The following is a 41,592-nucleotide window of genomic DNA, read 5'->3' as shown; positions in this document are numbered from 1 at the left end:
TCTGGCCCGTCTGGTTCGAATCGTCGTCGATGGCCTGCTTGCCGAGGATCACCAGCGAAGGCTGCTCCTTGTCGACCAGCGCCTTCAGCAGCTTGGCGACAGCCAGCGGCTGCAGGTCTTCATTCGATTCGATCAGGATCGCGCGATCCGCGCCGATCGCCAGCGCCGTGCGCAGCGTTTCCTGGCACTGCGTGACGCCTGCCGACACCGCGATCACTTCCGTCGCGACACCCGCTTCCTTCAGGCGCACGGCCTCTTCGACGGCAATTTCGTCGAACGGATTCATCGACATCTTCACATTGGCAATGTCGACGCCCGTGTTGTCCGACTTCACGCGGACCTTCACGTTGTAGTCAACCACTCTCTTGACTGGCACCAGGATTTTCATGCACACGCTCCAAAGTTACGAATACGTCAACCCGACGGACATTATAGCGATAGCCTCCGCTGGAGCCGCCCGGGATTGCTTGATATCGAGGATATCGCTCCCCGATGGCGATGACGGCAATGTCGAACGGTCGTGCTATTCTAGACCGAAAAAAGCCCAGAGACCAAGTCCGGGTTCTTACCGATACGCCCGCATGGCGGGGCCAGATGAGACGCACGACGCGGCACCATCACCCTATGCTCCTACACGCCTCCAATACGCAGCGACGCGGCCGCTCCCGCGCCACTGCGCCGCACCGATCACCAGGACGCGATCACCGCGCCGCCAAACTTGCTATCGATGAACTGCTTCACTTCCGGCGAGTGATACGCCGCGATCAGCTTCGCCACCCACGGCTTGTTGCGGTCCGACTCGCGAATCGCAACGATGTTCACGTACGGCCCTTTCGGGTCCTCGATCGCAATTGCGTCCTGCTTCGGCTTCAGACCCGCTTCCATCGCGAAGTTCGTATTGATCGCGGCCGCGTCGACATCGCCGAGCGAGCGCGGAATCTGCGCCGCGTCGAGTTCGACGATCTTCAGCTTCTTCGGGTTCTCGGCGATGTCGAGCGGCGTCGCCTTCAGGCCCGCATCCGCGCGCAGCTTGATCAAGCCCTGCTTTTGCAGCAGAAGCAGCGCGCGTCCACCGTTGGTCGGATCGTTCGGCACGGCGATCTTCGCGCCCGCCGGCAGTTCGGCAAGCGATTTCACCTTCTTCGAATAGATGCCCATCGGGAAGGTCACGGTATCAACGATCTTGATCAGCTTGTAGCCTCGGTCCTTTACCTGCGCCTGCAGATACGGCTCGTGCTGGTAGCTGTTCGCGTCGAGATCGCCGCCGGCGAGCGCCGCGTTCGGCTGCACGTAGTCCGAGAACTCGATCACCTTGATGTTCAGGCCGTTCTTCGTGGCGACCGTCTTCACGACGTCCATCAGTTGCGCGTGCGGACCGCCCGTCACGCCGACCTTGATCGATTCGTCGGCGAATGCGAGCGACGATGCGCCGAACAGCGACACGGCGCCCAATGTAGCCGCGAGCTTGAGAATGAAACGACGTTGCATGTGAGCAGACCTTTATTTTGTAAGCGTGTTTATTTGTGGCTCAAACGACGCACGAGCCAATCCCCGAACGACTGCACCAGTTGCACGAAGACGATCAGGATCACGACGACCGTCACCATCACTTCCGGCAGAAAACGCTGGTACCCATAGCGGATGCCGAGATCGCCCAACCCGCCGCCGCCGATCGCGCCCGCCATCGCCGAATAGCCGACCAGCGACACGAACGTGATCGTCAGTCCCGCGACGATGCCCGGCAGCGACTCCGGCAGCAGCACCTTGAACACGATCTGCGATGTCGTCGCGCCCATCGCCTGCGCCGCTTCGATCAGGCCGCGATCGACTTCGCGCAGCGCCGTCTCGACGAGCCGCGCGATGAACGGCGCAGCGGCGATAGTCAGCGGCACGACGGCTGCCGCCGTGCCGATCGACGAGCCGACGACGAGGCGCGTGAAAGGAATCACAGCAACGAGAAGAATGATGAACGGCGTCGAGCGCACGGCATTGACGACCACGCCCATCACGCGATTGACGCCGAGGTTCTGCAGCACGCCCTGACGGTCGGTCAGATAGAGCAGCACGCCGAGCGGCAGGCCGACGGCCGCGCCGATCAGCCCGGAAATGCCGACCATGATCAGCGTCTCCCAGAACGACTGCACGAACATATCGAACATTTCACTCAACATACGACAACTCCTCCACCACCACGCCCTGTTCGCGCAGAAACGCCAGCGCCTGCGCCACCTTCGACGGCTCGCCGCCCGCGAGCACCGCGAGCGAGCCGAACGCCTGCCCCTGGATCTCGTCGATCTGGCCGTGCAGGATGTTGAAGTCCAGTTCGTAGCGGCGAATCGTCTCCGAAAGAATCGGCTGATCGACGCCCGAACCCGTAAACGCGAGCCGCAGCAGATGGCCGCTGCCCGTCTTCAGACGCTCGGCGACGCGCACCTTAAGCGCGGGCGGCAGTTCCTGCGCGATCACGTCGCCGATCAGCGCGCGCGTGACTTCGTGATGCGGTTGCAGGAACACGTCGATGACCTTGCCCTCTTCGACCACGCGTCCGTTATCCAGCACGGCGACGCGGTCGCACACCTGCTTGATCACTTCCATCTGGTGCGTGATCAGCACGACGGTCAGCTTCAGCTCGCGGTTGATGCGCTTGAGCAGATCGAGAATCGCGCGCGTCGTTTCGGGATCGAGAGCGGATGTCGCTTCGTCGGAGAGCAGCACTTTCGGCTTGCTCGCGAGCGCGCGCGCAATGCCCACGCGCTGCTTCTGCCCGCCGCTGATCTGCGACGGATAGCGGTCCTTCTGCGCCGACAGCCCGACGAGTTCGAGCAGCGGCAGCACGTGTGCCTCGATCTCCGCGCGCTTCATGCCGGCCAGTTCGAGCGGCAGCGCGACATTGCCGAACACCGTGCGCGACGACAGCAGATTGAAGTGCTGGAAGATCATGCCGATCTCTCGGCGGGCTTCGCGCAGTTGCGCAGCGGGCATCGTCGTGAGGTCGCGGCCGTCGACGACGACATTGCCTTCCGTCGGGCGCGTCAGCAGATTGATCGTACGGACCAGCGTGCTCTTGCCCGCGCCACTGCGTCCGATGATGCCGAAGACCTCACCGTGGGGAATCGACAGATTGACGTTGTGCAGCGCTTCGACCCAGCCCCGTGGCCCCGGAAAACGCTGCGAAAGATTGCGTAGTTCGATCATGAAAAACGAAACGGCGGACTTTGCCAGCAAGCGTCGCACGCTCCAGGCACCGGCCGCCGTGACTTTTATTGGGATTTGAGCCGGCGATTTTACCGCAGACATGTCATATCCTTTAATAATCAATTCAGAGACTTTCATAACTGACCGGAATTAGAGGGCTACCCGGTTCGATTGGCCGCAACGGGCACGATGCGCGCCGCTATGATCGGGCGCACCACTACAACAATCGGAAAATGCCCATGGAGACGACCCAGGCCGCTGCGACTCCCGCGATGCCCCATCCCGAACGGTCTCGCGCCGTCGCGTCCGACGGCGTCGAACTGCCCGTCTACCGATGGCGCGCGGCGGGGATACGATGCGCGACGATCGCCCTTCTCCACGGGCTCGCGGAGCACGCCGGACGTTATGCGGCGCTTGCCCAGGCGCTCAACGCGAACGGCATCGAACTGGTCGCGGTCGATCTGCGCGGGCACGGCCATGCGCCCGGCCCGCGCACATGGATCGGGCGCTTCGACGAATATCTGCTGGATGCCGACGCGCTCGTCACGGTGGCCGCGTGCAACGACGGGCCGCTGTTCCTGATGGGCCACAGCATGGGCGGCGCGATCGCCGCCTTGCACGCGATCGAAAAGCACGCCAGCCACGCACGGCCGCTGAGTGGTCTGATCCTGTCGAGCCCCGCGCTCGCTCCCGGCCACGACGTGCCACGCTGGATGCTCGCGTTGAGCCAGAAGATCAGCCGCGTATGGCCGCGCTTCCCGGCGATGAAGATTGAAGCGGCGTTGTTATCGCGCGATCGCGGTGTGGTTGAAGCGAACCGGAACGATCCGCTCGTGCATCATGGCGCGATCCCCGCGCGCACGGGCGCCGAACTGTTGCTCGCGATGCAGCGCATCGAGCACGGCCGCGCGGGCCTGCGCATGCCGCTGCTGATCTGGCATGGCACGGCGGACAAGCTCACCGAGCCCGACGGCAGCCGCGACTTCGGCGCGCACGCCGGCTCGCCGGACAAAACGCTGACGCTTTACGAAGGCAGCTATCACGAGACGATGAACGACCTCGATCGCGAGCGTGTGATCGATGCGCTCGTCAACTGGATATTGAAGCGTTCGGAGTGAAGCGGACGGGCGCGCGGCCTAGCGACCGGACGTGTGCTTCCAGTCGGGCGGCCGCTTGTCGATGAACGCCTGCACGCCTTCGAGCGCCGAGTCGTCCATCATGTTGCAGGCCATCGTCTGCCCAGCCAGTTGATACGCCGCCTCGATGCCCATTTCGAGCTGCCGGTAGAACAGGCTCTTGCCTGCTTCGACGGCTTCGCGCGGTTTCGCGCAAATGCTCTTCGCGAGCGCGGCCACCTCGATATCGAGGATGTCGAGCGGCACCACGCGATTCACGAGACCTTGCTGCTTCGCCGCCATTGCATCGATGAAATCGCCCGTCAGCAGCATTTCGAGCGCGGCCTTGCGCGATACGTTGCGCGACAGCGGCACCGATGGCGTCGAGCAGAAGAGTCCGAGATTGACGCCCGACACGGCGAAGCGCGCGATGTCGGCGGCCACGGCGAGATCGCACATCGCCACCAGCTGACAGCCCGCCGCCGTCGCGATACCGTGCACGCGCGCGATCACCGGCTGCGGCATGCGCTGGATCGCGAGCATCACTTTCGAGCAGCGCGCGAAGAGCGCCTGGTAATAGTCGAGCGACGGCGCGGCGCGCATTTCCTTCAGATCGTGCCCGGCGCAGAACGCGCGGCCCGCGCCCGCGATCACCACGACGCGCGCATCGCTCTTCGCGATGTCGGCGAGTTGCGTGTGCAGTTCGTCGAGCAGCGCTTCCGACAGCGCATTGAACGCGTCCGGCCGGTTCAGCGTGAGACGCACGACGCCGCGCACGTCGTAGGCATCGCGCGTAACGTCGATCAGCGGGCCCGTTGCATCGCTATTCATGATGAGCTTTCCTCCCGTGCGCCGCGCTTGCGTTCAGATGCCCGCGAGCGTGCGCACATGCGCGACGACGCTGCGTCCGAGCGCCGACAGGTTGTAGCCGCCTTCCAGACAGCTGACGATGCGCCCTTGCGCGTACTTATCCGCGACATGGCGAATCTGCTCGGTGATCCACACGTAGTCGTCCTCGACGAGCCCCATGTTGCCGAGATCGTCCTCGCGATGCGCGTCGAAGCCCGCCGACACGAACAGCATCTGCGGCTTGAACGCATTGAGACGCGGCAGCCAGATCATGTCGATCGCCTCGCGCACGACCATCCCCTTCGAGCGCGCCGCGATCGGCACGTTGCACATGTTCGGCGCCTGGTTGTCGGCGCCCGTGAACGGATAGAACGGATGCTGGAAGATGCTGCACATCAGCACGCGCGAATCGTTCGAAAACGCGGCCTCCGTGCCATTGCCGTGGTGCACGTCGAAATCGATGATCGCGACGCGCTCGAGGCCATGCACTTCGAGCGCGTGCCGTGCGGCGATCGCGACGTTGTTGAAGAAGCAGAAGCCCATCGCGCGCGCCGGCTCCGCGTGATGACCGGGCGGACGCACGCTGCAAAACGCGTTGTCGTAACGGCCTTCGATGACGGCGTCGGTGGCCGCGACAGCTGCGCCCGCCGCGCGCAACGCGGCCGTCCACGTATGCGGATTCATCGACGTGTCGGGGTCGATCTCCGCATAGCCGGTGCCCGGCGAGCGCTCGCGAATGTAGTCGACATGCGCTTTCGTATGCACGCGCAGCAGCGCGGATTCGTCGGCAAGCGGTGCGGACTCGCGTTCGATCAGCTCGCCGATGCGGCTCGCGATCAGTTGGTCTTCGATTGCCTGCAGGCGCGCGGGGCATTCGGGATGCCATTGCCCCATCTCATGCTGCAGACAGTCTGCGTGTGTATAGAAGCCGGTTGCCATGAGTCGATTTCGGGCGGCGCACCGCGCGAGGCGTGCGAGGGGCGCTGCGTGTCTCCGTCCATGAGCGCAATGGGTTGCGCGAATACTACGAAGTTACCACACGATGCGCCAGGACCGCGCTGGCGCAACGCTTCTACACAGATTGGCGAACCTCGTCGGGTATACTCCCCCGTAACTTTTTTTGCCCGCACACACCCCACTTCACTATGACCGTCAAGCTTGCTCTGTCCGCTCAACATCGGCTACGCGCAACGACTGTAGCCGCCGCACTGACCGTCGCGTGGTGCGTGTTCGCGGGAGCCGGCCCGGCCTCGGCGCAGACCGTCAAAACCAGGCCGCGCGCGCTGCTCGCGCAAAGCCAGCCGGAACAGCCGACGCAAGGACAGACGTTCGAAGAAGAGATCGTTCCGCAGCGCTATGCGAACAACGGCAATGTCGATGCATTCATCAACGACATGGTCGCGCGCTACGACTTCGATCCCACCGCATTGCATGCGCTCTTCGCGCGCGTGAACTATTCGGCGACGGCCGTGAAGCTCGTGACGCCATCGCCGACGCCGTCGATCAAGAACTGGCGTGTTTATCAGGCGCGCTTTCTCGACCCGGTGCGCATCAACGCGGGCGTGAAATTCTGGCGCGCGAATCAGGCGACGCTGCAGCGCGCGTATGAGCAGTACGGCGTGCCGCCGGAAGTGATCGTCGGCATCATCGGCGTCGAGACGATCTATGGGCGCTACATGGGCAACTTCCGCGTGCTCGACGCGCTCACCACGCTCACGTTCGATTACCCGGGCACGCCCAATCGCGCGGAACGCCAGGCGACGTTCCGCAAGAATCTCGAAGACTATCTGGTGTGGACGCGCGACGCGCAGATCGATCCGACGACGGTGCTCGGCTCATACACGGGCGCGATCGGCATTCCGCAATTCCTGCCGAGCAGCATCGTCCAGTACGCGGTCGACTACGAAGGCAACAAGAAGATCGATCTGCGCACGAGCCAGGCCGATGCGATCGGCAGCGTCGCGAACTATCTAAGGCAGAATGGCTGGGAAACGGGCAGGCCCGTCGTGTGGAACATCGCGACGGATACAGGCAGCCTCGGGATCGCGCAGGCAGCCGCGACGGGCGCGCCGGAACCGCGCTGGTCGCTACAGCAACTGCTGAAGGCGGGCATGCTGATGAACCAGCCGGGCCTCGACATGCGCACGGAAGCGGGTACGCCCGTCACCGTGGTCGATCTGCCGTCGCCGGGCCGCGCGACGGAATACGTGCTGGGTCTGAAGAACTTCTATGTGCTCACGCGCTACAACCGCAGCTTCTTCTATGCGCTCGCCGTCTATGAACTCGGCGAACGCGTGAAGGCGCAACTGGATGCGACCTCAGCGGGCAATGCATCGGTGCCTTCCGCTTCGCAGTAATCGACTGTCGATGTGACTCATGAAAAACGCCGGCGCTTGCCGGCGTTTTTGCTTTCTGCTCCGACTTGCCGCAGCCGGCAAGCGACGATTACGCGGGGAACACGCCCGTCGACAGATAGCGGTCGCCGCGATCGCACACGATGAAAACGATCGTCGCGTTCTCGACCTGGCGCGCGATACGTAGCGCCACTTCGCACGCGCCCGCCGACGAGATGCCGCAGAACACGCCTTCGACGGCCGCCATCCGGCGCGCCATCGCTTCCGATGCCGACTGGCTCACGTTCTCGACGCGATCGACGCGACTGCGGTCGAAAATCTTCGGCAGATAAGCCTCGGGCCATTTGCGGATGCCCGGAATGCGCGAGCCCTCTTCCGGCTGCGCGCCGATGATCTCGATCGACGGGTTCTGTTCCTTCAGATACTGCGACACGCCCATGATCGTGCCCGTCGTGCCCATCGCCGACACGAAATGGGTGATGCGTCCTTCCGTGTCGCGCCAGATTTCGGGGCCCGTCGCTTCGTAGTGCGCGAGCGGATTGTCGGGGTTGCCGAACTGGTCGAGGATGATGCCCTTGCCCTCGCGCTGCATCTGCTCGGCGAGATCGCGCGCGTATTCCATGCCGCCCTTCACTGGCGTCAGCAGGATTTCGGCGCCGTATGCCGCCATGCTCTGACGCCGCTCCAGCGACAGGTCTTCCGGCATGATCAGGATCATCTGGTAGCCGCGGATCGCCGCCGCCATTGCGAGCGCGATGCCCGTGTTGCCGCTCGTCGCTTCGATCAGCGTGTCGCCCGGCTTGATGCGCCCGCGCAGTTCCGCTTTCTTGATCATCGAAAGCGCGGGGCGGTCTTTCACCGATCCCGCCGGGTTGTTGCCTTCGAGCTTGCCCAGCACAACGTTGTTGCGGCTGCGGATGTCGTCGTCCACCAAACGGACGAGCTGGATGAGAGGCGTGTTGCCGATCGTGTCTTCAATCGTTTTGTAAGCCATGTCGTTGTGTGCTGTGACGATGCGCGGAGTCTGGAATCCGTCGATTCTAAACCAGCATCCGAATGGCCGCCCGCAGCCCCTAACGGCCGCATGGATGCCGCAGGTTCCTGTCCCGCCGTATGTGGCCGCGATCAGGCCGCGACGTGGCTACATACAGGCGCACGCATTTGCCGAGGCATTCGCCGCTCTTTCGACGGCGAACGTAGCGCGCCAGTCCCCGCGACGGTCGGTCGCGCAAACGCAAAAAGCCGCGGCAGGCTGGATCTGCCGCGGAAGCCAGTCATTTGCATGACGGCTGAAGGGAGCGGTTGCCACAACTCCGGCCAGAAGGAAGATGGCACAGGGGGCGCCCGTCGCGCGCGAGTGTTGCCGCGTGTCAGGCGCTCAGTTCATGCGGCTATTTCTTGACCACCACGGCGGCGTCATTCTTCGTAGCGGGCGCGGCCTTCGCGTGAGCCGCCGGAGCCTGTGCGCCAGCAGCAGCGACAGTCGCCGCACCAGCGCCCGATGTGCCGACAGCGAGGCCCTCGGCCTGCAGACGCTCGACGGTATGGCCGCCGAAACCCTTGACGCGCTTGCTGAGATCCGCCGCATCCTTGAACGGGCCATGGGCCGCGCGTTCGTCGAGGATGGCTTTCGCCTTCGCGGGGCCGATGCCCTTGATGCCGCGCAGCCCGGCTTCGTTAGCGGAGTTGACGTCGACCGTAGCGAACGCCTGGCCGAAAGCGGCAAGCATGGCCGCCGTGACGATGACTTTTTTGAACATTTGGAATCTCCCTGAAACACCGGCCGGTGACGATCACCGATCGGGAGACTCCAGTGTAGAGAGGCGTACGAACGATTTACACCTGGCCGAATAGCCAACGCACGTAGCGATCGACGCCTTCCTGCACCGTCAGGAACGGCGCGTCGTAGCCCGCCTCGCGCAGCTTCGTCTGATCGGCCTGCGTGAAGCACTGGTACTTGCCGCGCAGCGCATCGGGGAACGGGATGTACTCGATCAGCCCGCGCTGCACCAGCTCGGCGAGCGACAGTGCCGGCTCGCCGTCGAGCACGCGCAGCGTGTTGACGACCGTCGACGCGATATCGTTGAACGGCTGCGCGCGGCCGCTGCCCAGATTGAAGATGCCCGACTTCTCCGGGTGATCGAAGAAATGCAGATTGACCTTCGCCACGTCTTCGACGGAAACGAAATCGCGCGTCTGCTCGCCCGCTGCGTAGCCGTTGTACTCGCCGAACAGCTTCACTTTGCCTTCGGCGCGGAACTGGTTGAAGTTGTGGAACGCGACGGACGCCATGCGCCCCTTGTGCGCCTCGCGCGGCCCGTACACGTTGAAGTAGCGGAAGCCGACGATCTGGCTCTTCGCAGTGGGCAGCACGCGGCGGATCACCTGGTCGAACAGGAATTTCGAATAGCCGTACACGTTGAGGGGCGCTTCGAACTCGCGCTCCTCGACGAAGCGCGACGAGCCGCCATACGTCGCCGCCGACGACGCATACAGAAATTGCACGCCCTGCGCGAGACACGCATCGAGCACCGCGCGGCTATAGCGGAAGTTGTTGTCCATCATGTAGCGGCCGTCGGTTTCCATCGTGTCCGAGCAGGCGCCTTCGTGGAAAATCGCGCGCACCTTGCCGAAGTCGCCGCGCGCAAAACGCTCGACGAATTCCGTCTTGTCGATGTAATCGACGATTTCGCAGTCGACGAGATTCTTGAACTTGTCGGCGCGCGTCAGGTTGTCGACGGCGATGATGCTGTCTTCGCCGCGTTCGTTGAGCGCCTTGACGATATTGCTGCCGACAAATCCAGCCGCGCCGGTGACGATGAGGGTCATGGTCGTCCTGATGAGATGAGAGTCAACGGATGCGGAGATCAACCGCGCGCCGCGCCGCGTGAGCCGGCGCGCGGCGACGTCAATGAAAGAGTTCGTCGTAGTCGACGGTGGCCGTGCCGAGCTTGGCGACCACGATGCCCGCCGCGCGATTCGCGAGCGTGACGGCTTCGTCGAGCGGCAGGCCTGCGCCGATCATCACCGCGAGCGTCGCGATCACGGTATCGCCCGCGCCCGACACATCATACACTTCGCGGGCTACAGCCGATGCGTGCAGAATGCCTTCGTCGGAGAAGAGCGTCATGCCTTCTTCGGAGCGCGTGAGCAGCAGCGCGTTCAGGTCGAGTTCGGCGCGCAGCTTCGTCACGCGCGCGAGCAGATCGGCTTCCGACTTCCACTGCCCGACCACCTCGCGCAGCTCCGCGCGGTTCGGTGTGATCAGCGTCGCACCACGATAGCGCTCCCAGTCGTCGCCCTTCGGATCGACCAGCACCGGCTTGCCGGCCGCGCGCGCCTTCTCGATCATCTTCGTGACGTGCGTGAGGCCACCCTTCGCGTAGTCCGACATCAGGATCACGTCGTGCGTCGGCAGCAGCGCGTCGTAGCGCGCAAGGCCCGCAAGCAGCGCTTCGTGCGCCGGCGCCCTTTCGAAGTCGACGCGCAGAAGCTGCTGCTGACGCGACAGCACGCGCAGCTTGATCGTCGTCGGCAGCTCGGGGTCGCGCTCCAGATGCGGTGCGACGCCGCTATCGCCGAGCAGTTGCACGACGCGCTCGCCCGGCTCGTCATGGCCGACGACGCACAGCAGGCCAGCCTGCGCGCCGAGCGCCGCAGCGTTGCGCGCGACGTTCGCGGCACCGCCCAGACGGTCTTCCTGCTTCTGCACGAGCACCACGGGAACGGGCGCTTCCGGCGAAATGCGATTGACGTCGCCGAACCAGTAACGGTCCAGCATCACATCGCCGACAACCAGCACGCGCGCCGCCGCGAGGCGCTCACGCGCGACGATGCCCACCTCGGGTGCGAGCGCCGCGCCTTCAGGTACGGTCGGAGTCGGATGTAGATTCAGCGGGTCGTGCATAGGGACGTCCAATCGAGTGATAGTCGATGCCGAGTTCGGCCATCGCGTCAGGTTCATACAGATTGCGGCCGTCGAAGATCAACGGCGTCTTCAGTTCGGCCTTCATATGCACGAAGTCCGGGCTCTTGAATTCCTTCCATTCCGTGACGATGACGAGGGCATCGGCGCCCGCCAGCGTCTCGTCCTGCGTGCTCGTGAAGTGCAGGCGCGCCTGCTGGTCGGGCACGCCGGCGAGATCGAGCGCAAACACGCGCTTTGCTTCCGCCGTCGCGACCGGGTCGTACGCGCGCACCGTCGCGCCGCGCGCGAGCAGCTGCGCGATCACGCGGCGGCTCGGCGCCTCGCGCATGTCGTCGGTATTCGGCTTGAACGATAGGCCCCATACCGCGAACGTGCGGCCGCTCAGATCGTCGCCGAGCGCGTCCGTGATCTTGCGCACGAGCACTTCCTTCTGCTCGTGGTTCACCTCTTCGACGGCTTCCAGAATGCGCAGATTGTGCCCCATCTCGTTCCCGGTGCGGATCAGCGCCTGCACGTCCTTCGGGAAGCATGAGCCGCCGTAGCCGACGCCCGCATACAGGAAGTGATAGCCGATGCGCGGGTCCGAGCCGATGCCGCGGCGCACGGCCTCAATGTCCGCGCCGACCGTGTCGGCCAGATTCGCCATCTCGTTCATGAACGAGATGCGCGTGGCGAGCATCGCGTTGGCCGCGTACTTCGTGAATTCGGCGGAGCGCACGTCCATGTAAAGCGTGCGGTCGTGATTGCGGTTGAACGGCGCGTAGAGGCGGCGCATCTTCTCGCGTGCCTTGTCGCCGTCGGCATCGTTGTCGATGCCGACCACGATGCGGTCAGGCCGCATGAAGTCGTCGACGGCCGCGCCCTCTTTCAGGAATTCCGGGTTCGATACGATCGAGAAGCGGTGCTGCGGGCTGCCCGCGAGGCCGCGCTTGTGCAACTCTTCCTCGATCACGGCACGCACGCGCTGCGCAGTGCCGACAGGCACCGTCGACTTGTCGACGATCACCTTGAAGCTGTTCATCGTGCGACCGATAGTGCGCGCCGCTTCGAGCACGTATTGCAGATCGGCGGAACCGTCCTCGTCAGGCGGCGTGCCCACCGCGATGAACTGGACCTCGCCGTGCGCGACGCTCGCCTCGACATCGGTCGAAAAGGTGATGCGTCCCGCCGCGCGCGAACGCGCGATGATCTCTTGCAGACCCGGCTCGTGAATCGGCATGCCGCCGTTATTCAGGATTTCGATCTTGCGTGGGTCCACGTCCAGACAGAAAACGTCGTTGCCGACCTCGGCAAGACATGCGCCCGTGACAAGACCTACGTAACCCGTGCCGATAATGGTGATTTTCATACGCTTTCCGGTAGGTGATGCCGGTTCAAAGTTCGAAACTTCAGTGCTGCGCGATGGCTCCGCTATCCGCGCTCACGCGCTCGCGGCGCGTGTCAGCTCGACGCCGTGATCGGCTCGACGCGGCGCGGCGCATAGGTTTCCCAACCGCTGCAGCCCGGACACTGCCAATAGAACAGCCGCGCCCGGAAGCCGCAATTCTGGCACGTGTACCGTGGCAGATTCTTGGTCCGCTGACGGATCAGCGTGCGCATCAGTTCCAGTTCGCTGCGGCGCGGCTCTTCGGCCACCGCCTGTTGCGCTTCGAGCAGGCGCGTCATGCCCGCCAGATTCGGCGACTTCTGCATCTGCGTGCGCGCGAGCGCATGCGCGGCCTCGGGGCCCCGCAACGCCGATACGTATTGGTACGCGACGTCGAGCAGATCGTTCGACGGATAGCCGTCGACCCACGTCGTCAGCAGATCGGCGCCCTCTTCCTGCCGTCCGAGCGCTTCGTAGGCCTTCATCACCTTTTCGGCGACGAGCGGCAGATACGCGGAATTCTGCTCCTCGACGCGCCGCCACTGGACGATCGCCTTGTCGTGATGACCGGCGGCGGCGTCAACGTCGCCGAACAGGATCGTCGCGCGCACGTTCTGCGGATGCGCCTTCAACGCGAGATCCAGTTGACGCCGCGCTTCGTCGGGCTTCTTCTGCTGCAGCGCTTCCTGCGCGAGCTCGCAGCGGAAATGGCCGATTTCCTTGTCGAGCGACTCGGCGCCCATCGATTCGAGCCGGCGCGCCGTGTCGATCGACTTGTTCCAGTCCTTCTCGATCTGATAGATGGTCAACAGCGCACGTTGCGCGCCTAGCGCATAGTCGCCCGACTGCAGCGCCTTGAACGTCTCTTCCGCGCGATCCAGCAAACCGGCCTTCAGGAAGTCCTGGCCCAGTTCGTACAACGCATGATCGCGCTCGGTGACGGGCAAATCGGCCCGGTTCAACAGGTTCTGATGCACGCGGATCGCGCGGTCGGTTTCGCCGCGGCGGCGGAACAGATTGCCCAGCGCGAAGTGCAATTCGATCGTTTCCGGGTCGAGCTTGACGACTTCGATGAACGCGTCGATCGCCTGGTCCGGCTGTTCGTTCAACAGAAAGTTGAGTCCGCGAAAATAGGAACGCGGCAAATTGGCGCTTTCGGAAAGCAACGCCTTGAGGTCATAACGCGCGGCCACCCAACCGAACGCGAACGCGACGGGTATGACGAGCAGCCACCAGAGGTCTAGATCCATGCGAATGTGCGGGAGTGCGAAAGAGGCCGCGCGGTGCACGCGGCGTGTAAGGGCTAGATGAGCGGCGGCATCGGCGGTTCTTCGACGGCAACGGGCGTTTCGCGCGCCACGCGCAGTTCACGCTTGAGGCGGCCGTTTTCCATCCGCAAGCGGAACATCGCCGGCAATGACGACACCAGCCCGGCCAGCAGGCCCACCACGAAGAACGCCAGTCCGATCAGGATCAAAGGCGCCTGCCACGAATATCCGGCGAGGAAATTCAGCGTAGCGCTCTGCGTATTGGACAGTGCAAGCACCAGCAGCAGCACGAACACCAGCACGCGAATCAGCCAGACGATAAATTTCATGTAGTGATCTCTTGACGGCAGTTGCGGGAGGACGCCGGCCAGATGACGCGTCGCGCCACGGTAGATGCCCGCGCCGAAGTGACCCGTATTGTAAATGAACGCCATGACGACTGGCACAGGCGTGCGGATCGTGATGCCTCGCTGTCGTTTAGGGAATGGATACGACGCACGTTCCAGACCCGGTGCCCGTCAGAATCGACGGGCGAAAAAAAAGCGCCCAAAGGCGCTTTTTCTGGTCAATGCCGACGGGTGTGGCCACCGGCGAACTTCAACCCGAACTGCATACTTGCATGGAGCCGGCTCAAAGATCGTCGTCCGGCGCTTCGTCTTTCAGAGGCTCGCCCGCGCGACGATCGACGCGCTCACGCAACTCTTTGCCAGGCTTGAAGTGCGGCACGTGCTTCTCGGGCACCAACACTTTTTCGCCCGACTTCGGGTTGCGCCCGACGCGGGATGGACGACGGTTGAGGCCGAAGCTGCCGAAGCCGCGAATTTCGATGCGATGGCCGTTGGCCAGAGCGTCCGACATCGCATCGAGCATCGTCTTCACCGCGAAATCCGCATCCTTGAGAACAAGCTGCGGAAATCGCGTAGCCAGCTGGGCGACCAATTCCGATTTGGTCATACTGCAGCAGACCCCTTAAGGCTTACTGGTTCTGGCCGTCGAGCTTGGCCTTCAGCAGCGCGCCGAGGTTCGTCGTGCCGCTTGCTGCCGAGCTGCTGTCAGCCTGCAGGCCCCGCATCGCTTCCTGCTGCTCAGCCGAGTCCTTCGCCTTGATCGACAGGTTGATGCCGCGCGACTTGCGGTCGATGTTGATGATCATCGCATTGACCTTGTCGCCTTCCTTCAGCACGTTGCGAGCGTCTTCCACGCGGTCTTGCGCGATTTCCGAAGCACGCAGGTAGCCTTCGACGTCAGCCGTCAGCTGAACCACAGCACCCTTCGCGTCAATTGACTTGACCGTGCCGTCGACGATCGAACCCTTGTCGTTCATTGCAACGAAGTTGCTGAACGGGTCGCCTTCGAGCTGCTTGATGCCCAGCGAAATACGTTCCTTCTCGACGTCGATGCCGAGAACGATGGCTTCCACTTCGTCGCCCTTCTTGTACTTGCGAACAGCTTCTTCGCCCGTTTCGCTCCACGACAGGTCCGACAGGTGAACCAGACCGTCGATGCCGCCAGGCAGACCGATGAACACGCCGAAGTCGGTGATCGACTTGATGGCGCCCTGGATCTTGTCGCCCTTCTTGAAGTTGCGGCTGAAGTCATCCCACGGATTCGGCTTGCACTGCTTCATGCCGAGGCTGATACGGCGGCGGTCTTCGTCGATTTCGAGAACCATGACTTCGACTTCGTCGCCCAGCTGGACAACCTTCGACGGCGCAACGTTCTTGTTGGTCCAGTCCATTTCCGACACGTGGACGAGGCCTTCGATGCCCGATTCGACTTCAACGAACGCACCGTAGTCGGTGATGTTCGTGACCTTGCCGAATAGACGCGTGCCCGACGGGTAGCGGCGCGAGATGCCTTCCCACGGATCGTCGCCCAATTGCTTGATGCCGAGCGAAACGCGGTTCTTTTCCTGGTCGAACTTGAGGATCTTCGCGGTGACTTCCTGGCCAACCGACAGCACTTCGCTCGGGTGACGAACGCGGCGCCATGCGATGTCCGTGATGTGCAGCAGGCCGTCGATACCACCGAGGTCCACGAACGCGCCGTAATCGGTGATGTTCTTGACCACGCCTTCGACGATCGCGCCTTCCTTCAGCGTCTCGAGCAGCTTTGCGCGCTCTTCGCCTTGCGTCGCCTCGATGACGGCGCGGCGCGACAGCACGACGTTGTTGCGCTTGCGGTCCAGCTTGATGACGCGGAATTCCAGCGTCTTGCCTTCGTACGGCGTCGTATCCTTGACAGGGCGCGTGTCGACCAGCGAGCCCGGCAGGAACGCGCGGATGCCGTTGACCATGACGGTCATACCGCCCTTGACCTTGCCCGTGATCGTGCCCGTCACGAGCTCGTTGTTGTCGAGGGCCTTTTCCAGCGACAGCCACGAAGCCAGACGCTTCGCCTTGTCGCGCGACAGGATCGTGTCGCCATAGCCGTTTTCCAGCGCGTCGATCGCGACGGAAACGAAGTCGCCCGCCTGCACTTCTACCTCGCCCGCGTCATTCAGGAACTCTTCGAGCGGGATGTAGGCTTCGGACTTGAGACCAGCGTTCACAACCACGAAGTTGTGGTCGACGCGCACGACTTCGGCGGAGATGACTTCGCCAGCGCGCATGTCCTGCTTGGTCAGCGACTCTTCGAACAGAGCCGCAAAAGATTCGGTATTCGGGGTAGAGGTTTGCAGGTCGGACATAAAAATCTGAATTTGCATGGTTTTCGCAGCGTCAGGTGAACCACCATGGTTCAGCACTACGGCAGAGGAGCGAAAGCCATACGGGGTTAAGGGTTAAACAATCGCTTCGCGCTTCGTTCACACTCAGCGGTGAAGCACCTACACGACAACAAAAACAACTTCGATGCGAGCTTCCGCTTTCAGTTCTGCGGAGCCAGCGCCCGGTACCATTGCACCACCTGTTCGACCGCCTGGTCGATCGACAGTGCCGAGGTATCGAGCAGCTGTGCATCTGCTGCGGGCTTGAGCGGCGCGGCTTCGCGCTTGCTATCGCGCTCGTCGCGTTCACGCAAATCCCGAAGCAAGTCATCCATATTAGCAGAAAAACCTTTTTGGATCAATTGCTTATGCCGACGGGCCGCGCGCGCCTCGACGCTCGCCGTCAAAAACACCTTCAGCAGGGCGTCAGGAAAGATCACAGTGCCCATGTCGCGACCGTCGGCGACCAGGCCGGGCTGCTTGCGAAAAGCCCGTTGACGGGCCACCAGCGCGGTCCTGACGGGTGCGTGGACGGCAATCGCAGACGCCCGGTTGCCGATTTCCTCGGCGCGGATTTCCGTCGACACGTCGACGCCGTCCAGCTGCGCGATGCCCTCGCGAAACGTGATATGGAGATCGCCGACCAGTTTTGCAAGCGCCTCGGCGTCGGTGGCGGCGATGTTGTAGCGCACGCTGGCGAGCGCCGCGAGCCGGTATAGCGCCCCGCTGTCCAGCAAGTGGAAGCCGAGTTCGGCGGCTACCAGCGCGGCTACCGTGCCTTTGCCGGATGCGGTCGGGCCGTCGATCGTGATGACGGGCGTCTGGTGAAAGGGACGTGTCGGTTTCATCTAGAAAGTCGCCCGTCGAAACGGGCGGCGATGTTGTCAATGCGAGGGTCAGGGTTGAGCGAGCGCAAGGAAGCGCTCGAAATAATCGGGGAACGTCTTGCCGACGCACTTCGGGTCGTTGATCCGTACGGGCACGCCGCCCAGGCTGACCAGCGAGAAGCACATCGCCATCCGGTGATCGTCGTAGGTGTCGATCGCGGCGTTCGGCGTCAGTTTTTCGGGCGGCGTGATGACGAGAAAATCCTCGCCTTCCTGCACCTTCGCGCCGACCTTGCGCAATTCGGTCGCCATCGCGGCGATCCGGTCGGTTTCCTTCACGCGCCAACTCGCGATATTGCGCAGCGTCGACGTGCCGTCGGCGAACAGCGCGGCGACGGCGATCGTCATGGCCGCGTCGGGGATCAGATTGAAGTCCATGTCGATCGGGTCGAGCTTGCCGTGGTCGTTGCCGACGCCGCGCACCTCGATCCAGTCGTCGCCCATCGTGACATTCGCGCCCATCTTCGTCAGCGCCGTCGCGAAACCGACGTCGCCCTGGATGCTCGCGCGGCCCACGCCTTCGACGCGCAGCGGCCCGCCGCCCAGCGCGCCCGCCGCGAGGAAGTACGACGCCGACGACGCATCGCCCTCCACCATGATCTTGCCCGGCGATTGATAGCGCATGCCATTCGGAATCGTGAAGCGCTCCCAGCCGAGCCGCTCGACCTTGATGCCGAAGCGCGCCATCAGGGCAATCGTGATCTCGATATAGGGCTTCGAAATCAGTTCGCCTGCCACTTCGACGACCGTCTCGCCGCTTGCCGTCTTGACGAGCGGCAGCGCCATCAGCAGCGCCGTCAGGAACTGGCTCGACACGTCGCCGCGAACGCGGATCGGAGCGTCGACGGAGATTTGCCCCGGACGGATGCGCAGCGGCGGAAAGCCTTCGTTCTCTTCGTAATCGATCTTCGCGCCGATCTGACGCAGCCCGTCGACCAGATCGCGGATCGGCCGCTCGTGCATGCGCGGCACGCCGTGAATGCGGTAATCGCCGCCGTTCACCGCGAGCGCCGCCGTCAGCGGTCGCACGGCCGTGCCCGCGTTGCCGAGGAACAGATCGGCGCGCGCCGCCGGTAGCGCGCCGCGCGTGCCCGTAACGACGCAGGTGTCGCCGTCGCGTTTGAGCTTCACGCCGAGCTTTTCGAGCGCGTCGAGCATCACGCGCGTGTCGTCGGAATCGAGCAGATTCGTAATCGTCGTCTCGCCCTCGGCCAACGCCGCGAGCAGCAGCACGCGGTTCGAGATGCTCTTCGAGCCGGGCAGACGGACCGTGCCGGACGCACGGGAAAATGGTCCGAGATCGAGATGTTCCATGTGAATTCCAGTGTCCAGTTATTTCGACGCGTCGTCGGTTGCGGAGCGCGCGGGCGACGGCTGCTGCGACGCTTGTTGCGACGATGCCGCGCGCTCCCGCCACTCGCTGCGTGCCGAGCGCGAGCGCGCGAACACGGCTTCGAGCGTCGCGCCGTCGCCGGCTTCGATCGCCGCGCGCAGACTTGCCAGCACGGCCGTGTAGGCGTCGAGTTCGTCGAGCAGCGCCGCGCGGTTCGCGACGCACACGTCGCGCCACATTTCCGGGCTCGACGCGGCAATCCGGGTGAAGTCGCGGAATCCGCCCGCCGCGAACGAGAACTTCAGCGCGGCGTCGGGTGAATTGAGAATCTGCTCGACGAGCGCGAACGACAACACATGCGGCAAATGGCTGACCGACGCGAACACGCGATCGTGCTGCGCAGGCGACATCGCGTGCACGCTCGCCCCCGTCGCGCGCCACATGGCGGCAACGCGTTCGACCGACGCCTGCGCATTCTCCGGCAACGCGCACAGCACGACGTTGCGGTTCACGTACAGGTCCGGCAGCGCGGCATCGACGCCGCTCGATTCGCGGCCCGCAATCGGATGTCCGGGCACGAACTGGCCGATGCGCTCGCCCAGCGCCGCGCGCGCCGCAGCAACGACGTCGGACTTCGTGCTGCCGGCATCGGTGATGATCGTCAAAGGATCGAGAAACGGCGCGATGCGTTCGAGCAAAGGCTGCGTCTGCGCAACGGGCGCAGCGAGCAGAACCAGATCGGCGCCCTTTAGCGCGTCGCGCAGCGCGGCGTCATCGGCGAGCGCTGCGCTCGCGTCGATCACGCCCAGCTCCAGCGCGCGTTGCGTCGACGCCGCCGAGCGCCCCACGCCGATCACGCGGCGCGCGCCGCCCACGTCGGCGTGTTCGCGCAGCGCACGAGCGAGCGACCCGCCGATCAGCCCGACGCCGAAAATCACCAGTTTGTCGAAAGAGAACGCTGCCACGTCAGTCACAGAAAAAACGCGCCTCGCACTCGATGAGGCGCGTGGATTGCATTGATCGCTCAGGCCGTCGCCAGCGTCTTTTCGAGCGCGGCGATGAACGCCTCGTTTTCCTCTGGCAAGCCGATCGTCACGCGCAGCCACTGCGGCAAGCCGTAGCTGCCCACGGGCCGCACGATCACGCCCTGCTTCAGCAGCTCGAGATTCACGCAATTGCCCGCGCTGTCGTCGTCGCCGACGCGCACCAGCACGAAGTTGCCGTCCGACGGCACGTATTCGAGACCCAGCTTGTCGAACGCTTCCGTCAGCCGGCGATAGCCCTGCGCATTCAGTTCCGCGCTCTTCCGCAGGAAAGGCTTGTCGTTCAGCGCGGCGATCGCGGCTGCTTGCGCGAGCGTATTCACGTTGAACGGCTGACGCAGACGGTTCATCAGATCGGTCAGTTCCGGCTGCGCAATCGCGAAGCCGACGCGCAAGCCGGCAAGACCAAACGCCTTCGAGAACGTGCGCGACACCATCAGATTCGGATAGCGGCGCACCCACGCGATCGAGTCGTAGCGCTTGTCCGCGCTCAGGTATTCCGTGTACGCCTCGTCGAGCACCACGGCGACCTCGCGCGGCACCTTCGACAGGAACGCTTCGATCGTCGGACCGTCGATGAACGTGCCCGTCGGATTGTTCGGATTCGCGACGAAAACGAGCCGCGTGTCGTCGGCGATCGCAGCGAGCATCGCGTCGAGATCGTGGCCGTACTTCACGGCGGGAACGACGATCGCGCGTGCGCCCAAGCCTTGCGTCGCGAGCGCGTACACGGCGAACGAATACTGCGAGTAGACGATTGACTGGTCCTTCTCGACGAACGCGTGCGCGGCCAGTTCGAGAATGTCGTTGCTGCCGTTGCCGAGCGTGATCCAGTCGGCGGGCACGTCGTAGTGCGCGGAGAGCGCCGCCTTCAGTTCGAACGCATTCGCATCCGGATAACGGCCGAGTTCGCTCGCGGCCTGCGCCATCGCCGTCTTCGCGGATTCCGGCATGCCGAGCGGATTCTCGTTCGACGCCAGCTTCACGATGCGCGCTTCGTCCAGCCCGAATTCCCGCGCGACTTCCGAGATCGGCTTGCCAGCCACATAAGGCGCGATCGCGCGAACGTAGGAAGGACCGAAAGACGTTGTCATAGGGCTCTCCGGATAGCTCTGTCCAGGTGTGTTGGTTGGATCGGAATCGAATGCCGCGTATCAGCGGGCGCGCGGATACGAGCCGAGAATCTTCAGGAAGGCCGCTTTCTGGCCGAGCTCGGCAAGCGCGGCCGCAACGGGCGCATCGTCGCGATGGCCTTCGACGTCGATGTAGAAGTAGTACTCCCACGTGCCGACGCGCGCCGGACGCGATTCGAAGCGCGTCATCGACACGCCGTGCCGCGCGAGCGGCTCCAGCAGCTTGAACACGGCGCCGGGTTCGTTCGCCACCGACACGATCAGCGACGTCTTGTCGTAGCCGCTTGCGCCCGTCGGCTCCTTGCCGATCATCACGAAGCGGGTGCGGTTGTGCGGGTCGTCCTGGATCAGCGCGTAAGTGACTTGCAGACCATACTGGGTCGCCGCGCGGTCGCCGGCGATGGCCGCGATGCTCGGGTCTTCCGCCGCCATCCGCGCGGCTTCGGCGTTGCTCGACACGGCCTGGCGCTCGACATGCGGCGCGTGCGTGGACAGCCAGCGCTGGCACTGCGCCAGCGCCTGCGCGTGCGCGCATACGCGGGTCACGCCCGTCAGCGCGCCGTCGAGCGTCAGCAGATTGTGGTGGACCGGCAAGGCAAGTTCGCCGCCGATCAGCAACTGCGTTTGCAGCAGCAGATCGAGCGTGCGCGACACCGCGCCTTCCGTCGAGTTTTCGATGGGCACGACGCCGAATTCCGCGCCGCCCGCTTCGACCGAGCGGAACACTTCGTCGATCGACGAACACGGCAGCCCTTCGATCGACTGGCCGAAGTATTCGTGCATCGCCTGTTCGCTGTAGGTGCCCGCCGGCCCGAGATATGCGGCCGTGAGGTTCTTTTCCAGCGCGCGGCTCGCGGCCATGATCTCGCGCCAGATCGCGTCGATGTGCTCGCCGGCAAGCGGGCCCTGACTCATATCCTGCAGACGCGCGATCACCTGCTGCTCGCGCTCCGGACGAAACACGGGCGCGTTGAAGTGCTTCTTCACCTCGCCGACTTCGAGCGCGACGGCCGCGCGTTGATTCAGCAGCGCGATGAGCTGCGCGTCGATCGCGTCGATCCGGTCGCGCAGCGGTTTGAGTTGGGAATTGAGTTCGTCGTCCATGCTTCTAAAGGGCCCCTTCGGGTCCTGTATGGGCCAGTTCGGAAAGGATGCGCGCGCCGTATCCCGAAGGATCACGCGCTGCGCTGTTCGAATTCCCTCATGTACTCGACAAGCGCTTTGACGCCTTCGAGTGGCACCGCGTTGTAAATCGACGCCCGCATGCCGCCGACGGACTTGTGGCCCTTCAGCTGCACCAGCCCGCGCGCTTTCGCGCCGGCCAGGAAATCTTCATTGCGCGACTCGTCTGCGAGGAAAAACGGTACGTTCATCCGCGACCGCGCGTTGCGCTCGACCTTGTTCAGATAGAAGCGGCTCGAATCGATGGTGTCGTACAGCAGCTTCGCCTTCTCGACGTTGCGTGCCTCGATCGCCTTCAGACCGCCCTGCTTCTTCAACCACTTGAACACGAGCCCGGCGATGTAGATCGCATACGTGGGCGGTGTGTTGTACATCGAATTGTTCAGCGCGACCGTCTTCCACTCGAACGCCGACGGACAGATGGTCATCGAACGGTCCAGCAGGTCTTCGCGCACGATCACGACGGTCACGCCCGCCATGCCGATGTTCTTCTGCGCGCCGCCGAACAGCACGCCGTATTTGGCGATGTCCATCGGGCGCGACAGGATGTGCGACGACGCGTCCGCAACGAGCGGAATGTCGCCGAGATCGGGAATCTCGAACGTCTCGACGCCATGAATCGTCTCGTTCGTGCACAGGTGCACGTAGGCGGGATCGTCGGACAGCTTCCACTCGGCACGCGGCGGGACGCGCGTGAAGCCTTCGGGCGTTTCGCCGCTGGCGGCCAGATTCGCCGTGCCGTATTTCTGCGCTTCCTTGAAAGATTTCTGCGACCACGAACCCGTCACGACGAAGTCGGCACGCGCCTTGCGGCCCATCAGGTTCATCGGCACGATTGCGTTTTCGCCGAGCCCGCCGCCTTGCAGGAAGAGGATCTGGTGGCTGGACGGCACCTGAAGCAAATCGCGCAGATCGGTCAGCGCCTCTTCGTGGATCGTCATGAACTCTTTGCCGCGATGGCTCATTTCCATCACGCTCATGCCGCTGCCGCGCCAATCGAGCATTTCGTCGGCTGCCTGGCGCAGCACGTCTTCGGGCATGGCCGCCGGACCGGCGGAGAAATTGAACACGCGCATCGTGAGAACCCCGGAAGGCAGGCGCGCGGCGTAGGAAAGAACCGGAAACCGCGCCTGAAAGAAAATGGCCGTCTGCGCTCAAGCGCAAACGGCCATTATCGCATTGACGCTAAAAACCCGCCAAACCGCGGCGATTCAAGGGGATTCAACGAATTCCTTCGGCCGCCGCCTGTGTGATGCGCTTCGAACGTCGTTCAGCCTCGTTCGACCTGCTTACTTCGCCGGCTTGACGGAAGCGACTTCCTTGTCGGCCTGGTCGCGCGTCGCCTTGATCGATTGCGGCATGTACTTCTGCATCAGGCCGTTCACGACGTCGCGGCCAACCTGGTCTTGAACCTGGATGAACTTGCGGCCCGTCGGGCTCTTGTAGAACGTCGTCAGGTCCTTGATTTCCTGCACGCTGTAGTACTTCGCGTAGGCGTCGTACTGAGCTTGCATCGCGTCCTGCTTGAATGCGTCCGTTGCGAAGACCTGGCCTGCCGAGTCAACCAGCTTCGGCACGGCGTTCTTCTGCAGCGACGGAACGGAAGCCTGCTTTTGCTTGTCCGTCATCGTCTTGTTTTCCGACAGCGCGTCCGACAGGATCGCCGGAACCAGTTGCTTGGCCTGCATCTGCGCGCTGTTGCCGATCGCGCCGACCAGCTTCTGCGCGTCGATCGCATCCAGCAGATCCTTGATGGCGGCTTGCTTCGCGGGGTCGACCGGGGCAGCGGCAGCCGGGGCAGCCGGAGCCGGCTGCTGGTTTTGCAGCGCTTGCGCCATCGCCAGGGTCGGCACGAAAGCGGCCAGAACCATCAACTGCTTGAATCGTTTTTGCATCACTACTCCCTAAGAGAAATTAACCTAACTGGTTTGCCGCGCAGGCGGCGCATCGACCCGATGCGCCTATGTGGCCTGCGCGGTCACACGCATGACTTGAGAAGCTTCGGTGCGGATCAGGACGCTTCGCCGTTGGTGTCGCCTGCTTCGTCGGCGGAAGTGTCGGCGTCGCCGTCCACGTCAGCTTCCGCTTCGGCAATCTGTTGCAGACCGGAAAGCTTGGTGCCTTCATCAAGGCTGATGAGTGTAACACCTTGCGTTGCACGGCCCATTTCTCGAATTTCCGACACGCGCGTACGAATCAGCACGCCCGTGTTGGTAATCAGCATGATCTGCGATTCCGGATCGGCCAGCGTCGCGGCGACCACCTTGCCGTTGCGCTCGGACGTCTGGATCGCGATCATGCCCTTCGTGCCGCGGCCGTGGCGCGTGTACTCCGTGATCGGCGTGCGTTTGCCGTAGCCGTTTTCCGTTGCCGTCAGCACCGACTGCTGTTCGTCACCGGCGACGAGCAACGCGATCACCTGCTGGCCGTCTTCGAGTTGCATGCCGCGCACACCGCGCGCCTCGCGCCCCATCGGACGAACGTCATTTTCGTCGAACCGGACTGCCTTGCCCGAATCCGAGAACAGCATCACGTCGTGCTCGCCGTCGGTGATCGCCGCGCCGATCAGGTAATCACCGTCGTCCAGACCGACCGCGATGATGCCCTTCTTCAGCGGACGGCTGAACTGTTCGAGCGGCGTCTTCTTGACGGTGCCGAGCGCCGTCGCCATGAAAACGAACTTGTCCGCCGAAAATTCCTTGACGGGCAGAACCACCGTGATCTTCTCGCCTTCCTGTAGCGGGAACATGTTGACGATCGGACGGCCGCGCGAGTTGCGCGAACCTTGCGGCACTTCATAGACCTTCAGCCAGTAGACGCGGCCGCGATTCGAGAAGCACAGGATGTGATCGTGCGTGTTCGCGATGAAGAGCGTGTCGATCCAGTCGTCGTCCTTCATCTGCGTCGCCTGTTTGCCGCGACCTCCGCGCTTCTGGGCGCGATATTCGGACAACGGCTGCGATTTCACGTAACCGGCATGCGACATCGTCACGACCATGTCCTGCGGCGTGATCAGGTCTTCGGTGTTCAGCTCCGTCGCGTTCATTTCGATCTTCGAGCGGCGCTCATCGCCGAATTCGCTCTTGATCGACGTGAGTTCGTCGAAGATGATCGCAGTTATGCGCTCGGGGCGCGCCAGGATGTCCAGCAGGTCGGCGATCTGCGCCATCACGTCGCGGTACTCGCTGATGATCTTGTCCTGCTCCAGGCCCGTCAGACGTTGCAGGCGCATCTGGAGAATTTCCTGAGCCTGCGTATCCGACAGACGGTAGAGGCCGTCGGTCTGCATGCCGTACGCGGGGTTCAGCCCTTCCGGGCGGTACGCCGCGCGACCGCCGGACGACGCCGCGTCTGCTTCCGCACGCTGCAGCATGTCGCGCACGGTCGTCGAATCCCACGAGCGGTCCATCAGCTCCTGCTTCGCGATCGGCGGCGTGGGCGCGGCCTTGATGATCGCGATGAACTCGTCGATGTTGGCAAGCGCGACAGCAAGACCTTCGAGCACGTGGCCGCGTTCGCGCGCCTTGCGCAGCTCGTACACGGTGCGCCGCGTCAGCACTTCGCGACGATGCGACAGGAAATGCGTGAGCATTTCCTTCAGGTTCAGCAGCTTCGGCTGGCCGTCGACCAGCGCGACCATGTTCATGCCGAACGTGTCCTGGAGCTGCGTCGCCTTATAAAGATTGTTGAGAATGACCTCAGGTACTTCGCCGCGCTTCAGCTCGATCACGACACGCATGCCGCTCTTGTCGGATTCGTCGCGAATGTCAGAAATGCCTTCGAGCTTTTTCTCATTCACCAGCTCGGCGATCCGCTCGAGCAGCGAGCGCTTGTTCACCTGATACGGCAGCTCGTCGACGATGATCGCCATGCGCTGACCGCGGTCGATCTCTTCGAAGTGCGTCGCGGCGCGCATCACCACGCGCCCGCGGCCCGTGCGATAGCCGTCGCGCACGCCGGCGACGCCGTAGATGATGCCCGCCGTCGGGAAATCCGGCGCGGGCACGATCTCGATCAGCTCGTCGATCGTCGATTCCGGATTCTTCAGAAGGTGATGGCAGGCATCGACGATTTCGCTCAGATTGTGCGGCGGAATGTTCGTCGCCATGCCCACTGCAATGCCCGACGAGCCGTTGATCAGCAGATTGGGAATGCGCGAAGGCAGAATGGACGGTTCGTTCTCGCTGCCGTCGTAGTTCGGCTGGAAGTCGACTGTTTCCTTATCGATGTCGGCGAGCAGCTCGTGGCCGATCTTCGCCATGCGGATTTCGGTGTAACGCATCGCCGCGGCGTTGTCGCCGTCGACTGACCCGAAATTGCCTTGTCCATCGACGAGCATATAGCGCAGCGAAAAATCCTGCGCCATGCGCACGATCGTGTCGTATACAGCCGAGTCGCCGTGCGGATGGTATTTACCGATCACGTCGCCGACGATACGCGCCGATTTCTTGTATGCCCGATTCCAGTCGTTGTTCAGCTCGTGCATCGCGTAGAGCACGCGCCGGTGAACCGGCTTCAGACCATCGCGGACATCGGGAAGCGCGCGCCCTACGATCACGCTCATCGCGTACTCGATATACGAGCGGCGCATTTCCTCCTCTAGGGAGATTGGCAGAGTCTCTTTGGCGAATTGATCCATTGTCCGTATCGTTTACGCGCGAAGACGATGAGGGACACGCGTTTTTCGCCTCACCGCTTGGGCCTACCCCTATGCGTCTGCGAGCGCAGCGCATCACGCGATTCTAACATGCGGCGCAACCGCTCCCGACGACGTGCGTATACCTATTAGTAGGACACGCGAAAACAGCACCTGGAAGCGCCTCGCGTGCGCCATGGCCGGGCCCGGAAAATGCTCCCCGCCAAGCCGCGCCGAGCCGCCTCCGGCGGGCTCCTGGCGAACATGGCACCTTTTGTTGCGCATGCACCACATTCGACCGTGCGTATCTGTAGGGGGAGGATTTTTTTATCGTCGGAAGGGAACGATATGGCAAAATGCGAACGCACAAAGTTAGACACTGCTCGAAGTCTACACACAGCGTCTTTTGTTCCGCACCGATGTTATACTTCGAGCAATGTATGACTGGTCTTCGTCAACAGGCTCGCAGTAAACCTGCGGTAATCTCAATTTCGAGAGGAGAAATATGAATAAACTTTCAAAGCTCGCGTTCATTGCAGCTACCGCAGTTATGGCTGCATCCGCTTCGGCACAGTCGGTGCCGGCGTCGCGACAAGCCACGAACGACAACTGGGTGAACGGCACCGGCGAATACGTGTGGATGAACGGCACGAACGAGCTTTGCTGGCGCGATGCGTTCTGGACGCCGGCAACGGCTAACGCAAAGTGCGATGGCGCACTGGTCGCACAAGCACCGACCCCGCCGGCTCCGCCGCCGGCAGCTCCGGCTATCACCAGCCAGAAGATCACGTATCAGGCTGATGCCCTGTTCGACTTCGACAAGGCAATCCTGAAGCCGGCTGGCAAGGAAAAGCTGGATGACCTGGCATCGAAGATTCAAGGCCTGAACCTGGAAGTCGTCGTGGCCACGGGCTACACCGACCGCATCGGTTCGGACAAGTACAACGACCGTCTGTCGCTGCGTCGTGCACAAGCTGTCAAGGCATACCTGGTCAGCAAGGGTATCGAAGCCAACCGCATCTACACGGAAGGCAAGGGCAAGCGCAACCCGGTCACGACGGGCTGCAACCAGAAGAACCGCAAGCAGCTCATCGCCTGCCTCGCACCGGATCGTCGCGTGGAAGTCGAAGTTGTCGGTACTTCGAAGCAGTAAACTACAAAATTACCGCAGTGTCGAAGCCCCGCTCCAGCGGGGCTTTTTTTATGCCTTGTTTATGTCATTTGGCGCGGGCGCCAACGGGCGCCTGGACAGGCGCCCGACCACACGGAGAGAGATGCAACGGCAGCGGGAAGCCGCGCCGCGTCAGCCGCTTTTGCCGCCCTGTTCGCGGCCCTATATACTCAGGGTTTCTCCGATCCACCGTGCTTTTCAGCCTTCGAGGCCGCATCCGTTATGACCAACGCCGATCCCCACGAACTGCAGAAATTCAGCGATCTAGCGCATCGCTGGTGGGACCCGAACGCCGAATTCAAACCTCTGCACGAACTGAATCCGGTGCGGCTCAACTGGATCGACTCGCATGCGCATCTCGCGGGCAAGCGTGTGCTCGATATTGGCTGCGGCGGTGGCATCCTGTCCGAATCGATGGCCACTTTGGGCGCCGATGTGAAGGGAATCGACCTTTCTCACGAAGCTTTGGGCGTCGCAGACCTTCACAGCCTTGAAAGTGGTGTAACCGTAAATTACGAGGAAATCGCCGCCGAGGCGCTTGCGGCCCGCGAACAGGCCTCGTTCGACGTCGTGACATGCATGGAAATGCTTGAGCACGTGCCCGATCCATCGAAGGTCGTCGAGGCGTGCAAGACGCTGGTCAAACCCGGCGGCTGGGTGTTCTTTTCGACGCTCAACCGTAACGTCAAGTCGTATCTTCTGGCCGTGATCGGCGCGGAGTACCTCGCGCGCATGCTGCCAAAGGGCACGCATGACTACGCCCGCTTCATCCGTCCGTCGGAGCTCGCGGGCTTCGCGCGCGTGGCGGACCTGCGAACGGCCGACATCAAGGGCATCACGTACAACCCGCTCACCCGTCACTTCGGCCTATCGAGCGATACCGACGTCAACTACATGCTCGCCTGCCGCCGCGACGCCTGAGCCACCTGCCTTTTTCGCGCCTTGCGCCTACATCAATGAGCGATCCCACGCCCCTGCCACAACGAGAAGACGAAGACGCGTCGATCGGTCTCTGCCAAGGCATCCTGTTCGATCTCGACGGCACGCTCGCGGACACCGCGCCCGACCTCGCTGCCGCCGTCAACAAGATGCGCCACGAGCGCGGCCTCGAGATGGTGCCGCTCGAGCACTTGCGTCCGCTCGCGTCCGCCGGCGCACGCGGGCTCCTGGGCGGCGCGTTCGGCATCGGGCCCGAGCATCACGACTACTCGTCGATGCGCGAGGAGTTTCTGGCGAACTACGAAGCCGACCTGTGCATCGAGACCACTCTCTTTCCCGGCATCGGCGACATACTCGACGAACTCGATGCGCGCGGCGTGCGCTGGGGCATCGTGACGAACAAGGTCGCGCGGCTGACCGAGCCGCTCGTCGCGCAACTGGGGCTGGATACGCGCGCGGGATGCGTCGTAAGCGGCGACACCACGCCGCACTCGAAGCCGCATCCCGCGCCGCTGCTGCACGCCGCGAAGGAACTGGATGTGCCGGCCGAGCGGGTCGTGTATGTCGGCGACGACCTGCGCGACGTGCAGGCGGGCTTTGCCGCCGGCATGGTGACGGTGGCCGCCGCGTACGGCTACTGTGGCAACGACATTCCGCCAACTCAATGGCACGCGAGGCACGTGGTGAATTCGCCTGCCGAATTGCTGGAACTGCTGCGCTACATCGGCTGACCCGCCGATGAGCGGCGGCGCCGAGCCGGCATCACGCGAACGTTGGCCGTGACTCGCGGAAGCCGGTATTGTAAAATGGCATCTGAGCCACATATGTGGCTTATTCCTTCTGTGGGGGCGACCTGGTTTCGACAGGGGTTGCGAAGCGGCTAGGGCATGTCGAGGACCCGTCACCTCGTTAATCAATGGGAAAAACGTAACTGCAAACGACGATACGTTCGCACTGGCAGCCTAAGGCCGCCGTCCTCTGCCTGGCTCACTGACGGGTCAGAGTCGCAAGACCGGTAGCAATACCGCCAGAGGTCATATACGTCAGTTAAGCCTTGGTGGCGTCACGACGCCAAGGTCGAAAATTTAGTGAATCGCCGTAGCGAAGCGTGTTCGTCCGCGTCGCTGCGGTTAAATCAAAAGACAGAACTAAACATGTAGAACTAGTCGTGGAGGACTTCTGGACGCGGGTTCGATTCCCGCCGCCTCCACCACATATTTCCCGGCAGCGTCTACGCTGCCCCGAGACCCGCGACAGCCTTGGCTACGCGGGTTTTTTGTTGCGCCTCGCCCAGGCGCGGCACATGTCTTGGAGCATGGCCAAACGCCGCCCTCTTTTCAACCTTTTCTGATAGCCAGCTTCACGCGGCATAGCGTGAAATCTCGGGAGCCGATCGGTTCTGACGGTCCGCGACATTCGCACAGTAGAACTAACCTTCTCAAACGATAGAAACAGACATGAGAGACATAGACGACCACTCAATGGCCCGCCTCGGCGACACCACCAGTCACGGCGGAAAGATCGTCGAGGCAGCGTTGGATCTGACGGACGAAGGCGTCCGCGTCGCACTCGACGGCCATCTGGTCGCGTGCCCACGGTGCGGCGGCAAGTATCCCATCATCGCCAGCGGCAGACGCCGGCACGACGGTCTGCGTGTGGCCTACCTCGGCGACATCACCACGTGCGGCGCGACGCTTATCCGAACCTGACCAGTTGCCGATCTGACGCGCGGGACTCTGCATTGTCTCCGCCGCTGACAACCGCGAGACAAACAATAATCGTTGCTGTCCCACAACGCATGGAATATTGTGGCTCGCAAACCGTTTAACCCATGCGCACGCAATTACAGCGTACGCATGCCGACCTATTGCATAAACTCCATATACAACGTCAGAACAGGAGCCGCATCATGCGCAAGACTCTCCTTCTCATCGCCGCGCTTGCCGTTCAGCAGACTGTCTTCGCTGCGCCGCCGAAAACCATGGACGGACGTTTCGTCGATGAACAAGGCAGAACGCTCTACACCTTCGACAAGGACACGACCCCCGGAAAAAGCGCCTGCACGGGCGGGTGCACGACGTACTGGCCTGCCGCCGTCGCCGACTCGGCCGACAAGCCCTCGGGCGACTGGACCGTGATCGACGGCGGAGATGGCAAGAAGCAATGGGCGTACAAAGGAAAGCCGCTCTACCGCTTTGCCAAGGACGAAAAGCCCGGCGACATGAAGGGCGAGGGCTTCAAGGACATGTGGCACACAGCGAAGCCGTAATCACACAGCCTTTCCGTCGGCACGCAACGCGCGGCACAACGGTCGCAGCCGAAATCCTGAACGGTTATTGATCCTCGGGGCACTTGAGGTTGCAGCCGTTCGGATCGCCGTTGTCGCCGCGCTTGCGCATTTTTGTAGGCTTGTCGCTTTGGAACTTCTTCGACGGAGCCGACGCGCCGAACGGCATCTGCGGATGCTCGTTCAGACGGAACTCGTCGTTCAGGATGCCGCCCGGCACGCCGGGCGAATTCTGCGCGAACGCAACAGACATCGTGGCAAACAACGTGCCGGCAGTGAGCGCGGCTGCACAAGCGAGAACAAGATATTTCATGTCGATTCGGCGCGGCACGAACGCCGCGGAAATGAGGCTGAGTAACGAAAGCGTAGAGATTAGCGCAAAGCGCGCAGCGACGCAGCCTCCACGGCTTTACGCGTCATTACCGTCGCTTACCCGTGCGCCGAAAGCCGTCTGCCTCGCGCGCCGCCCTACCCCGCGAGACCTTCGTCCAGTTCGAGCAGCCTGCCGCAATCGACGGGATCGTAGCCTTCCAGATGCGCGACGCTCTGCCGGAACGTGTCGCCGCCCAGCACGGTCATGACCGTCGTCAGCGGCTCGCGTTCGAGCCGCGCACGATCGCACGCAAAGTAATAGTCCTCGTCGACGATGGGAATGAAATCGAGCCCGAAGTGATGCGCGGCCGGCTCGACGCCGAACCCGACGTCCGCCATCCCGCTCGCCACGAACGCCGCGATCGCCGAATGCGTCAGCTCCGTCGATGCGTAGCCGTTGATCCGGTCCGGATCGACACCCACGCGCCGCAACGCCAGATCGATCAGCATGCGCGTGCCCGAACCGTGCTGCCGGTTGACGAAGCGAATGTCGTCACGCGCGAGGTCGGTCAATCCTTCGATGCGTTTCGGATTGCCCTTCGCAAGAAAGAGCCCCTGCTTGCGCCGCGTCAGATGCACGAGCACATGACGTTGCGGATCGAGCCACTGCCGATACTTGTCCGCGCACACAGCACGAAACTCGCCGCGCGGCAGGTGAAAGCCCGCCAGATCGCACTCGCCGCGCGCGAGCGCCGTGATCGCTTCGGCACTGTCGCGATACTTGATGTCGAGCGGCACGTCGTCGGCGACGAGCGCCGTCACGAGCGCGGCCACCGCGTAACCATGCGATGCATGGATGCGCACATCATTGGCCGGCGGTGCGAGCCAGCGGTTCAGATCGCTTGCGACCTCGCTCGCCAGAGCCTGCATGTTGCCGTCCAGGCGCTCGCCGCAAAGTCGTTGCGCGCGCAACACGGCCTGCCCCAACTCCGATAGCGCAGAGCCGCGCCCGCGTTCCTTTTCGATCAGCGCGCCGCCCAGTTGCGTCTCGATTGCGCGCAGCAAACCCCACGCATGACGGTAGGACAAACCCTTAAGCGCAGCGGCCTGCGCAATGCTCCCCGTCTGGTCGACGAGCGCAAGCAACGGCACAGCGTCAGTCAGGCTGGACGTTCCGCCGTTGCTGTCCCGCACAATCAGCTGCGCCTGGCATTCGATTCGAATCATATATGCAGTTGGAGTTCCTATTGCGAAAGCCGGTACACCCGCCTATCGTTCGCATTGATATATCAAACAAGCAAAGCATAGATGCACGACTTATGAATAACAAGTGCATATATAGCCTTTGGAGGAGCCCCACTGTGGATCGTTCGACCGCCATAGCACCAGATGACCTCGTGCGACGTCATGCACAACCCGGCATGTCGCTGGTTGCTGTACTACATGCCATTCAGGATGACGTCGGCTTCGTGCCGCCCGCGACCGTCGCGCCGCTCGCGCGGACGATGAACCTCTCGCGTGCGGAAGTCCACGGCGTGATTACCTATTACCACCACTTCCGCCAGTCGCCGGCGGCGCCCGTCACGGTGCAACTGTGTCGCGCGGAAGCGTGCCGCAGCATGGGCACGGAAGCGCTCGCGCAGCACATCGAAGCGCGCACGGGCTGCCGCTTCGACGCGCACAAGCACGACGCACACGATCACGCATGCGATGGCGCCGTCGGCCTCGAATCGGTCTACTGCCTCGGTCAGTGCGCGCTGTCTCCGGCGATGATGATCAACGGCGAGCTGCACGCGAAAGTGACGCCGCAGAAGTTCGACGCGCTGCTCGCAGCCGCAATGAAACGCGTGGAGGAAACGGTATGACGCGCATCTACGTTCCCCGCGACTCGTCGGCATTGGCGCTCGGCGCGGACGCCGTCGCCCGGGCTATCGCCGATGAAGCGCAAGCACGCGGCATCGAAATCGAACTCGTGCGCAACGGCACGCGCGGCTTGCTGTATCTCGAGCCGCTCATCGAAGTGGCGACGCCGGAAGGCCGCGTCGGCTACGCCAATGTCGAAGCGGACGATGTGAAGTCGCTGTTCGACGCGGGCTTTGTCGATGGCAAGGCGCACGCGAAGCATGTCGGCCTCGTCGAAGAGATTCCTTATCTGAAGAAGCAGCAGCGCCTGACGTTCGCGCGCATCGGCATTACCGATCCGCTTTCGACGGATGACTACATCGCGAACGGCGGCATCGTCGGCCTGTACAACGCGCTCGCGATGAACGGCGACGCGGCCGTCGAAGCGCTCGTCGAATCGGGCCTGCGCGGCCGCGGCGGCGCGGCGTTCCCGGCGGGCATCAAGTGGCGCACGGTGCGCGCTGCGAAGGCTGACCAGAAGTACATCGTCTGCAACGCGGACGAAGGCGACTCGGGCACCTTCTCCGATCGCCTCGTGATGGAAAGCGATCCGTTCGTGCTGATCGAAGGGATGATCATCGCGGGCATCGTGACGGGCGCGACGGTCGGCCATATCTATGTGCGCAGCGAGTATCCGCATTCGATCGCGACGCTCGAAGAAGCCATCGTCAAGGCGCGCGCAGCCGGCTGGCTCGGCGACAGCGTGCTCGGCTCGGCGCATCGCTTCGAGCTGTTCGTCGCGAAGGGTGCGGGCGCCTATGTGTGCGGCGAGGAAACGGCGCTGCTCGAATCGCTCGAAGGCAAGCGCGGCATCGTACGCGCGAAGCCGCCGCTGCCCGCAATCGAAGGCCTGTTCGGCAAGCCGACCGTGATCAACAACGTGATCACGCTCGCGACCGTCCCCATCATCTTCGCGAAGGGCGCGGCGCACTACAAGGACTTCGGCATGGGCCGCTCGCGCGGCACGCTGCCGTTCCAGATCGCGGGCAACGTGAAGCGCGGCGGTCTCGTCGAGCTCGCGTTCGGCTGCACGCTGCGCGAGCTGATGTTCGACTACGGCGGCGGCACGGCAAGCGGCCGTCCGGCGCGCGCCGTGCAGGTCGGCGGCCCGCTCGGCACGTATCTGCCCGAAAGCCAGTGGGACATCCCGCTCGACTACGAGGAATACGCGAAGGTCGGCGCCGTCGTCGGTCACGGCGGTCTCGTGATTCACGACGACACGTCGAATCTCGCCGAGCTTGCGCAATATGCGATGCACTTCTGCGCGCTCGAATCGTGCGGCAAGTGCACGCCGTGCCGGATCGGCTCGACACGCGGTGTCGAAGTGATCCAGCGCATCCGCAACGGCGATACGTCGACGAAACAGGTGCAGTTGCTGCGCGATCTGTGCGACACGATGGTGTCCGGTTCGCTGTGCGCGATGGGCGGCATGACGCCGTTTCCGGTCGTCTCCGCCCTCGACCATTTCCCCGAAGACTTCGGTCTCGGAACCGCGACGCCGAAACAGGCGGCGTAACAGGGAGCCCAACAATGTCTGATCCGATCACCTTCAAGTCCGGCGGCTGCGGCTCCGGCAACTGTGCCTGCAAGGCAGGCGCGCTGCGCAACGAGCGCGGCCCGTTCGACGATACCGACTACGGCACGCCGCTGCGCCACTCCGACGTCGACGTGACGCTCGAAATCGACGGCGAGTCGATCACGGTGCCCGCGGGCACGTCGGTGATGCGCGCCGCCGCCGAAGCGGGCGTCAACATCCCGAAGCTGTGCGCGACCGATTCGCTCGAACCGTTCGGCTCGTGCCGCCTGTGTCTCGTCGAAATCGAAGGACGGCGCGGCTATCCCGCATCGTGCACGACGCCTGTCGAAGCGGGCATGAAGGTGCGCACGCAGACGGATCGCCTGCAGGACCTGCGCCGCAACGTGATGGAGCTGTACATCTCCGATCACCCGCTCGACTGCCTCACCTGCCCCGCCAACGGCAACTGCGAGCTGCAGGACATGGCGGGCGTGACGGGCCTGCGCGAAGTGCGCTACGGCTTCGACGGCGCGAATCACCTGAAGGATGAGAAGGACGAGTCGAATCCGTACTTCACCTACGATCCGTCGAAGTGCATCGTCTGCAACCGCTGCGTGCGCGCATGCGAAGAGACGCAAGGCACGTTCGCGCTGACCATCAGCGGACGCGGCTTCGAATCGCGCGTCGCCGCGAGCGAGAGCCAGCCGTTCATGGAGTCGGAGTGCGTGTCGTGCGGCGCGTGCGTCGCGGCATGCCCGACGGCGACGCTGCAAGAGAAGAGCATCGTGATGATGGGCCAGGCCGAGCACTCCGTCGTGACGACGTGCGCCTACTGCGGCGTCGGCTGCTCGTTCAAGGCCGAGATGAAGGGCAACCAGGTCGTGCGGATGGTGCCGCACAAGAACGGCCAGGCAAACGAAGGCCATGCGTGCGTGAAGGGACGCTTTGCATGGGGCTACGCGACGCACAAGGACCGCATCAAGAAGCCGATGATCCGCGCGAAGATTACCGATCCGTGGCGCGAAGTCAGCTGGGAAGAAGCACTGAGCTACGCGGCGTCGGAGTTCCGTCGCATCCAGCAGAAGTACGGCCGCGATTCGATCGGCGGCATCACGTCGTCGCGCTGCACGAACGAAGAAACGTATCTGGTGCAGAAGCTCGTGCGCGCCGCGTTCGGCAACAACAACGTCGACACCTGCGCGCGCGTGTGCCACTCGCCGACGGGCTACGGCCTGAAGACGACGCTCGGTGAATCGGCGGGCACGCAGACGTTCGCGTCCGTCGATAAATCCGACGTCATCATCGTGATCGGCGCGAATCCGACGGACGGCCACCCGGTGTTCGGCTCGCGTCTGAAGCGCCGCGTGCGTCAGGGCGCGAAGCTGATCGTCATCGACCCGCGCCGCATCGATATCGTCGATACCGCGCACGTGAAGGCCACGCACCATCTGCAACTGCGTCCGGGCACGAACGTCGCGATCGTCACGTCGCTTGCGCACGTAATTGTCACAGAAGGCCTGCTGAACGAGGCGTTCATCGCCGAGCGCTGCGAGACGCGCGCGTTCCAGCAATGGCGTGACTTCGTCGCGCTGCCGGAAAACTCGCCGGAGATGATGGAAAGCGTAACGGGCGTGCCGGCGCAGGACGTGCGCGAAGCCGCGCGCCTCTATGCGACGGGCGGCAACGCGGCAATCTACTACGGCCTCGGCGTGACGGAACACGCGCAAGGCTCGACGACCGTGATGGGCATCGCGAACCTCGCGATGGCAACGGGCAACATCGGCCGCGAAGGCGTCGGCGTGAATCCGCTGCGCGGCCAGAACAACGTGCAGGGCTCGTGCGACATGGGCTCGTTCCCGCACGAACTGCCGGGCTATCGCCACATCAGCGATACGGTGACGCGCACCCTGTTCGAAGGCGAATGGGGCGTGACGCTGCAGCCGGAACCGGGCCTGCGCATTCCGAACATGTTCGACGCCGCGATTCACGGCACCTTCATGGGCCTGTATTGCCAGGGCGAAGACATCGTCCAATCCGATCCGAACACGCAGCATGTGGGCGCGGCGCTGTCGTCGATGGAATGCATCGTCGTGCAGGACATCTTCCTGAACGAGACCGCGAAGTACGCGCATGTGCTGCTGCCGGGCTCGACGTTCCTCGAAAAGGACGGCACGTTCACGAACGCCGAACGCCGCATCTCGCGCGTGCGCAAGGTGATGCCGCCGCTCGCCGGCTACTCGGACTGGGAAGTGACGATCCTGCTCTCGCGCGCGCTCGGCTATGAGATGGACTACACGCATCCTTCGCAGATCATGGATGAGATCGCGCGCCTCACGCCGACTTTCCACGGCGTGTCGTTCGAGAAGATCGACAAGCTGGGCAGCATCCAGTGGCCGTGCAACGAACACGCGCCGGAAGGCACGCCGACGATGCACATCGATGAGTTCGTGCGCGGCAAGGGCAAGTTCGTGATCACGCGATACGTCGCATCGCCGGAAAAGGTCACGCAGAAGTTCCCGCTGATCCTGACGACGGGCCGCATCCTGTCGCAGTACAACGTCGGCGCACAGACGCGCCGCACGGAGAACTCGCGCTGGCACGAAGAGGACCGCCTGGAGATTCATCCGCAAGACGCAGAGGATCGCGGAATCAAGGACGCCGACTGGGTCGGCATCGAATCGCGCGCGGGCTACACGGTGCTGCGCGCGAAGGTGTCGGACCGGATGCAGCCGGGCGTGGTCTATACGACGTTCCACTTCCCCGAATCAGGCGCGAACGTGATCACGACGGAAAGCTCCGACTGGGCGACCAACTGCCCCGAGTACAAGGTGACGGCCGTGCAGGTGCTGCCCGTCGAGCAGCCGTCGCAATGGCAGAAGGACTACTCGCGCTTCAACAACGAACAGCTCGAGCATCTGCGCAACCGCGAGCTGGCGGCTATCACGTCAGGCAAGTGAGGCAACACAATGGACGTACACAACCTGGTCGACATGGCAAACCGGATCGGCGATTTCTTCGAGTCGATGCCGGATCGCGACGAAGCGATCGACAACATCGCGGATCATATCCACCGCTTCTGGGAACCGCGGATGCGTCGCGCGCTACTGGCCACGCTTCATTCGAAGCCCGAAGGCTTGGAGCTGGAGTTGCATGAGATGGTCCGCGAGGCGCTCGTCCGGCATCGCGAAGATCTGACGCCGAAGGAGGCAGCGGCGGCGTAGCACGCTTTCATTCACGCAGAAGCAACAGCACCTGGCGTTCGCATCGTGTCCGATGCGAACGCCTTTTTTGTTGGCGTCACTGCGCCGGCGACGGCGGCTCGGGCAGCGCGCTTTTCGCGAACCACGCTTCGCAATGGCGCAGCAGTCCGTTCAGGTCGGAGCCCGGGCGGCCGCGCGCGCAGACATAGCCATCGGGCCGCACCAGATAGAACGAAGGCCGTGTGCGTCCGAACGATTCGCTGAGCGACGGGCCGCCGCCCTCGCCGTTCGCATCCGACACGCGCCAGATACGCACCGCCCCTGGCAGCAGGTCTTCGACGGCCGCGACGAAACGGTCCAGATCGGCGGCACGCACAGGCTTGCGAGACAGCGGGAGCAGCTTGCCGTTGTTCGATGCCGCGTCTTCGGGCGGATCGACGAGCAGAAAGAGTGAAAAGAACGCGGGGTCGTGCAGATCGAAGATGCAGCCGACGCCGGGTGCGCGTCCCAGCGGTCCATCGACGACATGCACGAGCGCATCGGGCGCGCGCTCGCCTGCGCGCGGACCGCCGTCGAGCACGCGTTCGAGCGTCAGCGGACTGCGCCGGTATTGAACCGACAGCTCGCTGACGGTGAGCCGCGCGGCATCGCGCAATGGTCCGAGCGCGGCCAGCACGGGCATCACGCGATCGCGCAGCAGCTTCATCGGACCATGATCCGCTTCCGCCATATGCGTGACGAAGGTCGTCTGACGCAGCACGTCGCGCTCGATGGGATGACGTTCGAGGTGATAGGTGTCGAGCAGACGGTCGGGCGCGTCGCCCTTCAGCACGCGCGCGAGCTTCCAGCCCAGGTTGAACGCTTCCTGGATGCCCGTGTTCATCCCTTGCGCGCCCGCTGGGCTGTGCACGTGCGCTGAATCGCCGGCGAGAAACACGCGCTGCGCGCGCAACTGCTCGACCATGCGGCTATTCAGGTGAAAGTAGCTCGACCACGACAGTGCCGTCAGCGCGATGGGATGGTGAATGCGGCTCTTCGCGATCTGCCGGCACTCGTCGAGCGTCGGCGCGGGGATCGACGAGAGCAGAGCCGGGTTGCCGCTCGCCGATGCGTTCAATGGCATCGCGGGATGATCGGCGATCAACCGGTGCCGGCCCTTGCCCATCGGGAACAGCCCCGCAAGCCCCGCACCCGACGCGAAGATGTGGAACTCGTCGTCGGACCAGCCGGTATCGACCTCGGCGTCGGCGAGCAGAAAGGTCTGTTCGAACGTCTTGCCCGCGAAGCTCATGCCGAGCCGATGGCGGATCGCGCTGTGCGCGCCGTCGGCGGCGATCATGTACGACGGATGCAGCGTCTCGATGTGGCCGTCCGCGCGCTGCAACGTCGCGTTGATGCCCGCCGAGCCCTGCGCGAACATCGTCAGTTCGACGCCGCGTTCGACGTGCACGCCGAACGTCGCGAGGTGTTCTGTCAGCAGGCGCTCCGTGATCGACTGATCGAGGAACAGCAGATACGGATAGCGTGTTTGCAACGGATCGAAATCGAGCCGCGCAAGGCGTTGCCCGTTCGAATAGAGATTTGCGGCACGCGCGCGATGACCGAGATCGAGAAACGGTTCGACGAGGCGATGCTGTTCCAGCAGTTCGAGTGTGCGCGCCTGAATGCCGATCGCGCGCGAATGGGGATCGGGTTGCGGCGCCTTGTCGATGAGCCGCACGGGCACGCACGCGCGTGCAAGGCTCATGGCCGCCGCGAGTCCCGTCGGCCCCGCGCCGACGATCAGCACGGGCGGCACGTCGAAGGAAGCACCCGTCATGCAGACCTCCGCTGTCGGACATGCTTAGGGTCTTATGCAAACAGACCCTAGTGTACGCCGCGCATTCCGATCGCTGAGGCATTGCCGACGACGCGCCGCATCAAACAGACACGCGGCGCAAGGGCTCAATGCGTACCGTGCGCCTGATCCAGCGAACAGCGGTGATGCGTCATACCGATGTCGACCTGCAACGTCGCGTGATGCATATCGAACTCGTCGCGCAACGTGCAGACGATGCCGTCGATCACGTTGTCGCCCGGATGCCCGTCCGGTATCACGAGGTGCGCGGACAGCGCGTTGCCCGTCGTCGAGATCGCCCACACGTGCAGGTCGTGCACGTCGATCACGCCCGGCTGCGCGGCGAGGTAGTCGCGGATCTTCTGCACGTCGACGCCGGGCGGCACCGCATCGAGCGCGAGGCTCACGGAATCGCGCAGCAGTCCCCACGTGCCGTAGACGATCACCGCGACCACGACGATGCTCATCACCGGGTCGAGCCAGGTCCAGCCGGTGAAGAGAATCGCGAGACCGCTGATCGCGACGGCGGCGGACACCGCGGCGTCGGCCGCCATGTGCAGAAACGCGCCGCGGATGTTCAGGTCGTCTTCCTGGCCGCGCATGAAGAGCCACGCCGAGAAGCCGTTCACGACCATGCCGACGGCGGCGACGATGAACACGTCGAGACCCGCGACGGGCGCGGGATGAATCAGACGCTCGACCGCTTCCGCGACGATCACGCCGCACGCGAACAGCAGCAAGCCCGCGTTGAGCAGGCTCGCGAGAATCGACGAGCCGCCGAGGCCGAACGTGAAGCGCGCCGATGGCCGCCGCGTCGCGAGCCACGTCGCGCCCCACGCGAGCAAAAGGCCCAGTACGTCCGAGAGATTGTGGCCGGCATCGGCGAGCAGCGCCGTCGAGTTGGCGAGCACGCCATAGACCGCTTGCACGACGACGATGAACACGTTCAGCGCGACGGCGAGCGCGAACGCGCGGCCATGTCCCGCGACGGGCGCGTGATGATGGTGATGATGGCCATGGCCGTGATGATGCGCATGCGATGCGTTGCCGTGATCCGCGTGCGCATGGTCGTGGTCGTGATCGTGCGCCGCGTGGTCATCGCCCGCGTGATCGCATGCGCCCGTGTGCGCATGCGAGCCGGGCGCTGGCTGATGCTCCACTGCCGCAGTGTCGGTGTTTGTGTTTGTGTTGGTGTTGTATTTCATGCGTGGTCCTGCGCGAGATCGACGGCCGGTTCGCCGACGGAATCGTTGAGAGGTTCGGCGACGTGTTCGAGCATGTCCGCCAGCATGCCGCTGATGTGACGGTCGGCTGCCACGTAGAACACCTGCTTGCCCTGCCGCTCCGCGCGCACGATGCGCGCCGCGCGCAGCAGCCGCAGATGATGGCTCACGAGCGAAGGCGACAGCTTCAATGACTCAGCGATCGCGCC

At 63.5% G+C, this 41,592-nt stretch carries 39 protein-coding genes and 1 other RNA gene (1 of these 40 cut by a window edge); 12 read left to right on the top strand and 28 right to left on the bottom strand.

Annotated features, from left to right (window positions below):
- From GCT13_RS20020 to GCT13_RS20005, 4 genes are all read right to left on the bottom strand, one after another.
- Positions 1–388 (bottom strand): electron transfer flavoprotein subunit beta/FixA family protein (locus tag GCT13_RS20020; protein ID WP_193727702.1); only part of this gene is annotated, 388 nt, incomplete at its 3' end.
- Positions 389–687: 299 nt separating this feature from the next.
- Positions 688–1,488, bottom strand: a complete 801-nt coding sequence (locus GCT13_RS20015) for a MetQ/NlpA family ABC transporter substrate-binding protein (protein WP_152760834.1) — start codon at positions 1,486–1,488, stop codon at positions 688–690.
- A gap of 29 nt (positions 1,489–1,517) precedes the next feature.
- On the bottom strand, positions 1,518–2,171 hold the full coding sequence (locus GCT13_RS20010) for a methionine ABC transporter permease (protein WP_087738091.1): 654 nt from the start codon (positions 2,169–2,171) through the stop codon (positions 1,518–1,520).
- Positions 2,161–3,195 carry a methionine ABC transporter ATP-binding protein gene (locus GCT13_RS20005; RefSeq protein ID WP_152760850.1) on the bottom strand — a complete coding sequence of 345 codons (1,035 nt, stop codon included), beginning with the start codon at positions 3,193–3,195 and terminating at the stop codon, positions 2,161–2,163. The genes GCT13_RS20010 and GCT13_RS20005 overlap by 11 nt, the downstream gene beginning before the upstream one ends.
- A 272-nt stretch (positions 3,196–3,467) precedes the next feature.
- On the opposite strand from GCT13_RS20005, the gene GCT13_RS20000 reads away from it, so the two are divergent.
- Positions 3,468–4,313, top strand: a complete 846-nt coding sequence (locus tag GCT13_RS20000; RefSeq protein WP_227746925.1) for an alpha/beta hydrolase — start codon at positions 3,468–3,470, stop codon at positions 4,311–4,313.
- Positions 4,314–4,331: 18 nt separating this feature from the next.
- Here GCT13_RS20000 and GCT13_RS19995 read toward each other — a convergent pair whose 3' ends face one another.
- Together GCT13_RS19995 and GCT13_RS19990 are read right to left on the bottom strand one after the other, a co-directional pair.
- Entirely contained in the window at positions 4,332–5,141 is an 810-nt protein-coding gene (locus tag GCT13_RS19995) for an enoyl-CoA hydratase (RefSeq protein WP_152760830.1), read from the bottom strand.
- A 33-nt stretch (positions 5,142–5,174) separates the two neighbouring features.
- Positions 5,175–6,098 carry a histone deacetylase family protein gene (locus GCT13_RS19990; RefSeq protein WP_152760828.1) on the bottom strand — a complete coding sequence of 308 codons (924 nt, stop codon included), beginning with the start codon at positions 6,096–6,098 and terminating at the stop codon, positions 5,175–5,177.
- 206 nt (positions 6,099–6,304) lie between these two features.
- Between GCT13_RS19990 and mltB the strand changes: the two genes are divergently transcribed.
- Positions 6,305–7,516 carry a lytic murein transglycosylase B gene (gene mltB / locus GCT13_RS19985; RefSeq protein ID WP_152760826.1) on the top strand — a complete coding sequence of 404 codons (1,212 nt, stop codon included), beginning with the start codon at positions 6,305–6,307 and terminating at the stop codon, positions 7,514–7,516.
- 88 nt (positions 7,517–7,604) lie between these two features.
- On the opposite strand, the gene cysM is transcribed toward mltB, so the two are convergent.
- The 17 genes from cysM to gyrA all read right to left on the bottom strand — a co-directional run bounded on the left by cysM (position 7,605) and on the right by gyrA (position 26,999).
- Positions 7,605–8,507 (bottom strand): cysteine synthase CysM, encoded by a 903-nt coding sequence (gene cysM, locus GCT13_RS19980; protein ID WP_152760824.1) that lies wholly within the window; start codon positions 8,505–8,507, stop codon positions 7,605–7,607.
- A gap of 397 nt (positions 8,508–8,904) precedes the next feature.
- On the bottom strand, positions 8,905–9,273 hold the full coding sequence (locus GCT13_RS19975; protein ID WP_152760822.1) for a ComEA family DNA-binding protein: 369 nt from the start codon (positions 9,271–9,273) through the stop codon (positions 8,905–8,907).
- Positions 9,274–9,349: 76 nt separating this feature from the next.
- Positions 9,350–10,342, bottom strand: a complete 993-nt coding sequence (gene rfaD / locus GCT13_RS19970; protein WP_152760820.1) for an ADP-glyceromanno-heptose 6-epimerase — start codon at positions 10,340–10,342, stop codon at positions 9,350–9,352.
- Between the two features lie 79 nt (positions 10,343–10,421).
- Positions 10,422–11,420, bottom strand: coding sequence for a D-glycero-beta-D-manno-heptose-7-phosphate kinase (gene rfaE1, locus GCT13_RS19965; RefSeq protein WP_090867960.1), 999 nt, complete (start codon positions 11,418–11,420; stop codon positions 10,422–10,424).
- The gene (locus GCT13_RS19960) at positions 11,377–12,789 is read right to left on the bottom strand and encodes a UDP-glucose dehydrogenase family protein (protein ID WP_152760818.1); all 1,413 of its coding nucleotides are present in this window, start codon (positions 12,787–12,789) and stop codon (positions 11,377–11,379) included. Before GCT13_RS19960 ends, rfaE1 begins: the two co-directional genes overlap by 44 nt.
- Before the next feature lie 92 nt (positions 12,790–12,881).
- Complete coding sequence (lapB, locus tag GCT13_RS19955) at positions 12,882–14,057, bottom strand: lipopolysaccharide assembly protein LapB (RefSeq protein WP_152760816.1); 1,176 nt, start codon at positions 14,055–14,057, stop codon at positions 12,882–12,884.
- A gap of 53 nt (positions 14,058–14,110) precedes the next feature.
- Complete coding sequence (locus GCT13_RS19950; RefSeq protein WP_087738089.1) at positions 14,111–14,404, bottom strand: LapA family protein; 294 nt, start codon at positions 14,402–14,404, stop codon at positions 14,111–14,113.
- Positions 14,405–14,705: 301 nt separating this feature from the next.
- The gene (locus GCT13_RS19945; protein ID WP_087738063.1) at positions 14,706–15,029 is read right to left on the bottom strand and encodes an integration host factor subunit beta; all 324 of its coding nucleotides are present in this window, start codon (positions 15,027–15,029) and stop codon (positions 14,706–14,708) included.
- A gap of 22 nt (positions 15,030–15,051) precedes the next feature.
- Positions 15,052–16,782 (bottom strand): 30S ribosomal protein S1, encoded by a 1,731-nt coding sequence (gene rpsA / locus GCT13_RS19940; RefSeq protein ID WP_090867952.1) that lies wholly within the window; start codon positions 16,780–16,782, stop codon positions 15,052–15,054.
- A 161-nt stretch (positions 16,783–16,943) separates the two neighbouring features.
- Complete coding sequence (gene cmk, locus GCT13_RS19935; RefSeq protein WP_152760814.1) at positions 16,944–17,630, bottom strand: (d)CMP kinase; 687 nt, start codon at positions 17,628–17,630, stop codon at positions 16,944–16,946.
- A gap of 48 nt (positions 17,631–17,678) precedes the next feature.
- The gene (aroA, locus tag GCT13_RS19930) at positions 17,679–18,983 is read right to left on the bottom strand and encodes a 3-phosphoshikimate 1-carboxyvinyltransferase (protein WP_152760812.1); all 1,305 of its coding nucleotides are present in this window, start codon (positions 18,981–18,983) and stop codon (positions 17,679–17,681) included.
- A gap of 18 nt (positions 18,984–19,001) precedes the next feature.
- Positions 19,002–19,976, bottom strand: coding sequence for a prephenate dehydrogenase/arogenate dehydrogenase family protein (locus GCT13_RS19925; protein WP_321574486.1), 975 nt, complete (start codon positions 19,974–19,976; stop codon positions 19,002–19,004).
- A gap of 50 nt (positions 19,977–20,026) precedes the next feature.
- Positions 20,027–21,139: a histidinol-phosphate transaminase gene (gene hisC / locus GCT13_RS19920; RefSeq protein ID WP_152760810.1), complete on the bottom strand. Its 1,113-nt coding sequence runs from the start codon at positions 21,137–21,139 to the stop codon at positions 20,027–20,029.
- Between the two features lie 60 nt (positions 21,140–21,199).
- Entirely contained in the window at positions 21,200–22,282 is a 1,083-nt protein-coding gene (pheA, locus tag GCT13_RS19915) for a prephenate dehydratase (protein WP_152760808.1), read from the bottom strand.
- Between the two features lie 71 nt (positions 22,283–22,353).
- Positions 22,354–23,436, bottom strand: a complete 1,083-nt coding sequence (gene serC / locus GCT13_RS19910; RefSeq protein WP_152760806.1) for a 3-phosphoserine/phosphohydroxythreonine transaminase — start codon at positions 23,434–23,436, stop codon at positions 22,354–22,356.
- 213 nt (positions 23,437–23,649) lie between these two features.
- Positions 23,650–24,255 carry a DUF2059 domain-containing protein gene (locus GCT13_RS19905; RefSeq protein ID WP_152760804.1) on the bottom strand — a complete coding sequence of 202 codons (606 nt, stop codon included), beginning with the start codon at positions 24,253–24,255 and terminating at the stop codon, positions 23,650–23,652.
- Between the two features lie 116 nt (positions 24,256–24,371).
- Positions 24,372–26,999, bottom strand: a complete 2,628-nt coding sequence (gene gyrA / locus GCT13_RS19900; RefSeq protein ID WP_152760802.1) for a DNA gyrase subunit A — start codon at positions 26,997–26,999, stop codon at positions 24,372–24,374.
- A gap of 502 nt (positions 27,000–27,501) precedes the next feature.
- Between gyrA and ompA the strand changes: the two genes are divergently transcribed.
- From ompA to GCT13_RS19870, 6 genes are all read left to right on the top strand, one after another.
- Positions 27,502–28,149 carry an outer membrane protein OmpA gene (gene ompA, locus GCT13_RS19895; RefSeq protein WP_152760800.1) on the top strand — a complete coding sequence of 216 codons (648 nt, stop codon included), beginning with the start codon at positions 27,502–27,504 and terminating at the stop codon, positions 28,147–28,149.
- Positions 28,150–28,389: 240 nt separating this feature from the next.
- Positions 28,390–29,088: a bifunctional 2-polyprenyl-6-hydroxyphenol methylase/3-demethylubiquinol 3-O-methyltransferase UbiG gene (gene ubiG / locus GCT13_RS19890; RefSeq protein WP_152760798.1), complete on the top strand. Its 699-nt coding sequence runs from the start codon at positions 28,390–28,392 to the stop codon at positions 29,086–29,088.
- Between the two features lie 35 nt (positions 29,089–29,123).
- Positions 29,124–29,837, top strand: coding sequence for an HAD family hydrolase (locus GCT13_RS19885; protein WP_152760796.1), 714 nt, complete (start codon positions 29,124–29,126; stop codon positions 29,835–29,837).
- Between the two features lie 113 nt (positions 29,838–29,950).
- Positions 29,951–30,319: a transfer-messenger RNA gene (gene ssrA / locus GCT13_RS19880) on the top strand.
- 268 nt (positions 30,320–30,587) lie between these two features.
- Positions 30,588–30,815 carry a PAAR domain-containing protein gene (locus GCT13_RS19875; RefSeq protein ID WP_321574485.1) on the top strand — a complete coding sequence of 76 codons (228 nt, stop codon included), beginning with the start codon at positions 30,588–30,590 and terminating at the stop codon, positions 30,813–30,815.
- A 200-nt stretch (positions 30,816–31,015) separates the two neighbouring features.
- The gene (locus tag GCT13_RS19870) at positions 31,016–31,375 is read left to right on the top strand and encodes a COG4315 family predicted lipoprotein (RefSeq protein WP_152760792.1); all 360 of its coding nucleotides are present in this window, start codon (positions 31,016–31,018) and stop codon (positions 31,373–31,375) included.
- Between the two features lie 64 nt (positions 31,376–31,439).
- On the opposite strand, the gene GCT13_RS19865 is transcribed toward GCT13_RS19870, so the two are convergent.
- Positions 31,440–31,706 carry a hypothetical protein gene (locus GCT13_RS19865; RefSeq protein ID WP_152760790.1) on the bottom strand — a complete coding sequence of 89 codons (267 nt, stop codon included), beginning with the start codon at positions 31,704–31,706 and terminating at the stop codon, positions 31,440–31,442.
- A gap of 155 nt (positions 31,707–31,861) precedes the next feature.
- Positions 31,862–32,932 carry a substrate-binding domain-containing protein gene (locus GCT13_RS19860; protein WP_152760788.1) on the bottom strand — a complete coding sequence of 357 codons (1,071 nt, stop codon included), beginning with the start codon at positions 32,930–32,932 and terminating at the stop codon, positions 31,862–31,864.
- A gap of 92 nt (positions 32,933–33,024) precedes the next feature.
- Here GCT13_RS19860 and GCT13_RS19855 point away from each other — a divergent pair, with 92 nt between their 5' ends.
- From GCT13_RS19855 to GCT13_RS19840, 4 genes are read left to right on the top strand one after another with little or no spacing between them, the layout of a single operon-like run.
- A complete protein-coding gene (locus GCT13_RS19855) occupies positions 33,025–33,570 on the top strand; it encodes an NAD(P)H-dependent oxidoreductase subunit E (RefSeq protein ID WP_152760786.1) in 546 nt (181 codons plus the stop codon).
- A complete protein-coding gene (locus tag GCT13_RS19850; RefSeq protein ID WP_152760784.1) occupies positions 33,567–35,123 on the top strand; it encodes a formate dehydrogenase beta subunit in 1,557 nt (518 codons plus the stop codon). Before GCT13_RS19855 ends, GCT13_RS19850 begins: the two co-directional genes overlap by 4 nt.
- Positions 35,124–35,137: 14 nt before the next feature.
- Entirely contained in the window at positions 35,138–38,080 is a 2,943-nt protein-coding gene (fdhF, locus tag GCT13_RS19845; RefSeq protein WP_152760782.1) for a formate dehydrogenase subunit alpha, read from the top strand.
- 9 nt (positions 38,081–38,089) lie between these two features.
- On the top strand, positions 38,090–38,344 hold the full coding sequence (locus tag GCT13_RS19840) for a formate dehydrogenase subunit delta (protein ID WP_152760780.1): 255 nt from the start codon (positions 38,090–38,092) through the stop codon (positions 38,342–38,344).
- Between the two features lie 76 nt (positions 38,345–38,420).
- Here GCT13_RS19840 and GCT13_RS19835 read toward each other — a convergent pair whose 3' ends face one another.
- The 3 genes from GCT13_RS19835 to GCT13_RS19825 all read right to left on the bottom strand — a co-directional run.
- Positions 38,421–40,142: an FAD-dependent monooxygenase gene (locus GCT13_RS19835; protein ID WP_152760778.1), complete on the bottom strand. Its 1,722-nt coding sequence runs from the start codon at positions 40,140–40,142 to the stop codon at positions 38,421–38,423.
- Positions 40,143–40,267: 125 nt separating this feature from the next.
- On the bottom strand, positions 40,268–41,365 hold the full coding sequence (locus GCT13_RS19830) for a cation diffusion facilitator family transporter (protein ID WP_152760776.1): 1,098 nt from the start codon (positions 41,363–41,365) through the stop codon (positions 40,268–40,270).
- Positions 41,362–41,592, bottom strand: the 3' portion of a protein-coding gene (locus GCT13_RS19825; protein WP_152760774.1) for an ArsR/SmtB family transcription factor. Its footprint extends 126 nt past the window's final position; only the last 231 of its 357 coding nucleotides appear in the window; its start codon lies off the right edge, out of view — the gene reads right to left on this strand; the stop codon is at positions 41,362–41,364. Before GCT13_RS19825 ends, GCT13_RS19830 begins: the two co-directional genes overlap by 4 nt.

Source organism: Paraburkholderia franconis (genome assembly GCF_009362735.1).
Taxonomy (GTDB): Bacteria; Pseudomonadota; Gammaproteobacteria; order Burkholderiales; family Burkholderiaceae; genus Paraburkholderia; species Paraburkholderia franconis.
The sequence above is the reverse complement of the archived record's forward strand: the minus strand, read 5'-3'. Positions and strand labels throughout refer to the sequence as shown.

Bases quoted from the DNA above. Each gene is read 5' to 3' on its own strand.
- GCT13_RS20015 (WP_152760834.1), bottom strand. From the start codon at position 1,488: ATGCAACGTCGTTTCATTCTCAAGCTCGCGGCTACATTGGGCGCCGTG.
- GCT13_RS20010 (WP_087738091.1), bottom strand. From the start codon at position 2,171: ATGTTGAGTGAAATGTTCGATATGTTCGTGCAGTCGTTCTGGGAGACG.
- GCT13_RS20005 (WP_152760850.1), bottom strand. From the start codon at position 3,195: ATGATCGAACTACGCAATCTTTCGCAGCGTTTTCCGGGGCCACGGGGC.
- GCT13_RS20000 (WP_227746925.1), top strand. From the start codon at position 3,468: ATGCCCCATCCCGAACGGTCTCGCGCCGTCGCGTCCGACGGCGTCGAA.
- GCT13_RS19995 (WP_152760830.1), bottom strand. From the start codon at position 5,141: ATGAATAGCGATGCAACGGGCCCGCTGATCGACGTTACGCGCGATGCC.
- GCT13_RS19990 (WP_152760828.1), bottom strand. From the start codon at position 6,098: ATGGCAACCGGCTTCTATACACACGCAGACTGTCTGCAGCATGAGATG.
- mltB (WP_152760826.1), top strand. From the start codon at position 6,305: ATGACCGTCAAGCTTGCTCTGTCCGCTCAACATCGGCTACGCGCAACG.
- cysM (WP_152760824.1), bottom strand. From the start codon at position 8,507: ATGGCTTACAAAACGATTGAAGACACGATCGGCAACACGCCTCTCATC.
- GCT13_RS19975 (WP_152760822.1), bottom strand. From the start codon at position 9,273: ATGTTCAAAAAAGTCATCGTCACGGCGGCCATGCTTGCCGCTTTCGGC.
- rfaD (WP_152760820.1), bottom strand. From the start codon at position 10,342: ATGACCCTCATCGTCACCGGCGCGGCTGGATTTGTCGGCAGCAATATC.
- rfaE1 (WP_090867960.1), bottom strand. From the start codon at position 11,420: ATGCACGACCCGCTGAATCTACATCCGACTCCGACCGTACCTGAAGGC.
- GCT13_RS19960 (WP_152760818.1), bottom strand. From the start codon at position 12,789: ATGAAAATCACCATTATCGGCACGGGTTACGTAGGTCTTGTCACGGGC.
- lapB (WP_152760816.1), bottom strand. From the start codon at position 14,057: ATGGATCTAGACCTCTGGTGGCTGCTCGTCATACCCGTCGCGTTCGCG.
- GCT13_RS19950 (WP_087738089.1), bottom strand. From the start codon at position 14,404: ATGAAATTTATCGTCTGGCTGATTCGCGTGCTGGTGTTCGTGCTGCTG.
- GCT13_RS19945 (WP_087738063.1), bottom strand. From the start codon at position 15,029: ATGACCAAATCGGAATTGGTCGCCCAGCTGGCTACGCGATTTCCGCAG.
- rpsA (WP_090867952.1), bottom strand. From the start codon at position 16,782: ATGCAAATTCAGATTTTTATGTCCGACCTGCAAACCTCTACCCCGAAT.
- cmk (WP_152760814.1), bottom strand. From the start codon at position 17,630: ATGAAACCGACACGTCCCTTTCACCAGACGCCCGTCATCACGATCGAC.
- aroA (WP_152760812.1), bottom strand. From the start codon at position 18,983: ATGGAACATCTCGATCTCGGACCATTTTCCCGTGCGTCCGGCACGGTC.
- hisC (WP_152760810.1), bottom strand. From the start codon at position 21,139: ATGACAACGTCTTTCGGTCCTTCCTACGTTCGCGCGATCGCGCCTTAT.
- pheA (WP_152760808.1), bottom strand. From the start codon at position 22,282: ATGGACGACGAACTCAATTCCCAACTCAAACCGCTGCGCGACCGGATC.
- serC (WP_152760806.1), bottom strand. From the start codon at position 23,436: ATGCGCGTGTTCAATTTCTCCGCCGGTCCGGCGGCCATGCCCGAAGAC.
- GCT13_RS19905 (WP_152760804.1), bottom strand. From the start codon at position 24,255: ATGCAAAAACGATTCAAGCAGTTGATGGTTCTGGCCGCTTTCGTGCCG.
- gyrA (WP_152760802.1), bottom strand. From the start codon at position 26,999: ATGGATCAATTCGCCAAAGAGACTCTGCCAATCTCCCTAGAGGAGGAA.
- ompA (WP_152760800.1), top strand. From the start codon at position 27,502: ATGAATAAACTTTCAAAGCTCGCGTTCATTGCAGCTACCGCAGTTATG.
- ubiG (WP_152760798.1), top strand. From the start codon at position 28,390: ATGACCAACGCCGATCCCCACGAACTGCAGAAATTCAGCGATCTAGCG.
- GCT13_RS19885 (WP_152760796.1), top strand. From the start codon at position 29,124: ATGAGCGATCCCACGCCCCTGCCACAACGAGAAGACGAAGACGCGTCG.
- GCT13_RS19875 (WP_321574485.1), top strand. From the start codon at position 30,588: ATGGCCCGCCTCGGCGACACCACCAGTCACGGCGGAAAGATCGTCGAG.
- GCT13_RS19870 (WP_152760792.1), top strand. From the start codon at position 31,016: ATGCGCAAGACTCTCCTTCTCATCGCCGCGCTTGCCGTTCAGCAGACT.
- GCT13_RS19865 (WP_152760790.1), bottom strand. From the start codon at position 31,706: ATGAAATATCTTGTTCTCGCTTGTGCAGCCGCGCTCACTGCCGGCACG.
- GCT13_RS19860 (WP_152760788.1), bottom strand. From the start codon at position 32,932: ATGATTCGAATCGAATGCCAGGCGCAGCTGATTGTGCGGGACAGCAAC.
- GCT13_RS19855 (WP_152760786.1), top strand. From the start codon at position 33,025: ATGAATAACAAGTGCATATATAGCCTTTGGAGGAGCCCCACTGTGGAT.
- GCT13_RS19850 (WP_152760784.1), top strand. From the start codon at position 33,567: ATGACGCGCATCTACGTTCCCCGCGACTCGTCGGCATTGGCGCTCGGC.
- fdhF (WP_152760782.1), top strand. From the start codon at position 35,138: ATGTCTGATCCGATCACCTTCAAGTCCGGCGGCTGCGGCTCCGGCAAC.
- GCT13_RS19840 (WP_152760780.1), top strand. From the start codon at position 38,090: ATGGACGTACACAACCTGGTCGACATGGCAAACCGGATCGGCGATTTC.
- GCT13_RS19835 (WP_152760778.1), bottom strand. From the start codon at position 40,142: ATGACGGGTGCTTCCTTCGACGTGCCGCCCGTGCTGATCGTCGGCGCG.
- GCT13_RS19830 (WP_152760776.1), bottom strand. From the start codon at position 41,365: ATGAAATACAACACCAACACAAACACAAACACCGACACTGCGGCAGTG.